Raw genomic sequence first — 57,671 nt, forward strand, 5'->3', positions numbered from 1 at the left:
GTCTGGAAGCCGCTCTGGAAACGGCCGGAAACGACCAGATCTCGGAAACCGGCCTGCCCGCCGAAAAACTCGCCGCCTTTTTCGATCTATGGATCAATACCCCGCGCGTCGTGACGATCTTCAGCCAGGGAGTGAACCAATCTTCCAGCGGGACCGACAAGGTAAACGCCATCCTGAACTGCCATCTGGCCGCCGGTCGGATAGGGCGGCCGGGAAGGGGCCCGTTCTCGGTCACCGGCCAACCCAACGCGATGGGTGGGCGCGAAGTGGGCGGTCTGGCCAACACGCTGGCCTGCCATCTGGACATCGAAAACGCCGATCATCGCGCAGCGGTTCAGGCGTATTGGCAATCCCCTGCAATACCGCAGTCTCCGGGCCTGAAGGCCGTGGACATGTTCCGCGCGGTCGAAGACGGTCGGATCAAGGCCCTTTGGATCATCCACACCAACCCGGCGGCAACCATGCCCGAAGCTGACAGGGTCAGCCGCGCAATCGCCGCCTGCCCGTTCACGGTCGTCAGTGATCTGACGTTGCACTCCGACACGGCGCGTCTGGCCGACGTCGTGCTGCCGGCCGCCGGGTGGGCCGAAAAGAACGGAACAGTCACGAATTCGGACCGAACCATCAGCCGGCAACGCGCCGTTTTGCAGCCACCGGGCCAAGCGCGCCCGGATTGGGACATCTTGGCCGAAGTTGGCCGCCGCATGGGATGGAAAACCGCGTTCGACTACGCTTCACCGGCCGAAATATTCCGGGAATACGCCGCCATGTCCCAAATCGCCGCGCGGTTCGGGAAAGACTTCGACATTTCGGGTTTCTCCGAGATTGACGAGGCGAGCTATGCCAAATTGGAACCCACCCGCTGGCCATTGGGTCGCAAGCGTGCAGGTAGGAGATTTTTCGGTGACGGACACTTCTTTCATTCCGACGGGAAGGCCCGGATCGTTCCCGTTGCCCATCGGCGTCCCGCAGCCCTGCCCGGACAGCAATATCCCTTTGTGATGAACACCGGACGCACACGGGATCAATGGCACACCATGACCCGGACCGGTCTTTCAGCCCGCCTGTCCGCGCATCTGGCCGAGCCGTTTGTGGACATTCATCCCCAGGACGCCGCCCGCGAGGGGATATCCAGCGCAGACCTTGTCGAAGTCACCAGTCCCTCTGGGCGTGGTATTTTTCGCGCGCGCATCACCCAAGATGTTCGCATCGGTCACGTCTTTGCCCCCATCCATTGGACTGCGGAAACGGCCCCTTCGGGCCGGGTGGACATGCTGGTTCCCGGCACCACTGATCCGATTTCCGGACAACCTGAAAGCAAGGCCACACCCGTTTCGATCTGTGTCATGCAGGCGGCGTGGTACGCCTTTGCCGTCTCCAGGAAACCCCTGACCCCCTCGGTCGCCTACCGCGCGACGGTCCGAACGGACAACGGTTACAGGACAGAGCTGGCTGATCATGCCCGGATACAGGATTGGGAACAAACCGCCCGCGAATGGTTTGCGCTGGCCGATGCGGACGCGGTCACGGCAGGTGATCCGGCCCGAGGGTCTTTCCGCATTGCGTTGTCGCAAGACGGATGCCTGCAAGCGGCACTGTTCGTTTCGCCGCGCCCCCTGCCCTTGATGCGGGACTATCTTGCGACGATGCCGGACATACCACCCGCACAGGTTCTGACCGGCCGCGCGCCCGCAGATGCCAAGGACACCGGACCGATTATCTGCGCCTGTTTTGGCGTCGGGTTGAAGACGATCGTCGACGCGATCTCGTGCGGGAAAGCGATCAGTGTCGACGCTATCGGCGCGGCGTTGAACGCCGGAACAAATTGCGGGTCTTGCCGGCCTGAATTGGGTGCCCTGATCGACCGGTATGCCCCGGATGCCGCCGACAACCTAAGCCTACAGTTGCAGGGAGACGTCGCCTAGGCCGGTCGCATTTCTGTTGACAGGTGATCCCGCGATGGGCAGCATTTTTCCATCGGATCGACAATCAGAGTGACCAAGCCGTGATTGACTGCGCCAAAGACACCCAAGGCCGCCGGGCAACCGGTTGTAACCTCGTCGTCTGACGAGGGACGGATCTTTTGCGCAGTCTCCGGATGCTGAACCAGCATCCCGGAATGATCTGAAACTTCTGCCCATGGCTTCATTTTATGCACAATCACGCTGTGCTTCGGCTGGCCGTCGATATTGGCGGCACCTTTACCGATACCGTTCTGATGGACGGGCAATCCAATATCCTCGCAACGACCAAAACTCCGACGACACCGGACAATCCAACCGCCGGCGCCTTGACTGGTGCAACGCGCGTTCTGGATGACGCCAACGCCAGTTTCTCGCAGGTTTCCGGGTTCATTCACGGCACCACTCTGGCCACCAATGCCCTGATCGAGAGGCGCGGTGCCCCGGTTGCGACAATAACCACCGACGGGTTTCGGGACATACTCGAGATTGGGTATGAACGTCGCTACAGCCAGTATGACATCAATCTGGTCAAGCCCGACCTGCTGGTCCCACGCGCCCGTGCCTTCACGATCGGCGGGCGAATGGATGCCCGTGGTGACGAACTGACACCGCTGGATGTCGCCGGAATGGACGATCTGGTGCGCCAGATTGCGGATAGCGACGCCCAGGCCGTAGCGGTATGCCTGATGCATTCCTATGCCAACCCAAAGCACGAGCTGGCTCTGCGGGACCAGTTGCTCAGCGCGCTCCCCGACCTGGCCATCTCGCTCTCGCACGAAGTCAGCCCCGAGGCGCGCGAATTTGACCGCCTGTGCACCACTATCGCCAACGCCTATATCCAGCCCCAGATGGCCGGGTATCTGGCCGAGTTCCAGTTCCGCTTCGCCGCAGAGGGGCTGACCTGTCCCATTCTCATGATGACGGCCGGCGGTGGTATGACAACCCTGGAAACGGCCGCCCGCCTGCCGATCCGATTGGTCGAATCCGGCCCGGCCGGCGGGGCCATCCTTGCCGCACGGATCGCGGCTGAAACCGGTGCGCGCGCCGTAACCAGCTTTGACATGGGCGGGACGACGGCCAAGCTGTGTCTGATTGATGCTTTCCGCCCGCAGACCGCGCGCAGGTTCGAAATCGCAAGGGCCGCGCGATTCATCAAAGGCTCAGGCATGCCGGTGCGCATCCCCGTGATCGAGATGATCGAAATCGGCGCAGGCGGCGGCTCGATTGCCAGAGTCGACCGGCTAGGTCGCCTGCAGGTTGGCCCCGAAAGTGCCGGCGCACAGCCAGGCCCTGCCGCTTTCGGCAATGGCGGTAGGGCGGCGACCGTGACAGACGCCGATGTGGTGCAGGGCCTGATCGAACCCGGCCGGTTTGCCGAAGGCCGACTGACGATTGACACGGCAGCCGCCGAACAGGCCATCACCGTGGAAATCGGGAGCGCACTGGATTTGGCGCCGGACCTGGCCGCACGTGGTCTCAGCGAAATCGTCGACGAAAGCATGGCCGCCGCAGGTCGGATGCACGCGGTCGAGTCCGGAAAAGAGTTGGCAACCCGAGTGATGATCGCCTTTGGCGGCAATGGGCCATTGCACGCAACGCGAGTGGCCCGGCGGTGTCAGGTCGACCAAATCGTGATCCCGAAGGAACCGGGCGTAGGGTCAGCGGTCGGATTTCTTTATGCCCCGGTCGCCTTCGAAATCGTCCGGTCGCGCTATGCCACTCTGGATCAGCCGGATCTCGACGGTCTCAACGCTTTTTTTGACGAAATGACAGCCGAGGCGCTGACCGTGGTCCGTGCCGGTGCACCTGAAGCCGAGTTGTCGATCCGAAAACAGGCTTTCATGCGGTACCACGGCCAGGGTCATGAGATCGAGATCGCACTTCCGGATCGGGCACTTGGGCCTGCAGACATCGAAACCCTGCGCCGGGATTTCGAATCCGAGTACAGCCGGTTGTTCCGCCGCGCGGTACCGGGAATGTCGATCGAGATTCTCAACTGGTCTGTCGAGATCTCGTCGCCCGCTCCTGCCCTCAGCCGGGTTCCCGACGGAGCCCACCAGCGCACGGTGCGCCCGTGCGGCCATCGACGCATTCTGTGTGATGTCAGCGGGCATTGGTGCGACGCCGGTATCTACGATCGATCCGTGCTTGAACCCGACGATAGCTTGCGCGGACCGGCGCTGATTACCGAGCCTCAAACCACCACATTCGTCAGCGCGGATTTTCAGGCCAGCGTCGATGGCGGCGGCAATCTCTGGCTCAACCGGATACAGGAGGACGCCGAATGAACACGACGAATACCCGTCTGCAGGTCATGTGGAACCGGCTGCTAGCGGTGGTCGAAGAACAGGGCCAGGCGCTGATCCGCGCCGCCTTTTCTCCGATCGTTCGTGAATGCGGCGACATATCCGCCGGTATTTTTGATGTACGCGGCCGTATGCTGGCCCAGGCCGTTACCGGAACGCCGGGTCATATCAATACGATGGCCGAAGCGGTGAAGACCCTGTGCGGGCGATACTCCCGCTCCGAAATGAAGCCGGGCGACATCTTTCTGACCAACGATCCTTGGATCGCATCCGGCCATTTGAACGATTTCCTGCTGATGATGCCGGTCTTTCATCGTGGCAATGTGGTTGGGTTTACGGCCTGCACCTCGCATCTGGTCGACCTTGGCGGTTTGGGCATGGGTCCCGAAGGCTCGGATATCTTTGATGAGGGGCTCCGTATCCCGCCGTGCAGACTGGTCGACCAAGGTCAGTTGAACGCGCTGCTGATGGATATCGTCAAAGCCAACTCGCGCGAGCCCATCGCCAATGAGGGCGACATCTACGCATTGATCGCGTGCTGCGAAACAGGCGCAGCGCGTCTGGCCGACATGATGGCCGAGTTTGGCATCGACACTTTGGACAGTCTGGCCGATTACATTATCGAAACCTCGCGCCGTGGCACGATCGAGGCCATCACGGCACTGCCAAAGGGTACTTGGCACAATGTGCTGACCGTCGATGGGTACGAGTGTGAGATCGACTTGCGCGCGGCCCTGACCATTAAGGATGACCGGGTTCTGGTCGACTTTTCGGGCACATCGGGCCTGTCGCGCAAAGGCATCAACGTGCCACTCAACTATGCAACGGCTTACACGGTATTTGCCCTGCGATGCCTCATCGGCCCAGACATCCCCAACAACGCAGGCTCTTTGGCGCCATTCCTCGTGACCGGCCCGCCGGATTGCATTCTGAATGCACAGCCACCCGCTCCGGTGGCCATGCGCCATACGTTGGGACAGATGACCCCGGATCTGGTCTATGGCTGCCTGTCGCAGGCTCTGCCGGACGCCGTGCCGGCCGAAGGCGCCTCGTGCATGTACGACCTGCCTCTGCGCCACGCACCCGAGGCGGTTTCCCGCGGTGGCACGCAGTTTGCACTGGAACTGGTGTTCAGCGGCGGAACCGGCGCCAGGCCAAGCCTGGATGGCCTGTCGGCGACGGCCTTCCCCTCGGGTGTTTGGGGCAGCCAGGTCGAGACAACCGAGGCTGTCGCGCCTGTCCTGATCACACGTCGCGAATTGCGCCAGGACAGCGGTGGCCCCGGTCGCCTCCGCGGCGGATTGGGGCAGGACATCGAAATACGCTCCTCCACCAGCGAGGATTTCATGCTGTTCCTTTCGGTCGAACGCATCGCAAACCCAGCCAAGGGACGGCACGGCGGACTGGCGGGCGCGCCCGGTCGCATCCGTCTCGGCCCCGACGGTGCGGACTTGCCGGGCAAAGGTGAGGTGCGGATTGGCGGCGGCGAAACGCTGATCTTCCAAACTCCGGGCGGCGGCGGATTTGGGCCACCCAATGAAAGGTCACCCGTGGCCGTTCGACAGGATGTGCGGGACGAGCTTGTGAGCGCCCGGGCCGCGCAGCATGTCTATGGGATAAAGCCATGATCCGGCCCGTTTCCCATGTCGCTGCCATGTCGCCCTACGCGTTGGCCCAGCTGGATCCGCCGGCAGGACAGCGCCTTGTTTCGCTATCGCAAAACGAAAGCCTGCGCCCGCCAAGTCCCTTGATCGCACAGGCCGTCGCAGAGGCGGCCGCAAACGGCCACCTCTACCCGGACCCGGACTGGACGGCATTGTGTGCGCGACTGGCCGAGCTTCATGATCTGCCCGAGCAAGGTCTGTTGTGCGGGAACGGGTCGATGGAGTTGATTGCGGGTCTGGCGCAGGCCTTTGCCGGGCCAGACGCCGCCGTTCTTGCTCCTGCGAACGCATACCCGTTTTTTCGTACCGTGGCGCAGTTGGCCCGCGCCCGTTTCGACACCGCCGCCGAGGTGGACGGATGCGTATCCTTCGACGCGCTGCTGGCAGCCGTGCAGCCGGATACTAGGTTGGTATTTGTGGCCAATCCCGGCAACCCGACAGGCACCCGTATCTCCCGCCGCGATCTGCTGCGGCTTCGTGAAGGGTTGCGTGAAAACACCCTGCTTGTGATCGACGAGGCCTATGGCGAGTTCGCCGATGATCTGAACGAGCCGATGTTCGACCTTGTCGCGCGGGGGGACACGGTCGTTCTTCGAACTCTGTCCAAGGCCTACGGGCTGGCCGGATTTCGCGTGGGCTGGGGCCTGTTCCCACCGCAGATCGCGGTCCAGATACGCAAGGTGATGAACCCAAACAATGTGTCGGTGTGCGGACAGGCCGCCGCCTTGGCCGCTCTGAACGATCAGGACTACATGCTCGAGACATGTGCCCTCACTGCCGAGCTGCGCGACCGGTTTGCCAATCGCCTTCGGTCCGCCGGGTACGACGTTCCCAAAAGCCATACCAACTTTCTGCTGATCCGCTTTGCGGACCAATCCACCGCGACCAGAGCCGACAAAGCCCTACGGGAAAAAGGCATATTCCTGAGACCGCAATCCAGCGCGGGACTGGCCAATTGCCTACGTGCCACCATCGGTCAGACTGCAGACCTCGAACTCATGGCCGCAGTTCTGGAACATTGGGCCGAGGAGCTTCAGCCATGACACAGCCAAATTTCCACCCATCCAGAGGCCGGTCCCGTTTCGGCATTCTCGTGCCGTTCACGAACACCAATCTCGAACCCGACATGACGATGCTACGGCCCGAGGGCGTTTCACTGCACTTTGCCCGGATGGGTGGCTATGATCAGGAAGAAATCCCCGATGCTGCCCAAATGCACGGTCTTGGCGCCGCCGATCTGGATGAGCCGCTCAGGCTTTTGCTCGGTGTCCGGCCGGATGTCATTCTTTACGGGTGTACCTCGGCAACGCTGACCCATGGCCCGGCCTTCGATCGCGAACTTGCCGATCGTATCAGGACCAGCAGCGGTGCGCAGACCGTTACGGCCGCGGGCGCCCTGGTGCATGCGCTGCGTACGCTGGGGGCGACACGCATCGGCTTTGCCTCTCCCTATGTCGCAGACATCAATGACTCGGCAATCCGGTTCCTGGCCGAGACTGGCATTTCAACCGTGTCGCGGTCCGAAGTAGCAGGCCAGCTGGACAATTACGGCCAAGGTGCTCTGACCCCACAGGCAGTGTTTGACCTGGGTTTGGCTGCAGACTGCCCCGAGGCCGAGGTGTTGGTTTTGTCCTGTACGGACATGCGCAGCGTGGAAATCATCGACCGGCTTGAAAAAACTGTTGGCAAGCCCGTTGTCACTTCAAATCAGGCGATGGCATTTCAGGCAATGGAAATGGCCGGGATCACCACGCCGCCGGCCGGATTTGGCCGGCTGATGCTGAACCTGCAACGCTGAAGTCGTAGCGCCAGAATGCGCAGTCGTTTCAGCCGAGACTTTTCGGGGTGTTCAAGTCTCAAACGCCCTCAATGCCTTGGATTGCTCGTGCTGGAAATACCCGTTGCGGTCACACAGGTCGTTCAAATCGGATTGCAGTTCCTTGGCCTCCTTCGTTCTGCCTTCCTGCGCCAGAACCTGCACTTCGGCCGACAGCAGCCAGGCGACGAAGGCCTCCATCTCCATGTCCCGCGCCAGTTCGAGACCTCGGTTCAGGACCAGCCGGGCATCCGGAAGTTCACCCAGAACCGACTGCACCCGAGCGAGGGGAGCCGCTGCGAAACAGCACAGAACATCGATTCCAGCATCGTCCGACACGCGCAAGGCGCGACGCAACGCAATGGCGGCGTCAGCCGGTTCGTTTCGCTGCCAGCACCAGATCCCCCGCGCGATCAGCGCAAAACTCAAGTCATAGGCCTTGCCGGTTTCTTCGGCGATCGACAGGACCTCGCGGATACCGGCATCCGCTTCGTCAAACCGATGCATCATGCTGTTGGCGTTGGCACGGGTTGCAAGCCCAAGCACCGAAATCGACCCGGTGGTGCCCGCTTCGGCCACACGGAACACCGTCTGGAACAGGTCCGCATGTTGATCAATCGCCGACCGTGCGGCCGCGAAGTTACCGTGAAACCACGCAGCCTGGGCCAGCGCAAAGGCCGCGTTTGCCTGCAGGCGCGGATCTTCGGCGTCGGTTGCGCTCCGCAGCGCGCGCTCAGACACCTCCATAGCTTGCCGCACATCCGCCAGGATCGTCAGCATGATCGCCTGGTCGACCTGAAACGCAACGCGCGCGGATGTGTCCCCCAACGCATCGGACAAGGCTTCCGCCTCGCGTGAGATGGTCAGGATACGGTTGAAGTTCCCGCTGGCCACCAGCGAAACGCGCAGACCGCGCCGGGCGCGTAGCCCGAGGTCAACAGCCACCTGAGTGCCGGTCCGCTTTTGAACTTGGTCGATGCACCGCAGGGCGTTTTCGAAATATGAGACGGCGGCCTCGAACGAAAACAGCTTGATCGACAGCTCGCCGCACCGCGTATAGGCCTCGGCAGCCTCCAGCCATAACTCGCCCTTGTCCGCGTGACGGGCGATGGACTGTGCCACGTCCAGATCGTCGGATGTGCCGCGGCTCAGCAGAGTTTCATAGATCGCACGGTGCAGCCTTGCGCGGCGCTGGCGGGGAATACTGCGATACCCAACCTTCTGCACCAACGCATGGCTGAACCGCAGCTGCTGACCGTCCTGAGATTCCGGCAGCTCAAGAAAACCGCGTTCTACCAATGTCGAAATCTGGGTTTTGGCGTCGAAGCCCAGCCGTTGAAGCGTGTCGGCCAGAACACCCCACGTCCACTGCAACCCGCCGACGGCAACCAGCTGCAGAGCTTTGCGGTCCTCGCTTTGCAGTGCATCAATCCGGGATGCGATCAACGGTTGAACCCGGGCGGGGATCTCAATATCGCCCAGGCTGTCCATCGCTCCGTCCTTGAACCCGGCTTGCGACATGCGGTCCCGCATGTGGTGGGCAAATTCTTCAACGAAAAGCGGTGTGCGGCCGCTCATGGCTTCGATGTATGAGCCCAGCTGACCATCGATGTCGCTCTGGCCCAGCAAGCGCGTGATCAGGTCCTTGCAGGCCGCCTCGCCCAGCGGGGCGACCGGAACGACCTTGAGCAAACCCATCGGGTCGTTCGTGAACAGGTTCGCGTTGCGCGAGGTCAGAAGGATCAGAACATTCGTTCCCCGCACCTGACCCAGCAGGTTGTCGATGACGTCCAGAGTACCCTGGTCGGCCCAATGCAAATCCTCGAACAACAGAAGCAGGGGCTTGTCCTGCTTCATCGACAGAACCAGCCGCGACAGCATCTGGTTCAATTGCCTCCGTCGGCGAGACGGGTCTACAGCCGACAGTGCCGGTTCCATTTGGAAACGGCTGAACAGCGAATACAGGGCCGATCGGGTATGCGCATCCAGGAACTTGGTCCCGCCCAGAACGTCGGACAGCTTTTGGTCCAGTTCTGCATCGGATTTGGTGTCCGACAGTCCCAAACGGGCATTGATCACGCGGGTGATCGGCAGATACGCAGCTTCCTGATCCAGCGAAAAGCAGTTGAACTCCAGAACCTGGTGCGCGCCCAGAGGCCAGTTCTCGACCAACTCATGCAGCAGCCGAGATTTGCCAACGCCAGCCGCCCCCAACAACAGAACCGAGTTGCCCTTGCCGTCGCGCGCCTGGTTCCACGCCGCAACAAGCTCGGCCAGTTCCCTTTCGCGTCCGACAAATGGCGAACGTTCGCGGCGCGCCCGCGCCATCCAGCGCGACACCTGTTCTTTGCGGCCGGTGATTTCGAACAGTTTGATCGGACCCGCACCCCCGTCCAGCTCGAGATCGCCCACATGGGTATGGTCGAACAGATCGCCGGCATTCTCCAAAACCTGACCGGAAACCGTGACCACGTTCTTTCTGGCTGCGGCCTCGATCTTGCTGGCGATGTTCATGACCGGTCCTAGAAAGGCCTGCTCTTCCCCGAGGGTGTGTTGCAACTGGCCCACCAGCAATTCGCCGGAATGAACGCCAACCCGCACATCCAACTGCCGATCGTCCAGCTTGCCGATGCGTTCGATGATCCGCTGGGCGCTGGCTATTGCCTTGACCGCGTGATCCTCGTCCGCGTTCGGTGATCCAAAAACCGCGAGCGCTCCATCGCCGGTGAACAATGTCGTTGCGCCGAAATTTTCGCAGATCGACATGATCAGTTCGATGGCAGGGCCCAGATGGCTGACGGCGTCTTCGGGATCCAAACTGCCGATCATCATGGTCGAACGAACAATGTCGGCGAACAGAACCGTGCACATTCTGCGCTCGGTCGGTTCGATCTGGACCTGTTTCCTCATGTTCAAGCGCCCCCCGACTGCCCGAGTACAGTATGTCGCTGATCCCGGCCTTTTTCCAGACACCACGCAAGGGTGGCGCGGACCATCCACGGCATTGATATTGAGTAAAAAAACTATTAACAATTGGCCTTGTATTGCGAAAGGAACAATTATGAGTGACCACCATACTCGGGGTTTGACCCTGGAAGATGTTCAGCAGATCATTGGCCGCGGCATCCTTGACGAGGCCTTTCGAAAAGAATTCATCGACAACCCCGAAGGCGTAGTAAACCGCTTGGGAATCTCGCTCGATCAGGATGGCGAGGCGCGCAAGCTGTTGGCCGCGATTGGGAACGTCTTTTCCGGTGAATCCGACCTGAAGTCGGCGATGCAAGACATCAAGAAAGCCTATGAAGATACGTCCGACGGTGTGATCCGGCCCCGCTGCGCGTAACTTCGCATGAGCGAAAGCGCGACCGTCTCCAGTCAGGACCAAGGCGCAGCCCTGCATCAGCTGTGTCTGGTGTCCATGCCGTTTTCTTCCCTGCAACATCCAGGGCTTGGGATGTCTCTTCTTGCGCAGCTGGCACGGGACAACGGCTTTGCGACGACCGAGAAGTACTTCAGCTTCGACTATGCCGAGGCGATCGGCCTCGATGAGTATTTCATGCTGTCTGATGGCCGCTGCTATCAGGCGCTGCTGGGTGAATGGATATTCAGCGATCTGATCTATCCGCGCAGCGATCTGGACGCGATGGACTACCTGACCACGGTTCTTGGTGACTATGTGTCGGGTGTCGAATGGCTGGCGTTCATGCAAAACGCCATTGCCGCCCGAAAGCAAGCCGGAGCATTCGTCCAACGTTGCGCCGATGCGGTGATGGAACAAAACCCGACCGTGATCGGGATTACGTCTTCGTTCCAACAGGTCATGGCCTCGATCGCACTGGCCCGGGCCGTGCGGAGACGGTCAGCCGACGTGATCATCGTCATGGGCGGCGCAAATTGCGAAGGGCCGCTCGGGCGCGCGCTTTTGCAGGCCCATCCTGAACTGGACGCGGTTTGCATTGGCGAGGGCGACCATGCTTTTCCCGAGTTTCTGAAAGCCCTGGGGTCCAGCAGACCCTTGCCCGTGGTCGAGGGGTTTCTGAACCAAAGCCAATTGGATAACCCGCTGGAGGAGTCTCGACCGCGCCTGACCACGGATCTGAATACGCTGCCCATCCCGGATTTCAACGCTTTCTTTGAACAATTTCAAAGCACTCCGGGGCTATCAGAGCGCCTTGTGCCATCTGCGACGATCGAAACATCGCGCGGCTGCTGGTGGGGCGCGAAACACCATTGCACTTTCTGCGGGCTGAACGGCCAATCGATGACCTACCGGAGCAAGTCCGCCGAGCGGGCTTATGTCGAATTCTGCACGCTTGCCGATCTCTATGGCCCGGATCTTGTCGTGGTCGACAACATTCTGGATCACCGCTACCTCAAGACCCTGATCCCGAAGCTTGCGCAGGACACCAGACCATTCCTGATGCATTACGAGGTCAAATCGAACCTTTCGCCGACCGTGATCGCCCGTCTGGCCGACGCCGGCGTTCGAAAGATCCAGCCGGGTATTGAGACCTTCGATACTCCGACCCTTGCGCATATGAGAAAAGGGGTCAGCGGAATTCAGAACATCCAGACGCTGAAGCTGTGTGCCGAGGCCGGGGTTTTTGTCGAATGGTGTTTCCTCTACGGGTTTCCCGGAGAAAGCGCAGCAGCCTTCGAACGGATGGCAAAGCTCATTCCGCTGCTGCATCACCTGCAACCACCCGGCTCGATAGGACCGGTGCGAGCGGACCGGTTCAGCCCTTATTTTGAACACCCCGAAGCATTTGGGGTCGAGGTCGAACCAGCGAAGCCGTATTCATTCATATTCGACCTGCCGCCCGAAGAAGTCTGGAATTTCGCCTACCATTTCGACATCGTCGACAACGGTCCAAGCCCGCCAGCGCAGCGCGCGGCGTCGACGTTGGATGCGCTTGCCGCATGGCAAAACGAGGCCGGTACGTCAGCCCTCTACGTCGAGGGCGACACGGTGATCGACCTGCGGGCGTCAGGACAAAGAGTTGTTCACCAATTGGACGAGACGGCTCGGGCCATCCTTGACCTGAGCCCAGTGATCATAGGCAGGGCGCTTCTTGGCGATCAGGTGTCCGACTTGTACGGGGCGGACGCGTTTGAAGCCGCGATGGACCGCCTTGAGAAGCTTGGGCTGATCTATGTCGAGGACAAATCCGTACTGTCCCTCGCCCTCAGGTCCCCAGGATTCCAGCGGGCGCCGACCTGGTCCGAGATCCGCAATGCGCCTGAACGTGCTTTCGCCGCTCAATTTCCCTCAGAATTCGCAAGTGCACAGGTACCGGGACCGCAACCGGCGGAATGAGATCGGACCCGGAGCTTCTCGATGCCCCGGATCCGACTGACACTCAAAGAGCGGCCCTGAACAATCCGGTCAGGTTTTCCTCGGTCAACTCGATGGGGTTGCCACCGCACGAGGGGTCAATGATCGCACCTTTGACTAACTCCGGGATTGCATCCTCGGTCACGCCCAGATCGGACAGCTTGCGCGGAATGCCCAGCGAGTCGTTGAATTCCTGCACAAAGGCCCGGAACCCGTCGAACCCGCCCGAAATGCCCAGATAGGCTGCGGCCACGTCGAACCGGTCGGCGATCACAGGCGCGTTGAATTCCAGAACCGGTGGCATGCAGACCGCGTTGGTGGTGCCGTGATGGGTGTTGAACACCGCGCCGATCGGGTGGCTCATGGCGTGGATCGCGCCCAGCCCCTTTTGGAACGCCGTCGCACCCATGGCGGCCGCACTCATCATTTGGGCGCGGGCCTCGATGTCGGTGCCGTCCGCATACGCGCGCGGCAGAAAGTCCTTGACCAACCGCATCCCTTCCAGCGCAATGCCCTGGCTCATGGGGTGATAGTGCGGGCTGGAATAGGCCTCGACACAATGCGCAAAGGCATCCAGGCCGGTCCCGGCGGTAATGAATTTCGGCATGCCCACGGTCAGTTCAGGGTCGCAGATCACCACGGCCGGCAGAACCTTGGGGTGGAAGATGATCTTCTTGGCATGGGTTTCCGAATTGGTGATGACGCTGGCGCGGCCCACTTCCGAGCCGGTGCCGGCCGTCGTCGGCACCGCGATGATCGGCGCGATCGCCTCGGCGTCCGCACGGGTCCACCAATCGCCAATGTCCTCGAAATCCCAGACCGGCCGCGTCTGACCGGCCATGAAGGCAACCATCTTACCCAGATCCAGCCCCGAGCCGCCGCCGAATGCGATCACACCGTCATGCCCACCCGCCTTGTAGGCGACGACGCCAGCTTCGAGGTTCTTTTCGTTCGGGTTGGGATCGACCTCGCTGAACAGGCCCCGGCCCAACCCTGCGGCCTCGAGAATGTCCAGCGTCGTCGCGGTGATCGGCAGATCGGCCAGGCCGCGGTCGGTCACCAGCAACGGGCGCTTGATACCGGCTGCCGCGCAGGCCTCGGGCAGTTCCTTGATGCGGCCCGCACCGAATTTGATCGTGGTCGGATAGGACCAGTTTCCAACAAGACTCATGTCAGTTTTCCTTGTGTCAAAGGCCTGCCCCGGCGAGGGGGGTCGGTCCGGGGCAGGCAAATCGTCCTCAGCCCGTCACCTTCTTCAGGTGGTAGGATTTGGGACGTGTCAGGTTGTGATATCCGATGATCGACAGGCCGCCGCCGCGGCCGGTATTCTTGCACCCGGTCCAGCAAAGGCCCGGGTCGAGATAGTCGGCCCGGTTCATGAACACGGTTCCGGTCTCGATCCGGTCGCCGACGCGTTCGGCCCGCGCCACATCGCGCGTCCACAGCGAGGCGGTTAGGCCGAATTCGCTGTCATTCATCAGGGCGATGGCCTCGTCATCCGAGGTCACTTTCATGATCCCCACGACCGGGCCGAAGCTTTCGTCGCGCATCACGCGCATGTCGTGGGTGACGTCGGTCAGGATCTGCGGCGTCAGATAGGCGCCGCCGTCATCCTCGGCAAAGGTCTCGATATGCGCCACGGCACCGGCGGCCACGGCCTCGGCGATCTGGGCGCGCACTTCGTCGGCAAAGCGCACGTTGGCCATTGGCCCCAGCGTGGTTTCCGGATCCAGCGGATTGCCCAGCTTGTAGCCCTTGACAATCTCGACCGCCTTGGCGACGAAATCGTCATACAGGCTTTCATGCACATAGATCCGTTCGATCCCGCAACAGCACTGGCCCGAATTGAACATGGCCCCGTCGATCAATGTTTCGACCGCCGCATCCAGATCGGCGTCGTCCATGACGTAGCCAGGATCCTTGCCGCCCAACTCGGTGCTGACGGGGGTAAAGGTGCCGGCCGCCGCCCGCTCCATCGCCTGCCCCCCAGCGACCGAGCCAGTGAAGTTTACGAAATCGAACGCCTTGCCGGCAATCAGACCGTTGGTCACGTCATGGCTCAGGAACAGGTTCTGGAACACGTCCTGGGGCACGCCAGCCGAGCGGAAGGCCCGGGCCATCCGCTCGCCCACCAACAAGGTCTGCGTAGCATGTTTCAGCACAACCGTGTTGCCCGCGATCAAAGCGGGCGCCACCGTGTTGATCGCCGTCATGTACGGATAGTTCCAGGGCGCCACGACGAAAACGATACCATGCGGCGCGCGCTTGATGTACCTCTTGAACGTCTCATCCTCGCCCACGGAAATGTCGGCAAGCGCATCCCGGGCAATCCCGGCCATATAGGTCGCGCGTTCGTTGAAACCGCCGAACTCGCCGCCATAGCGCACCGGCCGGCCCATCATGTGGGCCAGTTCCGGCACGATCTCGTCATTCATCGCACCCACGGCCGCGACGCCGGCCATCACCAGATCGATCCGCTCCTGCAGGGGCCGCGCCGCCCAATCCGCCTGCGCCGCCCGCGCCCGGCCCGCTGCGGCGAATGCCGCGTCGCGATCCAGCGTGTCCCGCTCGGCTAACACCGATCCGTCGATCGGCGAGATACATTTCAATACCTGACCCATTGGTCACTCCATCCTCAAGCAAAGCAGGCCCACTGCTTCATCTGGCCAAAAATATCCCGGGGAGCGTGAGGGGCTGGCCCCTCACATCTGCCCTCTACGCCCGCTCGAACCCGCGGGCAATCTCCCAATCGGTCACCACGCGCTCGAATTCCTCGATTTCGACCTCGGCGGCGCGGACATAGTGGTCGACCACGTCATCGCCCATGGCCGCCCGCAGCATGGCCGAGCCATGCAGCGCATCCCGCGCCGCGCGCAGGTTGCCCGGAATCATGCCGGTATCCCCCTGATAGACATCGCCCTTGGTCGGCGGCTGCAGCTCCAGCCCTTTCTCGATGCCCGCGATCCCTGCGGCCAGCATGCCCGCGATGGCCAGATAGGGGTTCATGTCCGAACCCGGAATCCGGCACTCCACGCGCACCGCCTTGGTGCCATCCCCACACAGCCGGAACCCCGCGGTGCGGTTGTCCACCGACCAGATGATCCGCGTCGGCGCAAAGGTGCCCTTCATGAACCGCTTGTAGCTGTTGATGTAGGGCGCCATGAAATAGGTATAGTCGGCCGCGTATTTCAGCAGGCCCGCCATGTAGTTTTTCATCAGGTCCGACATGCCCAGCGGATCGGCCTTGTCAAAAAATGCCGGTTGCCCGTCCGTCCACAGCGACTGATGCACATGCGACGAACTCCCGACCCGGTCGTGATGCCATTTCGGCAGGAAGGTCGCCGCATGGCCGTACTGCCATGCGATCTCCTTGACCGCGTTCTTGGCGATCGAATGATACTCGGCCGTCTGCATCGCCGGGGCGTATTTGATGTTCAGCTCTTCCTGCCCGGCCTCGGCCTCGCCCTTGGAGTTTTCGACCGGAATGCCCGCATTCCACAGGTGATTGCGGATCGGCCGCATCACATGCTCTTCTTTGGTGGTCTGCAGGATGTGGTAATCCTCGTTGTAGCCCGAGATCGGTTCCAGATCGCGGAAGCCCTCCTTGCGAATCTGGTCAAAACTTTTCTCGAACAGGAAAAACTCCAGCTCGGTCGCGCACATCGCCTCAAAGCCCATGGCCTTCAGGCGATTGACCTGCTTCTTCAGAATGGCGCGCGGAGAATGCGGCACCTCTTCATGCGTGTGGTGATCCAGCACGTCGCACATCACCATCACCGTGCCCTCCAGCCACGGCACCGGGCGCAGGGTGCTGAGGTCGGGCTTCATGACATAGTCGCCATAGCCGCGCTCCCAGCTGGTCGAGGCATAGCCATCCGGCGTCGCCATCTCGAGATCGGTGGCCAGCAGGTAGTTGCAGCAATGGGTTTCTTCCCAGGCCCCGGCCACGAAATGACCCGCGTGGAATCGTTTGCCCATCAAGCGGCCCTGCATGTCCACCATGCAGACCAGAACCGTATCGACCGAGCCTTCGGCAACTTGGGTCTTGAGCGTGTCGAAGTTGAGCATGAGCCACCTATTTCTGCGCCGGCGCCACCTGCCGGACTGACGTTTTCAACGGCCCGCCCCCGGTATGAGGGCAGGCCGGTTTCACCTTAGCCGTACCGGTAGGGACGGCCAGCCTTTTGCATGTCGGCATTGTACTTCTTGATGATCTCGACAACCTTCGCCTTGGTCTCGGACTCGGCTGCAATCTCATCCCAGAACGCCACTGCGGCGGCTTCGACCTGCGCCCATTCTTCATCCGGGATCGAGGTCAGCTTCATCTTGTCACCATTCACGCGAAGCGATGCCTCGCCGCCCCAATACCACCACTGACGGTAGTAATGCGACTGGTCGGTGCAGACGCGGAACAGGGTCTGCAGGTCTTCGGGCAGTTCGTTCCAGCGGTCCATGTTGGCAAAGAACGACCCGGCCCAGGCGCCCGAGATGTTGTTGGTCAGGAAGTAGTTGGTCACATCCGCCCAGCCGACGGTGTAATCCTCGGTGATGCCCGACCAGGCGATGCCGTCCAGCTCGCCGGTCTGCACGGCGACCTCGATGTCCTCCCACGGCAGGGTCACCGGGACCACGCCGAACTGCGACAGGAACCGGCCCGCCGTCGGGAAGGTGAAGACCCGCTTGCCCTGAAGGTCCGCCAGGCTGTTGATCGGGTCCTTGGTGGCGAAATGGCACGGATCCCAGGCGCCGGCCGAGATGTGCTTGACGCCCACCTTGGAATACTCTTCGTCCCAGATCTCGTTCAGACCGTATTGGTTGAACAGGACCGGCACGTCCAGCGAGTAGCGCGAGGCAAAGGGGAAATAGCCGCCGAACACGGTTACTTCGGTGGGCGAAGCCATCGAGTCGTCATCCGACTGCACCGCGTCGATCGTGCCACGCTGCATGGCGCGGAACAGCTCGCCCGTGGGCACAAGCTGGTCGGCATAGAACAGCTCGATCTGCATCCGGTCGCCGGCGATCTGGTTGAACATCTTGATGGCCGGGTCGATCACATGCTCGGCCAGTGCGGGGCCGGCATAGGTCTGCATGCGCCAGCGGATTGTGGATTGCGCCAGCGCCGGGGTGGCCAGCGCGGCTGCCGGGGCCGCGGCGGCCCCTTTCAGGAATGTGCGTCTGTTCGTCATCTTCTCTCTCCGTTGTCGGTTTCGATGGGCGAGAGACCATCCTCTCGCATGTGCCCCGGTATGTCCGGGGTCATTTGTTGTAGATGTAGTCGGGCAGCCACAGCGCGATCTGCGGGAAGGTCATGATGATGGCCAGCGCCAGCGTCATCACCATCACGAAGGGCAGGATCGAGCCGTAGATGTCGCGCAGCGAAATCTCGGGCGGGGCCATCGCCCGCATCAGGAACAGGTTATAGCCGAAGGGCGGCGTCATATAAGCGATCTGCGTGGTGATCGTGTACAGCACCCCGTACCAGATCAGGTCAAAGCCCAGTTCCCCCACCAGCGGCACATAGAGCGGCGCCACGATCACCAGCATCGCGGTGTCGTCCAGGAAGGTGCCCATCAGGATGAAGCTCAACTGCATCAGGATCAGGATCACCCAGGGGTTCAGACCCAGCCGTTCGGTGAACAGGGTCTCGATCGCGCGCACGGCGCCCAGCCCATCGAACACCGCACCAAAGGCCAGCGCGGCCAGGATGATCCACATGAACATGCAGGTGATGCCCAGGGTCGAGCGCACCGAGACCTCGAACACCTTGCGCGTCATCCGCCCTTTCAGCACGGCGGCGGCAAAAGCCGTCAGCGCGCCGATGGCAGAGCTTTCGACCAGCGAGGTCCAGCCATTGACGAAGGGCACCATCATCGCCGCGAAAATCGCCAACGGCAGCAGTCCCGCGCGCAGCAGCCGCAACTTTTCCGCCATCGGCACGTCGCGCTCTTCCTTCGACAGGGCCGGGCCGAGTTCCGGGTTTATCCGGCAGCGGATCACGATGTACAGGATGAACATCCCCGCCATCATCAGGCCCGGCAGGATGCCCGCCAACCACAGCTGCCCCACCGGCTGACGCGCGATCATCGCATAGAGAACCAGCACCACCGACGGCGGTACCAGGATGCCCAGCGATGACCCGGCCTGGATCACTCCGGTCACCATTTTCTTATCATAGCCGCGTTTGAGCAGCTCGGGCAGCGCGATGGTGGCCCCGATGGCCATCCCCGCGACGCTGAGCCCGTTCATCGCCGAGATCAGCACCATCAACCCGATCGTGCCGATGGCCAGCCCGCCATTCAGCCCGCCCATCCAGACATGGAACATCTTGTACAGGTCGTCGGCGATCTTGGACTCGGCCAAAACGTAACCCATGAAGATGAACATCGGCAGCGTCAGCAGCGGGTACCATTTCATCAGCTTCATCGCGGCCGAAAACCCGATGTCATAGCCGCCGCGGTCGCCCCACAGCAGCAGCGCTGCCACCACGGCCACGAAACCGATGGCACCGAACACGCGCTGACCGGTCAGCAGCATCAGCATCATGGTCGAGAACATCAGGATGGCGATCAACTCATACGACATCAGATCACCTCGCGCGGGATGTCATCGCCCTTGAGGCGTAGAAAATCTTTGAACAGTTCGGAAATGGCCTGCAGCAGCATCAGGATCAGCCCCACGACCATGATCACTTTGATCGGCCACAGATAAGGGCGCCACGCGGTCGGGCTGCGCTCGCCATATTGCAGGGAATAGCTGAGCGAGTCGAAACCGCCATAGATCATCACGCCGAGGTAGAAGATCAGAAACAGAACGGTGATCGCATCGGTCCAGGCCCGGCGCCGGTGCGACCATTCGCTGTAGAGAAGGTCCATCCGCACGTTCGAACCCATCTGGATCGAATACGGTCCGCCCAGGATGTAATAGGCGACCATCGCAAACTGCGCGACTTCGAGCGTCCAGAGCGACGGAAGGAAAAAGGTCTTCGAGATCGACGACCACAGCAGGATGCCCATCATCACGAAGATGCCGTACATGACGACCCGCCCGATCCAGCGGTTCATGCGGTCAATGACCGCAATATATCCCCGCATGAAGCTCATACCTGCACCCCTGTCCTCATGTGTTCTGCCCTGCGTCGGAAAAGGTTTCGACCGTGGCGGCCAGTATTGGCGTCAATAGCCCCACGATCCGATTGACCCCGGTCGGCGTGTCGATCAGATCATTGCGGATCTCGATCATCACGTTGGGCAAGCCCCGCGCGATACCGTGCTCGCGCAGGGTGTGCGTGACACCATCCTCTGGCGAATAGGGTTCGTTCAACGCCACTCTCAGCCCGCAATGCGCTGCATGGTTCAGCATGACCTGAGCCGCACGGTCATCAGAGTCATGCAATATCCCCAGTTCGACCGCCCGGGTCTTGCCGTTGTAGATTGGTGTGAAACTGTGGATCGTAATCAGGACAGGCGGTTCTGGGCGGCGGTCCAGCGTTTGCGACAAGATACACCGGAACGGTTCATAAATGTCGCGAACTCGCTGGGCACGCTGTTCCGCCGTCAGACCCTGATTGCCGGGCACAGCAAACACCTCGCTACGCGGCGGCATCGAGTCTTCCCGTTCGGGCGGACGATTGCAGTCATAGACCAGCCGACTGACCCGCGAGTGTACGAGAGGCGCATCCAGGGCGCCGGCCAGTTCAACCGCAACCTCCAGAGCCCCGATATCCCAGGCGGCGTGTGAACGGGCCGCCACGTCGTCCAACCCCAGCCCATCCAATGCCGCAGGTATGAACCGGCTTGCGTGTTCGCACACCAGAACCGCGCGTGCCACGCCACGCGCGTTCAACACACGTGCGGCGGGCGCTTCCAGCGGGGATAACAGGGATGACTCGGTCTTGGACTGCATGCGTAGCATTTGTTACAGCGGCCTTGGGCCTGTCAAGAAAATTTCTGTAGACAAAATTACAATCACTCATATCCTGTAGCAAATTGAATAATACGAGGGCGCCGATGGCCTCTGTCGCCAAAACGGTCAAACAACGCATTCAGGACGAACTTGAAGGCCTGACCCGCTCGGAACGGCAGCTGGGATCGGTCCTGTTGCAGGATTATCCGATGGGTGGGCTGCAATCGATCACCAAGCTGGCCGCGGCGGCCCAAGTGTCCACCCCGACGGTCATTCGCATGGCGAGAAAACTGGGTTTCGATGGGTTCCCGGCGCTGCAGGAGGCGCTGCGTGAAGAAGTTGCGGCACAGATCCAAAAGCCGATCTCGAAGCGCGACGCCTGGATCGTGGATGATGAAACCGAGCATCCGATCACGCGTTTTGCCCAAGCCGTCTGGACCAACATGCGACACACACTGGAGCGGTTGGACAAGTCGATGTTCGACGCGGTGGCCCAGTTGCTGGCCAATACCGAGCGCCATTTGTATGTCGTCGGCGGTCGGATCACCCGATCGAACGCCGACTATCTGTTCAACCACATGCAGATCATCCGGCCCAACGTGACGATGTTGGGCAACTCGGCCAACGTATGGCCGCAATACCTGCTGGACATGGACGAAAGCTCGGTTCTGGTCATCTTCGACATCCGCCGCTACGAGGCGCATCTGGAAAAGCTGGCGCAAGTTGCGTCCGATCGCGGGGTGACCGTCGTGCTGTTCACCGACCAATGGGGATCGCCCATCGGCAAATCGGCCAACTATACCTTTCACGCTCTGGTCGAAGCTCCATCAAGCTGGGATTCGACGATCGCCCTTCAACTCATTTCGGAAACCTTGATTGCGGAGGTTCAGGAGGCGCGCTGGGAAGAAAGCAAGGAGCGTATCGAGGAGTTGGAGCGCTATTTCTCGACCACACGGATCTTCCGCAGCCACGAGGCGTGACGAACGAACCATCGCCTGTGCGCCGGATTTTGGTTGGAAATGCCGCATCTGCTTGGTAGCCATTGGGCAATCTCTAAAAAACCGGGCTAGGCTGTTCTGCTAAGATTAGCCTACGTCTGCGCGGAAGCACGATACCTTTTGCGTTCCGCGAATAGCCAGTTCACACCGCCTCGAGATTCCCAAGCAGGATCGACGTCATGTCCACACTGAACATCCCATCCAGGGCGGTAACCGCAGCGCCGGTTTGATAGTCGACATTCGTGGGCGTGATTGAGGAAAGATCGGCGTTCTGATCCAGATAAACCCATTCCGGCTCGTGTGCGGTGGGCAACCCAACGGCAACCTGCAGGATCGCCAGGGCATCCAGTGCATTGACGGTGCCATCCCGGGTGATATCGGCCGCGATCAGGTTTTCGGGGGCTGCGGGTCCCCAGGTTGGTCCCAAACCGACCGCTATCCGCAAAACCTGTAGCGCATCCAGGGCCGTGATCTCTCCGCTGGCATGGGAATACGATTTGATGATGTCCACGTGACCCGACAACGAACCTGATGGCAAATCAAGATCGAATTGGCCCTGATCGTCGGCCTGTACCGATATCGGGCTGTTTCCAACTGGCGTGAAGACGATCTCAGCATCGCTCAGCGCGGGGTTCGAACCGGAAGACTCTACCGTGATTGGACCCGTCACACCGGCCGAGGCCTCGGGCCCCGCAAGCACGCCAAAGTCAACAGGGATATGATCCGGCCCCTCGAAACCGGACCCGAAAATTTCGGCGCTGGTGAGTGTGCCGCCGTCGGTCGAAAATAACTCGACGGTTTCATCCATGAACTCAATCCGAGCCCCTTGTGCCGTTGACGTCACGGTCAGCTGCCCGGGGTTGCGCAACATCGGGTAGTCAAACAGATCCAACCGATCGGTTCCGGCCTCGAAATCCGTGATCGTCGTCAATCCACTGCCGAACCGCATAACGAAGATGTCCGCGCCGGAACCGCCCTGCATGGTGGTTTCACTGCGACCGGCAATCAGAATGTCGTCACCGGCACCGCCCTGCAAATCAGTGTCTAAAACGCCGGCGCTCAGCATGTCGTCCTGAGCGGTTCCGGTTACGAATCCATTCCCCTCGATGACATTGCCCAAGGAGTCCAAAGACACTGTCAGCTGGGTTAGCCCTGCATCCTGCTGCGATGCCACAAAGATCTGAAGGTCGTCCCCAACATGAGCCACCTCGATGGTCTCAACATTCTGAAGACCGCTATCCAGCGTATCCGCAAAGCTGTCCAGGTAGATCAGCTTGCCATCAGGGGTCATCGTCAGCAGGGTCACCCCGTCATCTCCGCCGCCGGCGATGGCAAAGACGCGTCCATCCACCTCGACGACCTTCATGTCCTGAACTGCGCCAAAACGGGTACCCAACGTGTCCAACGCATGATCCTTTGGAACCAGTGTTCCGTCTGCGCGCAGCTCCATCACACTGATGGAGTTGCTGCTGGACCCGGCTACTAGAACCCACGTGTGTCCATACGCATCAACGGTTTCCAACGCTGTCGGAGAACTGATCCCAAGCGTTTGGGTTGTCGTGTTGTCAACTTCGATCAGCGTCCCGCTTCCCTGATCGGCGTTGAACACCCGGATCGCATTGTCGGTGGCATTGGCAGTGACGACATACTGGTTGCTGCTCACCGCCGCAGTCTGCATCGTCCCGGCATTGCCCGCGACCGAGCCGACATGACTGAGTGCACCATTCGAGTTCACCACGTAGGTGCCGATGAGCCCGCTGTCCTGATGGGCCACCGTCAGGTAGTCGACCGCACCCACCGAGTATTGGACCAATGCTGTGACATCACCGCCTCCGGGAATCGCCGCCGTTTCTTGCAGCGCCCCGATCGTGCCATCCGTATTCAACACGTATCCGACAAGGCCTGTTGCGTTATCGACGTCCAGTGCCAACAGATCGCTTGCGCCCAATGCGACCAGAGCACCAAGGCTGCCGACCTGCAACGATATGGTGCCGCTGAAATATTGATCGTCGTGGAATTGCAGAGCCCCACCATCCACAAGCTGCCAGACCACGATGCCGCCGCCAGCCCGGGTCGTGCTGTACAGATACGTAACACCGTTAAACGTTTTTAAAGCCGTATCGCCGATACCTGAATCGAGCGCCGGACTCCCCGTTGCAACCACTCTTTCGAACTGAAGCATCAACTCAGATCACCCCCAATGCCATCGCTGGCAGTCCTTTCGAGGGTGACGCGGTGCCAAGGCAAAGACGAGAACGAAATTGTGGTGAAAACGAGGAATTCGGCTCCAGATTAACTCAATTTTTCAAGGTCCGACCGCATGAATAACTCGGCAGCAGGAAAGAAGAACAGAACTTGGCTTCTTCGGTCTTGTCGCGCGGGTATCCGCGGCCACCGATTGTGAGGACATGATGACGATGAAACCTGTTTCGCACGAAGTCTCCATCCAGAAGGACTCACCAGATGCAGGGCATGAGAAGCATGTCCGCAAATGGGTCAAAGCGCGTCTGCGCCGATGGGCCGGATCGGGAGTCGGCGGTGGTTTGGCCTCTGCCCTTCTGGCCTTGCCCGCGCTGGCCCAAGCCACTGAGGAGGAGTTGAGCACATTTCAGTTTGCCGATGTCCTGCCCGGTGTCCAGTCGGTCAAACTGCTGCTCAACGGCGACGTTCAACTGAAGCTATTGGACGGTCGCACAGTCCTGGTTTCCGCGGAAAACGTGCACGTTCTGGAAAACGGGTCAATCATGATTGCCGAAGACGTGGCCGTTGAAGTCGCGCAGCTTGCAGTGGCCGCTGAAGCCGCCGGAGCAGCGGCAGCTGGTGGTGGCGGTATGGGAGCCGCAGGCGCGGTGCTGGGTGGTTTGGGTCTGGCCGGCGCGGCCGCCGCTGGCGGCGGTGGCGGCGAAGATGCCGCGACACCCGCGGAGTCGCCGAGCCCGTCCAGCCTGAACCTATCCCAGTTGCAGGGAAATTCGCTGAACAGCACCACCGCCAAGGCGTCAGCACCTGATGGCACCGTTTCGGTCGAAGTAACCATCGGGTCGGTCACCAAAACCGTATCAGCGGGGCCGGACGGCAGTTGGAGCGTTTCGCTGAGCCAAATCGAGGCGGCAGGGTTGCCTCAGGGGGTCGCATCCGTGACGATCCGGCACCTGGATGGAGCCGGAGGTGAGATCGCTGTCGAAACAGCCACGTTCAACATCGACACCATCGCTCCGGCCATCGCGATAACAGGATTTTCCCACGGGGCGGTCATGAATGCGGCCGAGCGCGGGTCCGATCTGGAAATCCGTGGTACGACCGATGCGGAAAATGGTCAGATGGTGACTGTGGGGTTGAACGGTCAGATCTATACCGCAACGGTGTCCGGCGGCACTTGGAGCGTCACGGTTCCGGCCGCCGATCTGGCGTCTCTGCCCGATGGTGCGACCGTCAATGTGACCGCTGATGTGGTGGATCGCGCAGGCAATCCCGCGGCTCAAGCCACCAACAGCTTTGATACTGACTTTTTCGCCCCAGCCATAACAATAGACCCTGTCGCAGGCGGCCAGATCGACCTTGTGGACGTCGGATCGGACCTGACGATTACCGGCACGACGACCGGCGAAGATGGCCAACCGGTTGTGCTGACTTTCAATGGCCAGACCTACAGCGGAACCGCTTCAGGCGGTGTTTGGAGTGTGACAGTTCCCACAGCCGACCTCGGCGTTCTGGTCACCGGTAGCCCCATCAACATCAGTGCCACGATCAGCGATGCCGCCGGAAACCCGGCCACGCCTGCTGCGGTTTCGGTGCCCGTGGACCTGAGCGGACCGTCTATCTCTATTTCGCCTCTGCCCGTCGGTGCGGTCTTGAACGCGGCCGAAGCCGGAGCAGATCTGACGATCAGCGGCACAACCGGGAATGTAACCGATGGCCAGACAGTCACGGTAACTTTGGACGGTCAGACCTACACGGGCCCTGTGTCCGGAGGGACGTGGAGCGTGACCGTGCCGAACGCGGATTTGATTGCCCTGGCCGACGGCGCAACTTTCACCATCACCGCCGACGTGACGGATGCCGATGGCCTCGTGGCCCCACAGGCGAGTGCAGGAGTTTCCAAAGACGCGACCGCCCCAACGATAAGCATCGACACGTTTTCGGACGGCGCGGTCATGAACGCGGTCGAACAGGGAACCGACCTCAGCATATCCGGAACGACGACCGCCGAAGACGGCCAGGTCGTGACCATTGGAATGAACGGTCAAACCTACGGCGCCACCGTTTCAGGTGGCAACTGGAGTGTCAGCATTCCCACAGCCGATCTGGTCGGCCTCTCCGACGGTGCCACCGTCACCGTGACCGCCGATGTTTCGGACCTTGCTGGGAACCCGGCCGCACAGGCCACTGGCAGCTTCGACACGGACTTTACGGCCCCCGCCCTGTCAATCTCGACGGTATCGGCCGGGGGCACCATGAACCTGGCAGAGCAATCCGGCGGAATGACGGTCTCCGGCATTTCCGACGCGCCTGATGGAACGGTCGTCTCGATCCAAGTTCAACGAGCGGATGGGACTGTGGATGTCTCAGGCACCGCTACAGTAACGAGTGGCGCGTGGACCTACACCGCTTCACCCCTCGACCTGAGCGGCCTGCAAGATGCCGAATCCTACACGGTTTCCGCGTCAGTCAGCGACGCGGCCGGAAATACACGGACGACTTCGACTGGGTTCAATACCGATTTCAGCGCGCCTACCATCTCAATGAACCCGCTGGAAACCGGATCCGTGCTGGACGTCACCGAAAAGGACAGCAACCTGACAGTATCGGGGACAACGACAGCCGAAGATGGGCAAAGCATTACTGTCGGGCTGAACGGGCAGACCTATACTGCCACCGCTTCGGGTGGGGTCTGGTCGACCACCATTCCTAAAGCTGATCTGAACGCGCTTTCTGACGGAACAACCTATTCTATCACCGCATCGGTTTCGGACATGGCTGGCAACCCCGCTTCTCAAGCAACGAACTCGGTGACCACGGACTTCCGACCCATCCTGACCTTGAATGAGGTCGGAACCAACGACGCGGTTTCGCTGAGTGACGCCCAATCCAGCGGCCTGACCGTCAGTGGTTCATCCATAGGCCTCACCGCGGGACAAACCGTTGAGGTGATGCAGAACTCGGTCTCTGTTGGAACAGCCACGGTTGCGGCCAACGGCACGTGGAGCCTGAACGTACCTGCGACATCATTTGCAGGTACGACGGCGGGCGACCTTTTGGATTTTTCGGTTTCAGCGACGGTTGCCGTAGGACCGAACCCCCTACCTGCGACAGACCAAGCGACAGCTCACGTTCCAGCGGCCTATTTCATCTCAGAGGCAGGTCGCAGTGGGTCGACGATAACCTTCGAAATTCATGCCGAGGCGGACCGGGACATATCCAGTGGGTTGGCTTTCACGGCCAACTTGGGTTTTGACCCTGCGGTCGTGACCTATGACACGGGATCCGAGGTCGAAAGCACCGATTTTGATCTGTTTCTGGCAAACCCGAACGGGGCGGCGGAACTCGGTTTTGCCGGCGCCGCGACAAGCGTCAGCGACCTGACCCAGCCTATCGTTACGTTCACGATGACGGTGCTGGACCCGACGAAGCCGATCGAGTTGACGATCAACACGCCCGACGGCGGCGCCACCCATTGGGTATTGGGAACAGACGGCGCGGACACATTGGCGGCCACTGGTATCGACGATGTCATCCGCGGTGGCGACGGTGACGATGTGATCGATCTGTCCGGCGCTGGCCGAGATCTCATCGTTTTCGAAGCGGACCCGACGGCGAACGGCACCGACATCGTAACGGGTTTCACCCTGGGGCCCAAAGCCGACATGGCCGACGCCATTATGTTCAGCGGGTTGGATGTCTCATCGCTTCGCGGTGATGGAACAGGTGTCGAAACACTGGCGATTGGCGACATGATCGCGACCAACACAGGGTTTGTAGGGCTGACAACCACACTCACCGATCTGACAACCGGTACTCTGGAAGCCGCCGCCGAAACGCTTACCGGGGCTCACGCCGGAGATGAGATCTATCTACTGGCCTGCGATGGAACTGACAGTGTGCTGGTCAAGGTGGACTATTCCGCCCCAACCTCCGCCACGGTCAGCGCGGTCGCGCAGTTTGACGGCCTAGGTGATCTGAGTGGTCTGAGCAGCGACAACATTCTGCATACCGATCCGACCGGCGCGTCAAGTTGATCCTGACAAACATGAAAAGGTGGGGTCGCCCCGGCCCTTCCTAACGGACCAGCGGAGACATCAATGGCACAGAACGGCCCAGTACCCGTCACTTTCGACAGGCATTCCGATCGCTCGTGGCACAGATTTACATCCTACGATTTCGCGGGCTGCAGATTGGAGTGCGAGATCGTAAGTGCGGAAGTCTCAGAAGCCGCCGCCTCTTTTCCAATTGCTTTTCGATCCTCGGGGGGCGGAGTATCACCTCATGCTATTCTGGCGACCGCAGCTTCTTCGGAAACACCATTCGTTTCGGACCAAGGACGCTGGCGGGCCACCTATGTTCCCTCCTTGCTGAGATGCCATCCGTTTTCAATCGAACTGGTCGGTGGTGAAGCGGAACCGTGTGCCGCTTCAGGCAAGCTAGTCGTAGACGAATCCACCGGACTCGTGTCCTGTGACCAATCCGGCAGCCCGTTCTTCGCAAAGGACGGCTCGATCTCCTCTGAACTGGAAACCCTGAAGGCCTTCTTCAAGAGCTTTCTGGCTGATCGCAACGTAACCCGACGTGCCTGCGCGCTAATGAGGGAATTGGGCCTATTCGTCGAATTGACCCGTTTTCAGGATGCGGAGTTGCCCGACGGTTGGATGAGCGTGGACTTTCGACGCTTCAACCAGCTTGGGCCGGCGCAGATAGCAGTTCTGCAATCAAGCGGTGCGATGCAGTTGATTTTCGCTCATCAAGTCTCGCTCAACCATCTTCGTTGGATGCACCATTGCCAGAGGCGTTCTCCCAACGTGGTCAGCAGTCCCTCCAACAGCAGGGAATCCGACCTTGTGGGGTTCTTGGATGCCATTGCCAGGGAACGAGACTTGTCGGACGTGGAGGCCAAATATGCCTACCTCTGATCGACTCGTCTTGCCTCTGCTGGTCGGTTTGGTGGCTCTGCTCACTGCGGCTTGTGAGCCGGTCCCGGATCTTGCTCCGGTTGAGATGGCTTTTTCAGAAGGATCAACGGGCGCCGGAGCGACTAAGCCGTCGGGCCATCTGACTCGCAGTTCATTTGGCCAGAGAATACGGCGCGCGGTGGAAACCAGCCCGAACCTCGCGCAAAGCGGGACCGGCGTTGACGCCGCCTTTGCCGATATGGACGCGGCAGAAGGAGCCTTTCTTCCGCAGGTATCACTTGGTGTGAATGCCCGATCGGAACGGGTGGACTCGGATATTGCGAATGTATCGCCATATCTGCGGGTTTCTCAGCTTGTATACGACGGGGGAGCTGCCGCCGGCGACTTGGCAGCGGCGCGGGCCCGTGTGCTCGTAAGCCGTGGCGATCAGCTTCAAACCGCAGCCGCGACGGCCCTTGCCGCAATTGAATCCTATGTGTTGGTCATCGACCGTCGGAAAATCGTTGAAATCGCGTGGGAAAACGTCCGCCGCCATGAGGAGATCGAGAAACAGATCTCCGACCGCGCCGCGCAAGGGGCCGGCTCCGCTGCCGATGTCCTGACGGCGCGTTCTCGGGTCGCGGATGCCAGGACCAAGTTGGCGGATTCCCGGGCTCAGGCTGATCGCGCCAATGCGCGATTCCAGGAAATTTTTGGGGCCCCGCCGGGCAAACTGGATCCCCCTGTCCCAGCGCCCAACCTGTCGAGAAGCGACGCCGTCATCGTGATGGACAGCCCGCAGGTTCGACGCGCAGACGCGGCGGTTCTGGCGGCAAAGGCAGACCGCTCTGCCGCAATCGCGCGGCGTCAGCCGGACGTGAGGGTTTCGGCCTTTGCCAACCAGGACGACAGCAGCGACGCGAATTTCGGCGTAGACCTGTCGGTCAACTACGAGCTGGACAGCACCGGTCAACGGCGGGCGGCAATTGCCGCCGCCGAAGCGCACGTCAAACAAGCAGAATTTGCCCGCGAGGTTCTTGTTCGGGAAATCCAGCGCGAGCTAGGTTTCATTCGATCCGACCAAAAGGCCGGCGCCCAGCGTCTGCGCGAGGCCCGCATCGCAGTTGCCGCAAATGCCGACAGCGTTGCCGCCACTCAAGAGCAATTCCACATCGGGCGCAGCAGCTTAGTCGAAATCCTGGACGCGCAGCGCGATTATGTGAACGCACAGGAGCGCCTGATCCTGGCGGAGCAGAATTTCTTCCTAACGAACTACGCCGCGCTCAGCCTTACGGGCGACATCATTGATCTGCTGGGCATCCAGTTCAGAACATGGGGCAACAGACCATGACCCAACGCAGCCAGCCTCCTACATCCCTGCCCCTCACCAACTTTGAGGCATGTCTGCTGCATGTGGCGGCAGAGCTTGACCGGCCATTGACCAAAGCCAGCCTTTTGGCAGCCCAATCCTCGGTCTCTGGTGGGTTGAAGGTGCAGGACGCGATCGCACTGGCCCATGACCATGGATTGCAGGCGGGCTTCGGGCCGCGCCGGCTGTCGGAGTTTGATCCCAGCCTCGCACCGGCGATACTGTTGCTCGAGGACCATCGGGCCGTGGTTTACCATGGCCGTTCGAAGTCTGGCCGTCTGTTGATCCACGACCCAGAGCTTGGAGACAGCATTGGTGAGATGGATGAATGCCAGCTCGACGCCGTCTATTCCGGCTATGCGATGTTGTTTCGTCGAGCATACTCCGAGGAAATCAAAAACAACCCAAGCCAGCCGAGCCGTCACTGGTTCCGATCAGCGCTTGTGGCCAATCGTTGGTCGTACTTGCAGGTTGCTCTGGCCGCGGCTTTGACGAATATCCTGGGGCTTTCAACCTCGGTTTTCATCATGACCGTCTATGACCGGGTTCTGCCAAATGAAGCCGTCGAGTCCCTGGTCGCCCTGACCATCGGTGTCGGCATCGCACTGTTTTTTGATTTTGTGCTGAAGATCCTGCGCGCCAGTTTCATCGACAGGGCAGGTCGGAATGCCGACATGTTGATGGGCCGGCGTGTTTTCGATCAACTTCTGAATATCCAGATGAAGTCCCGAACCGGATCAACCGGCGCCATGGCGAACACGGTGCGTGAGTTCGAAACGCTCCGCGAGTTCTTCACATCGGCTACGTTGGTCATGGTGGTTGATTTGCCTTTCATCGGTTTGTTTTTGCTTACGATCTACATGGTCGGCGGGCCGCTGGTTCTGATCCCAGCTCTCGCCGTACCAATCGTGCTGATCGCCGGGCTCGCCATTCAGCCGCTTTTGTCCCGCTTGGCGGAACGCAGTTTTTTTGATGGCCAGTCAAAGCAATCCGTGCTGATCGAAACTCTGGCCGGTCTGGAAACGATCAAGACGACAACTGCGGACGGTACGATGCGGCGACGCTGGGAAGAGGCGATCGAACGACAATCCGGCAACAGTGTTCGGTCGCGTGCCATCACTCAATTCGCATTGAATCTGACCGGTTTCACGCAACAGGCGGCCCAGGTTCTGATCGTGTTTTATGGTGTTTTTCTGATAGCGGACGGCCTAACCAGCATGGGCGCTTTGGTCGCCTCAGTGATGCTGACTGGACGGGCTTTGGCACCCCTTGGTCAGCTGTCACAAACCCTGACCCGGTTCAACCAGGCGCGCAGTGCTTACCGGAACCTTGACGCAATGATGCAAGCCGACAGCGAGCGGCCATCGGGTCGCACCTGGATCAGCCGCTCCAACTTCAAAGGGCGTATCACGTTCAACAACGTGTATTTCGCCTACCCAGACCAGGATGAGGACACACTGAAAGGCGTGTCCTTCGACATCAAACCGGGGGAGAAAGTTGCGATTCTCGGGCGGATCGGATCAGGAAAAAGCACCATCGCAAGACTGCTTCTGGGATTGTATCAACCCCGTGTCGGTTCGGTTCTTTTGGATGGGATTGACATCCGCCAGATTGATCCGGGGGACCTTCGGCGCAACATTGGGTCGGTCCTACAGGATGTTTGGCTGTTTTCGGGCTCGGTCCGCGAAAACATCGCGGCCGGCGCCGTCCGCCCGCGCGACGAAGATCTGATCCGGGCCGGACGTATTTCGGGCGTTGAAGACTTTGTATCGCGGCATCCCAGCGGGTACGATTTGATGCTGGCCGAACGTGGTGAGGGGCTCTCGGGCGGGCAACGTCAGACGATCGCCCTAGCCCGGGCATTGATCGGGCAGCCGCCCGTCCTGTTGCTGGACGAACCCACCAGCGCGATGGATCTCGCGAACGAGGCGAACATCATTCAGCGGCTGAAAGCAGCGGCTGCGGATACGACTATGGTCATCGTTACCCATCGGGCAAGTCTGCTGGAACTGGTCGACCGGGTCATCGTGATCGAAAACGGCAAAGTGGGCGTTGACGCCGTCAAGTCAGTTCTCACCAACCGAGCCAAAGACGCGCGGAGGCACATGAATGTCGCGGCATCCTGACCTTGCAAGATTGGCCCGCGAGATGAACGGCGGCTCGGGGTTTCGCGGCTCGGTATTGCTGCTGGCCATAATGGGCTGCATGTTGACCGCCGGCGCATGGGCTTTCGTCACCGAACTGGACGACGTGGTCCGCGCGGACGGTCGCGTCGTACCGTCAGGCGACGTTCAGGTGATCGAAGCAACCGAACCTGGGGTTCTTCAGGCTGTTCATGTTCAAGAGGGTCAGATCGTCGACAAGAACGCTTTGCTGCTGGAATTGGACGCAACGCAAATCGGCAGCGAGCTGGACACCGAGCGGCAACGGGCATTGGGACTACGGGCGCGTATTAAGCGGTTGCAGGCCGAAATTGACGGATCCGATTTGCGGTTCGAGCCCGAGCTTGTTCAACAAGCACCGGACGTCGTTCGCTCGGAAACGGCTCTGTATCTCGGCCGAAAATCGGAATTGGCCGACGAGATCGCCATTCTGGAACGCCAACGTGAGCAGAAGCAGCGCGAATTGGAAGAGGGGTTGGTGGACCGGGTCACTGCGGAAGAAACACTCAAGGTCCTGTCCGAAGAGCGCGCTTTGATGGAGCCGCTGGTCCGCCGCAAGATGGAGCCTGCGACAACTCTGCTAGCCCTGCGACGCAGCGAGGCGGAATGGAAGGGCCGCAAGGTAAGGGCCGAGGCCGCTGCAAGCCGTCTGGAAACCGGGCTGAGTGAAATCGATGACCGCATCACGGCCACCAAAAGCCGGTTTCGCAGCGCGGCACTGACCGATCTTGCCATTGCCACTGCGCAGCTTGCGGCGCTTGAGCCCACCCTGCCCGCGTTGGAGAACCGCGCGGCGCGCGCGCAGGTTCGTGCGCCAGTCAGGGGCATCGTCAACCGAATCCACCGCACGACCTTGGGCGGCTTGGCCCGCAGCGGCGAGGATCTGGTCGAAATCGTTCCGTTGGACGACAACCTTCTGGTCGAAGCCTATGTCCGTCCTGACGACATCGCGTTCCTGCGTGCGGGTCAGCAGGTGAAGGTCAAGATCACCGCTTACGATTTTGCCAGATACGGCGCGCTGGACGGCGAAATTGTTCGCATCGGCGCGGATACGATTACACGGTCAGAGCGGCAGCACGAGGAAGTCTTCGTGGTCGAGATCCGAACCAGCGGCACCTTGTTGGACGCCGATGGACTGGCGGTAGAGATCATTCCGGGAATGATCGCACAAGTTGACATTCTGGCCGGCAGGAAGACCGTTCTCGACTATCTCATCCAGCCTGTTCTCAAGGTAAAAAACCAGGCTTTACGGGATTGATCACGCAGCCGGTGTCTTGAATTGCTGATCGAACAGGCGGCGGAAGCTACCATTCTGTTCCATCAACTCATCCAACTTGCCCTGTTCGATCACCTGACCATCCTGGACAACCATGATCTTGTCTGCCTCAAGCACGGTCGACAGCCGGTGAGCAATGACGATCGTGGTCACGTTCTCCGTCAGCTTATCCAAAGCCTGCTTCACCAGTGCCTCGGACTCAGCATCCAACGCGCTGGTGGCTTCGTCGAGCAGCAGAATTTCAGCCTTCCGAAGAATGGCGCGGGCAATTGCCAGACGCTGTTTCTGTCCTCCAGACAGAAACGCACCGTTCTCACCGACTTCGGTGTCGTATCCCTTGGGCAGCGACATGATAAAATCATGCGCATGCGCGGCTTTGGCCGCATCGCGAATCTCGTCCTCGGTCGCATCGGGACGGGCATATCGCAGGTTTTCCATGACCGTCGCGGAGAACAAAAACGTATCCTGGCCAACATAAGAAATCTTGCGCCGCAATGAGGCAAAGCTGACATCCTGCAAATTCTGTCCGTCGATCTCGACGTAGCCTTGGTCAGGATCGTAGAACCGCATGATGAGCCCGAAGATGGTCGACTTGCCTCCACCCGACTGCCCCACCAAAGCGGTTGTCTTTCCGGCCTCGAAGGTCAGGTTCATTCCATTGATCACAGGCATGCCGCCGCTGTAGCCAAAGGTGACGTTCCGCAGGCGTACCTCGCCCGGACCGGACCGCAGCTCTTGCGGTTGCGGACTTTCGCGCATTGGGTCTTCCTGATCCAGCAGTTCGAACATCATCTCGATCGGAACCAACGTGGACTCAATGGTCACCCGCATCCGGGACAGCCGCTTGGCCGGTTCATAGGCCATCAGAAGCGCCGTGATAAAGGACATCAGCTGACCCGCGGTCGGCGGTTCAGTCCCGGCAATTCCCATGGTGCTGACGACCAACACGCCGGCAACGGCAACTCCGGCAAGGAATTCCATCATCGGGCTGGCAATGGACTGCAGCTTGGCAATTTCGTTCGATCGCTTTTCGACGCTGCGCACGGCTGCGGTCATCCGCTCGGTCATTCGGTCTTCCAGTGCGAAAACCTTGATGATTTTAATCCCTGAGGATGTTTCTTGCAGAACGCGGATGATCTCGGAAACAGACCTCAACTCGGATTGCATGATCGCGCGGACGCTTTTCAAAAGATAGCGCACACTCAGCAGCGCAACCGGCCCAACGATGAAAAACAACGCCGAAAGCACAGGCTGCTGATAGACCATCACAAAGATGAGGCCCACGAGTGTCAGCGCATCCCGAACGAACGTGGTCACGATCACGTCGACCAGCGTTCGCGCTGCACCCGCGCCCCGGGTCACACGCATCAGAAGGTCCGAAGACTCGCTTTTGGAAAAGAAATCCACTCCACGCCGAAGCAGTTTTTTGTACAACTTCTCCTGTTGCTCGGCGATGATGCGGTTGCCGGCGCGAGCCAGAAACACGGACTGGACGTAAGAAGCCAGCGCCTTGACCAAGAACAGCACGATTACGGCTGACGCGATGATATGAACCTGAGACCGCATGTCAGGCGAAGTCATGGCATCGACGATGTTTTCCATCATCCAAGCCGTCCCTGCGGTGGTCGCGGCAACGATCATCATGGCAAACATGGCAACCGCATATTTCTTGCCTTGCGCCCGCAAGCTGTCGCCCACCAGCCGACCGATATGGCCGGATCGCCACTTGGCCCAGGTTTTCCTGATCATAAGGGTCTCCAAATCAAGCTGACGCTTTCTTGCGCGTCAGCGCAGAGTTTGCAAGCTGCCATAACTACGCGCTTCAACACTGCACCGAAAAAGTGCAGCCGGCAGAAGTTAAGGTCACTTCAGCTGGATTTCCAGAGGCAGCCTAAGAAACAGGAGCGCTTCACCAGTAGTTTGGTTCGGCGTCGCGTAGGTCAATTCCAGCCCGCGGAATTGGTCAATCCCATGCGACATCCCCCAGAAAGATATACCCCGCGCCGTATATCGTCTTGATAAGGCGCGGGTTTTTTGGGTCTTCGCCGAGCTTCGTGCGCAGGCGGGAAATACGCACGTCCATCGCCCTGTCAAAGCTTTCACCGGCCGCGCCACCCAATGTTTCCTGCATCTGCGCACGGCTGATCAGGCGTTTGGGACTTTCCAGGAACAACCGCAACACTTCGCCTTCGGCATGGCTGAACGGCGTTTCAGTGCCGGTATCGGACTCCAGCACATAGCGATCAAAATAGGCAGTCCAGCCGTTGAACCGGGCCACGTCCGAGTGGTGTTGCTGCGCCTTGGGCGCGCGCAGACGGGCCCGGATGCGGGCCACCACCTCAGCCGGGTCAAAGGGTTTGGTGATGTAGTCATCAGCCCCCAATTCCAGCCCCGTCACCCGGTCCTGCACCTGTGCCCGCCCCGAGATGATGATGACCGCCGCCCCCTGTTCGAGCGCCAGCCGATGCACCAGCGCCAGCCCGTCGGTGTCGGGCAGCGACAGGTCCACAAGGCAGACATCCGGCGTGACCCGTTTGAGAGACGCTTCGAATTCACGGGCGCGGGCAAAGCTCTGCGTTCTAAACCCGGCATCTTCCAGCGCCTCAGTCAGAATCCGGCGGATTTCGGGTTCGTCGTCCAGAATGGTCACCAGGGGTTGCGTCATGTAGCGGCCTCGGTTCGGATCAGCGCGGACAATTGCGCGCGGGTGAAGGGTTTGCGCAGGACCGGCGCCTTGGCAAGAGCCTGACGGTGCAGCGGATCATCATAGGGCAACGAGGTCATCAGGATCACCGGAAGTGGTAGAGCAAGTCGTTCGATCAGATCAATGCCGGTGGCAGCGCCCTCCAGCCGGATGTCCGACAGGATCACCGATATGTCGTCCAAGCTGTTGGCCAGAACCAGGGCCTCATCCGCCGAGGTCGCCTCGATTACCGACAGCCCCAGATCGACCAGCATGTCGCGGAACTGGTGGCGCAGATCGTCGCTGTCCTCGACTAGCAGCGCCAAGCCCGACTGAACGGGCGGCGCGGGCCGGTAGGGCAGCCGCAGCATTACGGATGCGCCCGAGGGCGTGTTGCGCAGTTGCAGGTCTCCGCCTGCAAGCTTCACCGTGTCATAAACCATCGGCAGGCCCAGCCCCGACCCCTTGCTGCCCTTGGTGGTGAAAAACGGGTTCAGCGCCTTGTCCAGCGCATCCGGCGAAAACCCCGGACCGGTATCGGATACGGTGATTTCCACCCAGATCCGGCCGATCGCGTGGGCACTGATGGTGATCTGACCGCTGCTGCCGCAGGCGTCGCGGGCGTTCAGCACCAGATTCAGCAACGCGTCCTGAACCATGCCCGGGTCCAGCATCAGCGCCTCGTCGGGCAGGGTGTTGACCACCGACAGCCCCACCCCACGCGGGAGCGAAGGCGAAGCCAGCACCCGCAGATCCTCGAGCAGGCCGCGCATGTCGGTGGCCTGCGGCTGCGGGGTGCGGTTACCGGTCATGTCGGCGATGCGGTTCAGCAGCTGCCCGCCGCGCCGCGCGGTCTGCTGGGTTGCCGCGACAAGCTCGGCGGCGTCTTCGGGCAGGTCCATCTTTTCCAGCTTGGCCTGCATCCCCAGGATGATGGTCAGCAGGTTCGAGAAATCATGCGCCAGCCCACTGGTCATCTGCGCGGCCATCGCCCGGCGTCGGGTCTGCTGCAGGGCCACGCGGGCCTGCGTTTCCTCGGTGATGTCCACCGACATGATATAGACGCCGCCCGTGCCATCGGGCGTGAACGAGACACGGATACGGCGCGAATCCTGATCCTCGGTGAATTCGAACACCGAGGCCTGCCCGTCATAGGCCTGTTTCAGATGCGGCCGGACCCGCTCGTAAGCATGCGCGCCGAGGGCCTGCGAGATGTGCAGACCCAGGATGTCCGACGGCCGCCCCGGCAGGACCGAACTGAGCCGCCGGTTGGAATAATCATACCGCCCCTCGGCATCCAGATGGGCGATGTGTGCGGGCATCATCTCGGTGGTCATGCGGGTGCGCGCTTCGATCTCGGTCAGCTGGCGCTTGGCCTCTTCCAGCGCGCTGATCGTGGCGGCCAGTTGCCGGTTGGTGGCCGAAAGCTCTTCGGCATGGCTCAGCAACTGGTCCGACAGCTCCTCGGACCGGCTGCGCAGCAGTTCTTCGACCCGTTTGGTGCTGGTGATGTCGGTATAGACGGCGACCCAGCCACCGGTGGGCAGCGGCGCGCCCTCGATCGAGATCACCTGCCCGTTGGGGCGCACGCGTTCCATGTAGTGCGGCTCGAACGCCAAGGCCTGTTCGACCCGGACACTGACCAGATCCTCGACCGATTGGTCGTGACCGTATTCGCCCCGGCTGGCCAGAAAATGGATCGTGTCGCTGAACAGCGCGCCCGGCTGCACCAGGCGTTCGGGCAGGTCGAACATTTCCTGAAAACGCTTGTTGCTGACCACAAGGCGCAACTGGTCGTCATAGATCGACAGGGCCTGACCAATCAGGTTCAGCCCTGCGGTGGTCATCTCTTTGATGCGCTGTTCGGATATGTCCACGCCGATCCTCCCCTGGGCACAGGCCTATCACCAGTTTTCGGGCAGGTGTAGAGGGGCCGGATGCGACCGGTTGGCCCCTAGGCGGGTTTGCGGGCAATGATCCAGACGGGGTGATAGGTCAGGCGCACGCCTTCGGGGCCGGAAAACGCGGCGCGATAGCGCGTGCTGAAGTCGGTCAGATCGGCGCGGGTCCAGACCTGCGCCGCGCGGCCGTTCACCCCGGTCTGACGCAGGTGGCGCAGCACGTCCAAAGGCGTGTCGAACCACAGCGGTTGCCGGTCCTGCCACAGGTCAAGGATTTCAACATCGGGGCCGATGCCTGCGGCCAGATCATCGGGGGCGCGCAAGCCGGGCGCGCGGGCCGCCGACCCCAGCGCGGAAAGCTCGGCGTACTGGTCGGGGCCGAATCCCGAAATGGCCACCCAGCCACCGGGTGCGACCTGATGCATGGCGCGGCGGACCACGGCCGCCGGATCATCCAGCCATTGGACCGTCGAGGCCGAGGCGATCAGGTCGGGCCGCGCGGGCCATGTCACATTTCGGATATCGCCTTGCAGGAAATCCGCGCCCCATCGCCGCGCAGTTTCCTGGGCCTCGGCCATCAGGTCGTTGAGCGTGGACCGGGTGAACGAAAACTGCTGGTGCAGCGCCTCGGTCAGATGGCCGGTGCCGCAGCCGATTTCGAACAGGGTGCCAAAATGGCTGGGCGCCCCGAGATCGACCAGCCGCTGCGCCAATGCGCGGGCGATCCGGGCCTGCGGGCCAGCGGCGCAGTGATAGCTGCCGAAGCTGCGGCTGAAACTGCGCCGGATGCGGTCGGTGGGCATGGCGTTCATGCGAACCACTCCGCCCAGGTCTGCCCCGCCGCGAAAGGCTGGTGCGGGCCAGGGATGCGGCGCACGGTGTCCGATTGGCCCCAGGCCATTTCCTGCGCAGCCGTCGGAACGATGCGGTCCGAAGCGGAGATCCAGACCCGGTCGAACCCGGGATCGGGCGCAGGTCCGCGCGCCGCGATGGCCCGCAGTTCCTCGGCCGCGGCGGCAAAATCGATCCCGGGCGCGGGGCCTTCCAGCCCGGCGCGGCGGCAGAACCGGGCAAAGCTAGCCGCGCTCAGGCCATCGGCCGTGGCCGCCACCGTCTCGGGCGCGATGCCCCGGTCTGCATCTGCAGGAAACAGCGTGCCGTTGACCGCAACCTTGCGGATGCACATCAGCCCGTGACCCGCCAGCCAATGCGCGGCCGACGCGACCCCGAAGGAATAGGCCAGCAAGCGGACCGTGTCATAGTCGCCGGTTTCGGGCAACGCGTCATCGAGGTTGCGATAGTCGTCCACCACCAGAACATCCGCCGCCCCGGTCAGGCGCGCAAACGGCGCAGGCCCCAGCGCCCAACCGCCGAACACCAGCGTCAACTGCGCTCCGCCGTCACGGGTCAGCCAGTGCCGCCTCATGCGTCGCCTCGCGCCAGTTCGACCATGGCCGCCGTCACCCGGCTCAGCTCGTCACCCGAGATCACATAGGGCGGCATGCAGTAGATGTTGCGCGCGAAGGGACGCAGCCAGACACCGGTTTCCGGCGCCCGCCGATGGGCGATGCGCGGATCGACGGTGTCCTTCATCTCGATCACGCCTATGGCGCCCAGCACCCGCACATCGGCGACGCCGGGCAGGCTGCGCGCCGGTTCCAGTTCGGCCTTCATCTGCGTCTCGATGGCCCGTACACGGGACTGCCAGTCGCTGTCTTCAAGCAGCCCCAGGCTGGCGATGCCAGCCGCACAGGCCAGTGGATTGGCCATGTAGGTTGGGCCGTGCATGAACACGCCGGCCTCGCTGTTGCCGATGCCATGGGCCACCTGTTCGGTGGTCACGGTCGCGGCGAACGAGATATGCCCCCCCGTCAGCGCCTTGCCCAGGCAGATGATGTCCGGCGTCACCCCCGCATGGGTGGTGGCAAACAGCTCTCCGGTGCGGCCGAATCCGGTAGCGATTTCATCGAAGATCACCAGAACGTCGTGGGCCTGACACAGTGCCTTGGCCTGGCGCAACCATTCGGGGTGATAGAAATACATGCCCCCCGCGCCCTGCACGACCGGTTCAAGCACCAGCGCAGCCAGCCTGTGCGCCTTGTCCCGCAGCAACTGTTCCAAGGCGTCGAGCCCGTTCTGCGCCGGGTCCTCTGGCCAGTCATCGCCCAGGCGGACGGACGGGCGCGGCAGGAAGTGCTGGATCGACAGCGCGCCGCGGAACAGCCCGTGCATGCCGTTGACGGGGTCGCAGACGCTCATCGCCTTCCAGGTGTCGCCGTGATAGCCACCGCGGATCGTGGCGAACTCGACCTTGTCGGTGCGGCCATGGGCCATCTGGAACTGCACCGCCATCTTCATCGCCACCTCGATCGAGACCGAGCCGCTGTCGCAATAGAAAATCCGGTCCAGCCCCTCGGGCAGCAAGGCCACCATCTTGCGGCCAAGATCAATGGCGGGCCGGTGGGTCAGACCGCCGAACATGACATGGGGCATCTGGTCCAGCTGCTGCTGCATGGCGGCAGTGATCGCCGGGTGACGGTGCCCATGGATGGCGCACCACCACGAGGACATGGCGTCGATCATCTTCACCCCATCCTCGCGGTACAGATACACGCCTTCGGCCCGGTCGATCAGATGCATCGGACCCGGATCGGCCACGTTCGTGTAGGGGTGCCACAGGTGGCGGGCGTCAAATTCCAGCGGGGTCACAGGGCACCTCGGATCGTGTCCATGTCGATCGCCTCGAAGGCATGGCGCAGGGTGTCGGGTGTCAGACTCTCGATCTGGCCGAGGCGTCCCAGGTGGGGCACCTTCGACATCTGGATGATGGTCTGTTCGACCTCGGGTTCGGGGTCGCCGATGAAGGCAACGCCAACCACCGGGCAACCGACCCCGCGCAGCGCCATCAGCGACAGGGTCGTGTGGTTGATCGTGCCCAGGGCCGTTCGGGCCACCAGAATCACGGGTGCCTGCCAGCGGGCGAACAGGTCAAGGTAATAGGCCTGCCGGGTCAGCGGCACCATGACGCCCCCTGCCCCTTCGATCACCAGCGGGCCATCGGTCTGCGGCAGGGTCAGCCGGTCAAGGTCGATCTCGACGCCCTCGGCCTCGGCCGACAGGTGCGGCGAGGCGGGAAGGTTCAGCAGATAGGTCTCGGGCAGGACTGGTTGGCCGGACAAGCGCGCCACGATCTGGCTGTCGGTTTCCTCCTCAAGCCCCGACTGCACCGGCTTCCAGTACTGCGCGCCGAGGGCGGCGGTCAGCCCGGCGGAAAACACGGTCTTGCCGACACCGGTGTCGGTTCCGGTCACGATCACTGTGGTCATGCGGTTCCTGCCTGTTGTTCGGCGATGGCCTGAAACACCGCCGTGATGTCCTGCGCGCCCACGTTGCCGGTGATGGACACCCGCAGCCGCGAACTGCCGCGCGGCACCGTGGGTGGGCGGATGCCGCGCACGTCAAAGCCCCTCTGTTGCAGTCGCACGGCGCGATCCATCGTGGCCGCGTCCTCGCTCACAATGACGGGCATGATCTGGCTGTGAAATCCGGTCAACCCGCACAGGCGCGCGGCCTCGGCATGGGCATGGGCCATCCGGTCGCGCGCGGCCAAAGTCAGGCCCGGGTCCTGTCCGACGGCCCGCAGCGCGCCCCGCACGATTGCGGCGTCCAACGGCGATGGGGCCGTTGCAAAGATGAACGGCCGTGCCCGGTTGATCAGTGTGTCGATCATTTCACGCGGTCCGCAGATCAGCCCGCCACTGGCGCCCAGCCCCTTGCCGCAGGTGTGCAGGGTAAGCACCTCGGCGTCCAACCCATGGGCCAGCCCCTGCCCGTTCGAGCCGAAGACGCCCGTGGCGTGGGCCTCGTCCACCACCAGCACCGCCTGCTCGGCTCGGGCCAGTTCGGCCAGGGCGGTCAACGGGGCCAGATCGCCCTCCATCGAATAGACGCTTTCGACCGCGATCCAGACCTGGCCCGTACCGCCTTGCGCGCGCCAGTCGGCCAGCACGGCGCGGGCCGCCGAAATGTCGTTATGCGCAAAGCCACGGGTCTCGGCCCGACCCAGCCGCATGCCTTCATGCGCGCTGGCATGGACCAACTCGTCATGCAGGATCAGATCCCCGGCTGCGGGCAGGGTCGAAAAAATGGCTTGATTGGCCTGAAACCCGCCGCCCATGTACAACGCCGCCTCGGCGCCGAAAAAGGCGGCGGCCTCGGCTTCCAGCGCCTCGTGCTCGGGGTGGTTGCCGCGCAGCAGGCGCGACCCGCCCGAGCCCAGCGGAACGCCGCGGTCCAGCGCGTCCTGCGCCGCGCGTTTCAGAACGTCGGACCCGGCCAGGCCCAGATAGTCGTTGGACGCGAAATCAAGCCCCGTGCGGGGCGCAAGCCTGCGCAGCCGATGGCGCGATTCCAGCACCTTCAGCGCATTGCCCAGCCTTGCGGTCGCTGTCATTCGGCCGCGTCCACGCGGGCCTCGGACTCCGCCTCCATCGGCTGGATGCCCAGCTTGGCGAACAGGATCGCGTCCTTGCTTTCCTCGGGGTTTTCGGCGGTCAGCAGCGTGTCGCCGGCAAAGATCGAGTTGGCACCGGCAAAGAAACACATGGCCTGCATCTCGTCGCTCATGTCGCTGCGGCCAGCGGACAGACGAACGTGGGACTTCGGCATCATGATCCGCGCCAGCGCGATGATGCGCACGAAATCGATCGGGTCGACCGGCTTGGCGTCAGCCAACGGGGTATCAGCCTGCGGCATCAGCATGTTGATCGGAACCGAGTCCGGCGCCTCGGGCAGGTTGGCCAGCGTCACCAGCATGTCGATCCGGTCCTCGCCGTTTTCGCCCATGCCCAGAATGCCGCCCGAGCAGACCTTCATACCCGCCTCGCGCACGCGGTTCAGCGTGTCGATCCGGTCGGCGAAGGTGCGGGTGGTGATGACCTCGGGGTAGTAACGCTCGGACGTGTCGATGTTGTGGTTGTAATAATCCAGCCCGGCATCGCGCAGCTGCACCACCTGGGTGTCGTCCAGCATGCCCAGCGTCATGCAGGTCTCCATGCCCATCGCCTTGACGCCCTGAATCATCGCCACCAGCGCATCCATGTCACGCGCCTTGGGCTCACGCCAGGCGGCGCCCATGCAAAACCGGGTCGAGCCGGACTCGCGCGCCTTGCGGGCCTCGGCCAGAACACGTTCGACCTCGATCAGTTTCGAGGCGCTCAGCTTGGAGCCGTTGCGCGCGGATTGCGAGCAATAGGCGCAATCCTCGGCGCAGCCGCCGGTCTTGATCGACAGAAGCCGCGACATCTGCACCTTGTTGGGGTCAAAATTCTCGCGATGTACGGTCTGCGCCCGATACAGAAGATCCATCAGCGGCAGGTCATAGATGGCCTGAGCGGTTTCGCGGGTCCAAGTGTTCGATGTAGCCGACATTTTATAGATAATTTTTCCCGATGATTCAGATTTACTCGGGTTTATCAATAAAGCCGGAAAACGCAACATCCGCGATGTCACATGCGCAGAAAATGACCGTGACCGCTAACGGCGATTCAACCGTGAAGTGGCTTGTTGTTCGCCGCCCGATAGGCCTGCACATAACCGCGCGCGACCGAACGGACAGCGCGACCGATCTGGGTGTATGCCTCATCCGGCAAATTGGCGAAAGATACTCGCGCGGACCAGTTCGGCGCATCGAAACCGCTGCCGTTCAGCAGCACGATCCCATAGTCCTCGGCCAGTTTGAACGCGATGTCCAACGGGTGGACGTTCTTCTTGATCCAGTCCACGACCTCTTCGCCGACGTATTTTCGTAGCCAGAATTCGAAGTCGATGATGCCGTAGTAGGCATCATAGTGATCACCCGGCTGGACCTCGATCCCCAAGGCTTCGGTCAGCAGGTGGAACCGTCTATGCACCAGTTCGATACAGGCGGCCTGATAGGCTTTCTTTGTGTCGACCAACTCGCAGAGCGAGAACAACGTCATCATGACTTGCTGCGGCAGGGATAATCCGGCGGTGTGGTTCAGGGCCACATCCCGGCTGTCGGCCACCAGCCGGTCGACGAATTTGATCTCGCTGGGGTGCAGGCTGAGCGTGCCGTAACGCTTGTCGAGCTTCTGCTTGATCTCGGCCCGGTGCGCGGCGAGCTTTTCGTCGAAGATATTATCCTGGGCGACGGCGATCACGCCGAGCCGCCAACCGGTGCAGCCGAAATATTTTGAATAGGAATAAACGCCGATAGTGTTGCGGGGCATGTAGCCCATGACCGAGGTGAAATCATGTACGAAAGTGCCGTACACATCATCGGTCAGGACAATCAGGTCCGGCCTGTGGTTCTCGACCAGATCCGCGAGTTTGCGCAGAGAAGCATCGCTGAGGGCCACCGACGACGGGTTGCCCGGATTGACCAGAAAGAAGGCCTTGACCTTGGGGTCCTTCAGCTTTTCGACTGCAGCATCGGTCAGTTGGAACCCATCTTCCTCGTCCGTTTCAACGTGAACGGACGCGAGGCTGTAATCCTCAAGTTCGGGCATCTCGAGATAGGGCGTGAAGATCGGCGTGCACAGGGCAATCGTGTCGCCCGGGTTCAGTAGCCGGTTGGCCTTGAGCGATTTGAAGATATAGCACATGGCCGCTGTGCCGCCTTCCACCGCAAACAGGTCGAACTGCGCATCGGGACGGTGCCCGGCACACATGGCCCACATCAGGTATTCGTGGGCGATGGCGGCGTTGTGTTTCAGAATACGGTCGGGAACAGGGTAGTTGTCGCCGATGATCGAGTCCGTCAGCTCGTGCACGAATTCGTCGGCGTCGAAACCAAAGGCCCGGATGGCGTGGTCGACTACATCCAAAAGCGTGTCGGCGCCCGGCATCTCGGAATTGGCCTTGCCCCACTCCAACAGACGGTCATGGCAACCTGCCATTGCCGGCATCCCCCCCAGACCCGCCGGATGATTCATGACGCGGCGCGACTCGGTCACGGCAAACTGGCCAAGCGCAAAGAACGCTTCACGCGGGCGGGTGGCGACCCAATTGGGATTGCCCCGGCCGGCATTCAAAAAGGCGCTGTTGGATTTACGCGCCTCGACCGAGGCCAGCTTGATCAGCTCGTCCTTGATCTGAAAGGGGCTGAGGGCTTCGTAATCGTGCAGCTTCAATCTGTCCATGACTCAAGACCTTTTCAAATCAACTGAGGATCAAAACGACGACCATCCCGAATATCGTCAGCAGGGTGTTTCCGATCGCGTAGGGCATGCCGTAGCCCAGGGCCGGAATCCGGCTTTGCGCGGCCTCCTGGATCATGCCGAGCGCAGCCGTCGTTGTGCGGGCGCCCGCGCAGGCGCCAAACAGGATGGCAGGGTGGAATTTGAATACGTAATGCCCGACATAAACCGAGAAAATCATCGGCAAAGACGTGGCCACAATGCCCCATAATAACAGCGCGACACCCGCCTGCTGCAAACCGGCCACGAAACCGGGCCCGGCCGATATCCCGATGACCGCGATGAAGACATTCAGGCCCAGCGTATTCATCAACCACAGCGACGGTGCGGGAATGCGACCGAAGGTCGGGTGAACGGTGCGCAACCACCCCAGCAGCAGCCCGGCCAGCAACGCGCCACCAGTGGTCGACAGGCTGATCGGAAACCCGCCCATAGTAATTGCAAGCGTGCCGATGACACCCCCGATGAAAATGCCCCAGCCCACAAAGGCCAGATCGGTCGTGTCGACGGGCCGGTCGGCGTACCCGATTTCGGCAATGGCCGCCTCGACATGGCGCTTGCTGCCCAGAATGGTCAGAATGTCACCGCGATGCAGAACCGTGCCCGGCAGCAGCGGCAGATCAATCATGTTGCGCGTCAGCTTCGACACATACACGCCACGTGCCTGAGGCATCTTGCTGAGCTCATCCAATGTCTTGCCATGCACGTCCTTGCTTGTGATCAAAACGTCCAGTTTTTCCGATGGGATGCTCAGCAGTTCGGGCGCATCGGCTTCCTTGAGGCTGGGCTCGAGCGCTCCGACAAGATCACCGCGCCGGCCTGAGAACATCACGACATCACCCGCTTGCAGCACCGTGTCCGCGTCAACCTCGACGATCTTGCTACCTCGGCTGAGGCGTTCGGCATAGACGCGGACGCCCGGCAACAGATCCTTGACCGGCTGGCCGAGCAATTCGCTGCTTTCGGGGATCTCAAAGGCGCGCGCCTCGATCGCGCGATAGGCTGAAACGATGCCGCCACCGGTCTCGACATCCTCGCCGCCACTCAGTTTGGCCTCGTATTCCTTGCAGGCGGCCACCAGGTCAACACCGATCAGGCGCGGGCCGATCTTGGCCAGAATGATCGCCGACCCGATCGTGCCGTAGATATATGTCACCGCATAGGCGACCGGGATCTGGTTGGAATAGGTTTTGGCCTGCTCGGCCGACAAACCCAACTGGTTGATCTGGTCGGTCGCCACTCCGATCGCCGCAGAAATCGTTTGCGAGCCGGCATACAGGCCCGCGGCGTAGCCAAGCTCGAGCCCGGCGATCTTGGCCGACACGACCGGCACGACCAGACACAGGGCGAGAACGCTCAGCGCAAAAAGCACCTCGCGCGCGCCGTCAACCTTGAGGCCGCGAATGAACTGTGGCCCAACGCCGTAGCCAACTGCGAAGATGAACAGGATGAAGAAGGTGGACTTCACCGCTGAATCGATACTGATCTGTGCCTGCCCGATCACGACGGCCGCCAACAGGGTGCCCGTGACCGAACCCAGACTGAACCCCATGACCTTGATTGGTCCGACCAAAAACCCGATGCCGATGGCGAGAAAGACAGCCAGTTCCGGATAGGTTTGCAGGATATTCACCAGCCAATCGACCATACTGCGCCTTTCGGGTTTGTTACGTCGCTCAGTCCACCCTGAACGTCAGCTGTCCGGAGGCTCGGACGATTGCGATCAGCGCAGGAATTTCCAAGGTCACGATACCCCACGGGGACCGTTTGTCCATTGAATTATCTGAATTTGTTTGGCGTCCGAGCCGCGCAGAACTGTGTCCGCCAGCGGCGGCACAGGTTTGGAAAATCGTCGGCAACCGCCTGGATCAATCGAACCTGCGCACTGATTCCGGCCCCTGCGATGTCACGGAATGCAGGGACAGGGAATGATCCATGTTTCGCATACGGTGGCGCAGCATTTCACGACCAAGCCGCGCCAAATCAGCTGCGTAATCAGGGTTTGCGGCGACATTCTCTGCCTCGCCCCGACCGTGGTGGTCGAACAACAACGGCGGCAGGTCAGCTGCGAACTCGACCAAGGTAAAGCGCTCGTTGCGCAGGATGCCCAGACACGAGTTGCTGTGACCCGTTCCAAGATCACGCTGAAACTGAGTGGGCGTCAGCGGATCGGCAAAGTCCAGCTCACTGAAGGAATACCGGCGCCAGTCCTGTGGCACGGCACCACGCAGCAGCGGCAGCAAGGATCGACCATCCATCGAGTTCGGGAGCTCTTGCCCAACCCAGTCCAAGATCGTGGGTGCGACATCAATTGACTCGGTCGGCACCTCGACGCGTTGGCCGGCCATCCGAGCGTTGCCAGGCATGCGAATGATCAGCGGCGTGTGGTAAGCCGCGTCATACACCGACATTTTGCCCCACGAATAATGATCGCCCAGCATCTCGCCATGATCCGCAGTGATCACCACCAGCGTGTCATCGTACTGGCCGCTGTCCTTGAGAAAGCGGATGACCCGGCCGATATGATGGTCAACCTCGGTTGCCAATCCAAGATAGACGGCCCGCAAGGTCTGCGTGTTCTCATCCGTCGGCCCAACTTCGGAAAAACCTTGCACGCAGTCTTTTGGTGTATTCGAGTCCAGAGCGGGTCCAAAGAACGGGTGCACGGCCTTTTCGTCCTCGGGGCTGGGTAGACGGTTTGGCAAAGGCAACGCGTCGGGATCGTACATCCGGTTGTAGGGCGCGGGGGCCACCAGTGGCGGATGCGGACGGATATACGTCAAATGCGCGAACCATCCCGAGTTCCGATAGGCGGCAATTCCGTCCAGAAACCTGTTGGTCAGAAATGCGGTGTCGCTGTCCTCGGCCTTGTAGAGGGCCGGGTCGTTCAGTTTTGGGGCCGACCCATCCGGCGAAACCGGCTTGTAGAGATCCCAGTAGTCTTCGAACTCGTATCCCCGGCGCATCAAGTAGGAACGCCAAAGAAAGGACTCCTCAAGTCGCATTTCGAGCACTTCGTGAAACCCGTGCATCGGGTTTTCGTAAGTCTTCACCGCGGGATCATTCGGATGATGAACCCGTGGATCGGCCGAGGTGTCCGTATAGCCGAACAGCATCGGCAGATAGCCGGCTTTTCGCATCTCGGTGGCGATGTTTGGCGTGTCATGGCGCAGCGGCGTTCCATTGCGGACCGAACGATGGTTCATCGCATATTGCCCGGTCAGGATCGAGGCGCGGGACGGCCCGCAGGGATTGGTAACGGAAAAATGCCGGTCGAACGAAACGGCCTCGTCCATGAAGGCGCGCAGATTGGGCAGGTTGACATGATCAGCCAGAGCACCGCGCAGACAATCGGCCCGCAATTGGTCGATGATGATGAAAAGAACGTTTCCTGCTTGGCTCATGCCGTGATTCCCATTGGAAAACTGGTGTTCGACGGTGCGGACTGTGTCGGGGTTCCCTCAGGCAAGCAACCGGTTTTGCGCCAATTCTCGCCTCTTGGGCGACCCGGGCCGTGCAAACCGGTAACCCCCGCACCCAAATCGCCGCCCGGTTGAACAAAGCCATTGCGGGTCGGAACAGTTTCCCGTCTGATACCGGCATGACGAAGCCCTCGATCGCAGTCGAACAGGAAGGCGGCAAAGCCCGCGTGATTGTGTCTGGCGAAATGCTGACACAGTCGTTGAGTGGCGTGGAAGACGCCTTTCGCGCCACCCGCCCGGATGCGGCGCATGTGACGGTCGACATGTCCGAAATCGATGCGCTGGACACCGGCGGCGCGTGGCTGATCGCGGACCTGAAGAACCGGTGCTCGGCCATGGGAGCGACCGTGGCTTTCGACGGGTTGAAACCGGCACATTCCGCGCTGCTGGAAACCGTCTCGGAGAACATTCCCAAGGACATTCCCGCCGAGGCCCCGCCAAAAGGTTTCATGCCATGGCTTGAGAGCCTGGGCCAATCAACAGTGGGCGCCGGGCGCGACACCATGTCGATCCTCGGCTTTCTGGGCCTGACCCTGCACCGGCTGGGCCGCACGATGATCATGCCGTGGCGCCTGCGCCGCGCCGCGGTCGTGTCGCAGATGGAGGAAACCGGGTTCAAGGCCCTGCCCATCGTGGCGCTGATGGGGTTTCTGATCGGCGTGGTTCTGGCTTTTCAAGGGGCCACCCAGTTGAAACAATTCGGCGCGGAAATTTTCGTGGTTGAGCTGATCTCGATCTCGGTATTGCGCGAGTTGGGCATCCTGCTGACCGCGATCATCGTGGCTGGTCGGTCCGGTTCGGCCTTCACGGCCTCGATCGGTTCTATGAAAGTGCAGGAAGAAATCGACGCCATGCGCACGCTGGGCCTAGACCCGATCGAGGTGCTCGTCATTCCACGGGTTCTTGCACTGCTGATCATGCTGCCGATCCTGGGCTTCGTGGCCGATATCGCCGGCCTTTTTGGCGGTGCCCTGATGAGCTGGATCGACCTGGGCGTAAGCCCCGGAATGTTCATTACGCGCCTGAAGGAAAACACCAGCGTCTGGCATCTGGCGGTTGGGCTGATCAAGGCGCCGTTCTTTGCCATGGTCATCGGGGTAATCGCCTGTTGGCAGGCAATGCAGGTCAAGGGCTCCGCCCAAAGCGTCGGCCAGCGCACCACAGCGTCAGTTGTTCAGTCGATCTTCATGGTCATTGCCATTGACGCGCTGTTCTCCATTTTCTTCTCCGAGATCGGTGTCTGACATGGATGGATCCGCTCAGACATCGACCGCCAAGCTGGACGCGCAGCGCGAAGCGGTGATCCGTGTGCGCAATCTGCGCAACCAGTTCGGTCCACAGGTGGTGCATGACGACCTGAACCTGGATGTCTGGCGCGGCGAAGTGCTGGGCATTGTCGGCGGGTCCGGAACCGGCAAGTCCGTCCTTCTGCGCACCATTGTCGGGCTGAACAAACCCGCTGCGGGTAGTATCGAAGTTTTGGGCGTCGACGTGCTGAACGGCCCAGAGGCCGACCGACGCCGCATCGAGAAACGCTGGGGCGTGGCCTTTCAGGACGGGGCACTGTTTTCCTCGCTGACTGTGCTTCAGAACGTCATGGCCCCGTTGCGCGAACACACCGGCCTGAGCGAGAGCTTGATGCGGGCGCTCGGCAGCCTGAAAATCGGTCTGGTCGGCTTGCCGCAGCTGAGTTGTGGCAAGTTCCCGTCAGAGCTGTCAGGCGGGATGCGCAAGCGGGCCGCGCTGGCCCGAGCGTTGGCATTGGACCCCGAGATCGTGTTTCTGGACGAGCCCACCGCCGGACTGGATCCCATCGGTGCCGCGGCCTACGACGAATTGATCGGAGAATTGCAACAGGCCTTGGGATTGACCGTTTTCATGGTAACACATGACCTGGACAGCCTGTACGCCATCTGCGACCGCGTTGCGGTTCTTGCAGAAAAGCGCGTGCTGGTGGAAGGTCCGATTGAAGACATGACCAAGGTCGACCACCCTTGGGTGCAGGAGTACTTCACAGGCCCCCGGGCCCGCGCGGCGCAACAGAAGGGGCAGGACAGGTAAAGGCGATGGAAACCCGGGCGAACTATATCCTGATCGGCGCGTTTACACTGGCGGGCATCCTGAGCGCGTTCGGCTTCTTCCTGTGGCTGGCCAAGTTCGAAGTCACGCGCCAATACGCGTACTATGACGTGCTGTTCGACAACGTGTCGGGCCTGTCAGCCGCCGGTGGCGTCAGCTATAACGGCCTGCCCGTGGGACAGGTCATTTCGCTGGACCTGGATGACGATGACCCATCCAAAGTAAGGGTCCGGCTTGAGGTTGATGCAGACATTCCGGTGACCACGGACACGATCGCGCAGTTGCAGTCGCTGGGGGTGACCGGCGTCAGCTATGTCGAGCTGTCGGGCGGGTCGCCCGATGCCGAACGGCTGCCGCAGAACAGTGTCATCAAAAGCAAGCGCAGCGCCATCCAATCCCTGTTCGAAGGCGCACCCAAGGTCCTGGACGAGGCGGTGACCTTGCTGGAAAACCTGAACGCGGTGGTGGATGACAACAATCGCAAGGCCGTGTCGGACATCCTCGACAACCTGGCTTCGGCCTCGGGCCGGCTGGACAAGACCCTGAACGATTTTGAATCCCTGTCCAGCGATCTGGGCGGCGCGGCAAAGGACATCGGGGCCTTCACCAAACGCCTGGATCAGTTGGCCGATACTGCAGAAACCACGCTGACCACCGGAACTGATACGCTGAACAGCATCAAAACGGCCTCGGAATCGGCCAAAACCGCACTGGACAGCGCGAACCAGACGCTGGCCACGGCCAACAAGGTCATCGAAGACGACGTTCGCCCCTTCATCGAGCGCGGGTCGCAACTCGCGGACCGCCTGATCGGGTTGTCGGATGAAGCCGCGGTCACCATGGCAACCGTAAACAACACGTTTGCCAACGCCAACCAAACGCTCGACTCGGTGACCTCGGCCATGGATACGGCGAAAGGAACTCTGGCATCCGCAGAACGCGCGTTCGACTCGGCCAATCGCGTGATGGACGAAGACGTTGCACAGGTTGTTGCCGACATCCGAAACGCCGCCACCAAAGTGGCCGAAACGGTAACGAACGTGACCGACAAGATCGACCAGATTTCAGCGGACGTTCTGAGCGCGTCGCAATCGGCATCGGACCTGTTGGGAACCATCGACGGCATCGTTCAACAAAACCGCCGGCAGGTTTCGGACTTCCTGCGGGTCGGACTGCCACAATTCGTTCGTTTCGTGGAAGAATCCCAACGCCTTGTCATCAGTCTGGACCGTCTTGTCGACAAGGTCGAGCGCGACCCCGCGCGTTTCCTTCTGGGCACCCAAGCATCGGAGTTCCGTCAATGATCAGGTCCCTTCTTCTGACCCTTGCTATCACGACGCTGGGCGGATGTGCCGGTCTGGGCACGTTGAAACAGGCCTCGAAACCGAACGACCTGTATCTGCTGACCCCCAAGAGTACGTTCTCGCAGTCTTTGCCCCGGGTGCAGAAACAGATCGTCATCCAGGAACCCACTGCAACCGCTGCGGTCAATACCGACCAGATTGCCGTGCAGCCAACGCCCCTGCAGGTCCAGTATCTGCCGCGCGCGCGTTGGGTGGACCGAGCACCTTTGATCGTTCAGGCGTTGATGGTCGAAAGCTTTGAAAACAGCGGTCGCGTCGCCGCCGTGGGCCGTTCGACGGTCGGCCTGCGCGCCGACTACGTCATCGTTCCGGACCTGCGCGAGTTCCAGGGGATTGTCGTCGGAGAAACCGAAAACTCGAAAACCGTAAAGATCGAAGTGCGAATGAACATCAAGATCATCGACGAGTTCGAAGACAAGATCATCGCTTCAAGCTCGTTTCAGGAAGCCGTTGTCTCGACCAGCGACGAAACGCCGGATCTTGTTGCCGCTTTTGACACCGCCTTGGGCAAAACCATGCGCGACGCGGTTGAGTGGAGCGTGCGGAAGATCCATTCGCACGCCGCCAACAATCCGCGCCCGTCGTTGAACTGACGCGGATTGCCCGCCCTTTATTTTGACAGGGATTGCGCCAAACGCATCAGGGCCACGGCTTCGGCCCGGTACCCGAAAGGATCGGTCCCACGGGCCGTGTTGCCCATCGCAATTGCATCATCATAGCTCCAGTCGGACAGGTAAGTGCCGCCGCGCAACAGCTGGCCGAAACCTGCAATCGCGACCGAAAACCTCACGTCATCCGTCTGGCGGCCCTGCCCGTCCAAGATCGGTTGCTCGATCAACTGGCTGCGCGTGTCGCCGGGTGTTTTGTACCGCAGCTTAAAATAGCCGATTTCATTACTGCCCGAAGCAGGGGCGGTGTTTCCATACCGTAGCGGTGCATTGCGAATTGCGTTGGAGCCGACCGGCGTGACTTCGTAGATCGCGGTCACGCTGTGGCCTGCACCTATGTCGCCCGCATCAACAGTGTCATTCGAAAAGTCCTCGCGGCGCAAAGCGCGAGTTTCGTACCCGATCAGGCGGTACTCGGCGATTTGGGCAGGGTTGAATTCGACCTGAATCTTGACGTCGTTGGCAATCGGAAACAGCGCACCGGTCAGTTGGTCAACCAGCACTTTTCGGGCCTCGCTCAGCGTGTCGATGTAAGCCGCCTGTCCGTTTCCGTTCTGGGCCAGGGCCTGCATCGTAGCGTCATCAAGGTTACCGCGCCCGAAACCCAAAACGCTCAGATATGTTCCGCTGTCGCGCTTGTCAGAGATAAACTCCTTCAGAGCTTCAGGATCGGACAGACCGACGTTGAAATCCCCGTCCGTGGCCAGAATGACCCGCGTCACCTCGCCCTCGGCGGCCATGTTTTCAGCCACCTGATAGGCTTGCTGAAGCCCGGCTTGTCCCGCTGTGGATCCGCCCGCGTCCAATTGTTCGAGCGCCCGTAGGATCTTGGCCTGGTCGGCTGCGGATGTCGGCTCCAGAACCTGGCCCGCACTGCCTGCATAGGTCACGATCGATACCTGATCCTCGGGTCGCAACTCGGGCAACATCAGGCGCAGGGACTGTTTCAACAAGGGCAACTTGTTGGCGTCCTGCATCGAACCTGAGGTGTCGATGAGAAAGACAAGATTGAGCGCCGGGCGCTCTTCGATCACCGGAAGCGTTCCCTGAATGCCGATATGGACCAGCCGAGTACCGGGATTCCATGGGCTGGGCATGACCGTGATGCTTGGCTGAAACGGCACCGCGCCGTCCGGCGCCGGATAGGTGTAGGGAAAGTAGTTTACCATTTCTTCAATCCGCACCGCGTCACGCGGGGGCAAGTGACCAGCCAGAAGCGAGGACCTGACGATGGCGTAAGATGCGGTGTCGACATCAATCGAAAACGTCGAAACCGGTTCTTCCGCAGTGACCTTGAGTGAGTTGGTTTCGGCGTTTGCAAATTCTTCGGACGACTGCTCGGGTCGCGCTGGCGGACGAAAAGCGTCACTCGAAACCGAAGGGGCCACTGTGCTGTCAGCGAGGTGGCCTTGCGAGAGAAGGCTGCGTTTTGCTAGAGGTTCCCGCGCTTCTTCCACAACTATCGGCGCTTCGACAACGGGTTCCTCAAGAACCATCTCAGCCGTTTCAGCGTCTGATTGTCCGGATGGCCGAACCGCCTGCGGCTGGCCGATTACCCGGGTCTCGGTATCGAAACTCGGGGACAGCACACCGTCCCGTGTCTGCGGCACGATCATGATCAGCGTCACGGCAGCGATGGCTGTTGTGGCGGCCAGCGCGCCGCGGGTCGAAATTGCATTCAACATGGCTTTGGTTCCTTCTGTCACGCGGGCCAACGGGCCTCGCTTGACATTGGGACGCGTACCGGGTCGGGATCCTTGGAGATCAGCAAAGTTTTTTCTGGCCAGTTCCAGATTGACGGCCCGCCGCTTTTCATCCGCTGCAGGCGTTGCGGCATCCATCAGTGTTTTCAGATCATCGAGCTCATCACTCATTGGGCAAGCTCCTCTTGTTTGATCGCGCGCAGGCGCTTTCGGGCTTCGGACAGGCGCCATGAGACCGTGCCCTCGGACACGCCCAGCACGTCGGCGGCCTGTGCATGGGTCATTTCTTCATCCAGCGTCAGCGCCAGTGTCTGACGCAGATCTTCGGGCAAGCTCTGCATGGCCCTTTGCAGCCATGACAGGGCCTCGGCCGCCTCGACGGCTTCAGCGCGCCGCATCTTTTCCACATCGCCCCAGCCGATTGCTGCCCGGTTTCGGCTGGCCGTTCGACGCCGCGCATCGTGTGCCGCGTTGCAGACGACCCGATACAGCCAGGTCGTGAACTTTGCATTCGCTCGAAACCCGACAATTTTTGCGGGCAAGGCTGCACATATGTCCTGCGTCAGATCTTCGGCGACCTCGGCGCTGCCGGTCAGCCGAAAGGCCAGCCGGAACACGCGGTCATAATGCCGTCCAAGCAGCGTCGCGAACGCTTCCGCGTCCCCGTTGGCGGCCCCATGGGCTAATTCTTCATCCGAGGTCAGTTTGCTCATTCTGACTATTCAGACGCAGGACAGGAGCGGATCCTTGGACCATTCGAGAAAAAACTAGAAATGGCTGGCCGACGCCTTCTGCCAATCCGCCGCAAATTCCTGCGGCACTGTATCTTTCAACAAGGCACCTGGCTCGATTAAGGTGTAAAGTTCCGCATATGAGCACTCGCGCTCGTTGGCAATTCGGCGGTAGATATCGGATGGGCCAAGGTCAGATACGCGCTCTTTCCCCATGGCACCCAGTATTTCGCGAAAGCTTTCCAGGGTGGCGTCATGAAAGCGGTGAACCCGTTTGCGTTTCTGCGGCACGTTGACCGCGCGGCCACGAATGGGATCCTGTGTTGCCACGCCCGACGGGCAGCGGTTCGTATTGCATTGCAGGGCCTGAATACAGCCCACGGCGAACATCATCGCCCGCGCCGCATTGCACATGTCGGCCCCAAGCGCGAATTTCTCGATCATGTCATAGCCGGTTGCCACTTTGCCTGAACAGATCACCCGGATCTTGTCCCGCAAGCCTACTCCGCGCAGGCAGTTGTTCACGAAGATCAGCCCTTCGTTCAACGGTACGCCCAAACGGTTGGTAAATTCCACAGGCGCAGCGCCGGTCCCTCCCTCGGCCCCGTCAACGGTGATGAAATCGGGCAGAATGCCCGTTTCCAGCATGGCCTTGCAGATCCCCATGAACTCGGACCGGTTGCCGATGCACAGCTTGAAACCGACGGGTTTGCCCCCGGACATTTCGCGCAGGTGCTGCACGAAATGCATCAATCCCGTTGGCCCGTCAAAGGCCGAGTGAATTGGCGGCGAAATCACATCTTGATGCACCGGTACGCCGCGAATAAGCGCGATTTCTTCGTCGACCTTGGCCGCTGGCAGAACACCTCCATGGGACGGTTTCGCGCCTTGGGACAGCTTGATCTCAATCGCCTTCACGACATCCTTCTGGGCATTCTGGGCGAACTTGTCCTTGTCAAAGCCGCCCTCCGCCGTTCGACAACCGAAGTATCCGGTGCCAATCTGCCAGATGATATCGCCGCCTTCGGCAAGATGGTGCGGCGACAGCCCGCCCTCGCCCGTGTTGTGTGCAAAACCACCATCCTTGGCCCCACCGTTCAGGGCTCGGATTGCGTTGGCGCTGAGTGCTCCGAAGCTCATCGCTGAGACGTTCAGCCGCGATGCGAGATAGGGCTTTTCACACTGAGGACCGCCAAGCATCACACGCTCTTCGCTTTCCGGAACATCCTTGGGCGCAAGCGAGTGGTTGGCCCGGTGATACCCGACTTCGGTGATATCGTACTGGGTGCCGAAGGCCTGAGTGTCGACCTGTCCCTTTGCTCGTGAATACACCAGCGCGCGAATGATCCTGTTGAAGGGCCGCCCGCTTTCGTTGGTTTCCACGAAATACTGGCGGATTTCCGGGCTGACGAACTCCAGCATATACCGGAAATGGCCCAGAACCGGATAGTTGTTCAGCACGTTGTGTTTGGTGGTCAGCATGTCGTACAGCCCGACCAACGCGTAAGGGACCAGCAAAATCAGCAGCCAGAATGCCGGCGGCCAGTACAAACCCCAGACCACGGTCAAAGGCAGAACCACATAGGTCACGACATAATAGATTCGACGTACGATCATCTTGCTCTCCCTTGGGCCAATCGGTCAGAGGTCGGCCTTGAGTTCCTTGACCCAGTTGTCCCACTGCGCGTGTTCACCCTTGGCCAGCAGGATGCCTTCTTTCAGTTTCGACATGCCGAAGCCCCAGGCCATCTTGGTATCGATATGCGGAGGCATGACCAACTCGCCGGGCGTGACCATGGCTTCGATGATGAATGGCTTTCGGCTGGCTTTGGCCCGCGCGACGGCCTCGGGGATGTCAGCCGCATGTTCCACACGGACACCATCCCCACCGCACACCCTCGCGTATTCCGCAAAGTCCGGGTTCACCAGGTCAGTAGCAGCGGGA

The 57,671-nt window shown here is 61.0% G+C and carries 42 protein-coding genes (1 of these 42 running past the window's edge); 17 read left to right on the forward strand and 25 right to left on the reverse strand.

Features of this window, described 5'->3' with window-relative positions:
- The 5 genes from ACR0NY_RS13750 to ACR0NY_RS13770 all read left to right on the forward strand — a co-directional run.
- The coding region (locus tag ACR0NY_RS13750; protein ID WP_480771287.1) for a molybdopterin-dependent oxidoreductase at positions 1–1,925 on the forward strand (1,925 nt) is incomplete at its 5' end.
- 227 nt (positions 1,926–2,152) lie between these two features.
- Positions 2,153–4,252, forward strand: coding sequence for a hydantoinase/oxoprolinase family protein (locus ACR0NY_RS13755; RefSeq protein WP_170369353.1), 2,100 nt, complete (start codon positions 2,153–2,155; stop codon positions 4,250–4,252).
- Positions 4,249–5,898, forward strand: coding sequence for a hydantoinase B/oxoprolinase family protein (locus ACR0NY_RS13760; RefSeq protein WP_170369355.1), 1,650 nt, complete (start codon positions 4,249–4,251; stop codon positions 5,896–5,898). The genes ACR0NY_RS13755 and ACR0NY_RS13760 overlap by 4 nt, the downstream gene beginning before the upstream one ends.
- Positions 5,895–6,977 (forward strand): pyridoxal phosphate-dependent aminotransferase, encoded by a 1,083-nt coding sequence (locus ACR0NY_RS13765; RefSeq protein WP_170341965.1) that lies wholly within the window; start codon positions 5,895–5,897, stop codon positions 6,975–6,977. The genes ACR0NY_RS13760 and ACR0NY_RS13765 overlap by 4 nt, the downstream gene beginning before the upstream one ends.
- Positions 6,974–7,732: a maleate cis-trans isomerase family protein gene (locus tag ACR0NY_RS13770; RefSeq protein ID WP_170341963.1), complete on the forward strand. Its 759-nt coding sequence runs from the start codon at positions 6,974–6,976 to the stop codon at positions 7,730–7,732. Before ACR0NY_RS13765 ends, ACR0NY_RS13770 begins: the two co-directional genes overlap by 4 nt.
- A 51-nt stretch (positions 7,733–7,783) precedes the next feature.
- On the opposite strand, the gene ACR0NY_RS13775 is transcribed toward ACR0NY_RS13770, so the two are convergent.
- Positions 7,784–10,660: an ATP-binding protein gene (locus ACR0NY_RS13775; RefSeq protein WP_170341961.1), complete on the reverse strand. Its 2,877-nt coding sequence runs from the start codon at positions 10,658–10,660 to the stop codon at positions 7,784–7,786.
- Positions 10,661–10,811: 151 nt separating this feature from the next.
- Here ACR0NY_RS13775 and ACR0NY_RS13780 point away from each other — a divergent pair, with 151 nt between their 5' ends.
- On the forward strand, positions 10,812–11,093 hold the full coding sequence (locus ACR0NY_RS13780) for an Os1348 family NHLP clan protein (protein ID WP_170341959.1): 282 nt from the start codon (positions 10,812–10,814) through the stop codon (positions 11,091–11,093).
- 6 nt (positions 11,094–11,099) lie between these two features.
- Positions 11,100–13,067 (forward strand): RiPP maturation radical SAM C-methyltransferase, encoded by a 1,968-nt coding sequence (locus tag ACR0NY_RS13785; protein ID WP_170369357.1) that lies wholly within the window; start codon positions 11,100–11,102, stop codon positions 13,065–13,067.
- Between the two features lie 43 nt (positions 13,068–13,110).
- Here ACR0NY_RS13785 and ACR0NY_RS13790 read toward each other — a convergent pair whose 3' ends face one another.
- The 7 genes from ACR0NY_RS13790 to ACR0NY_RS13820 all read right to left on the reverse strand — a co-directional run bounded on the left by ACR0NY_RS13790 (position 13,111) and on the right by ACR0NY_RS13820 (position 20,987).
- Positions 13,111–14,256, reverse strand: coding sequence for an iron-containing alcohol dehydrogenase (locus ACR0NY_RS13790; protein WP_170369358.1), 1,146 nt, complete (start codon positions 14,254–14,256; stop codon positions 13,111–13,113).
- Positions 14,257–14,323: 67 nt separating this feature from the next.
- Positions 14,324–15,706: an aldehyde dehydrogenase family protein gene (locus tag ACR0NY_RS13795; protein ID WP_170369360.1), complete on the reverse strand. Its 1,383-nt coding sequence runs from the start codon at positions 15,704–15,706 to the stop codon at positions 14,324–14,326.
- Between the two features lie 94 nt (positions 15,707–15,800).
- Positions 15,801–17,153 (reverse strand): glutamine synthetase family protein, encoded by a 1,353-nt coding sequence (locus ACR0NY_RS13800; protein ID WP_170369362.1) that lies wholly within the window; start codon positions 17,151–17,153, stop codon positions 15,801–15,803.
- An 86-nt stretch (positions 17,154–17,239) separates the two neighbouring features.
- Positions 17,240–18,271, reverse strand: a complete 1,032-nt coding sequence (locus ACR0NY_RS13805) for a TRAP transporter substrate-binding protein (RefSeq protein WP_093963096.1) — start codon at positions 18,269–18,271, stop codon at positions 17,240–17,242.
- Positions 18,272–18,341: 70 nt separating this feature from the next.
- Positions 18,342–19,667 carry a TRAP transporter large permease gene (locus tag ACR0NY_RS13810; protein ID WP_170369364.1) on the reverse strand — a complete coding sequence of 442 codons (1,326 nt, stop codon included), beginning with the start codon at positions 19,665–19,667 and terminating at the stop codon, positions 18,342–18,344.
- Positions 19,667–20,185, reverse strand: a complete 519-nt coding sequence (locus tag ACR0NY_RS13815; protein ID WP_170359381.1) for a TRAP transporter small permease subunit — start codon at positions 20,183–20,185, stop codon at positions 19,667–19,669. The genes ACR0NY_RS13810 and ACR0NY_RS13815 overlap by 1 nt, the downstream gene beginning before the upstream one ends.
- Before the next feature lie 16 nt (positions 20,186–20,201).
- Positions 20,202–20,987 (reverse strand): N-formylglutamate amidohydrolase, encoded by a 786-nt coding sequence (locus ACR0NY_RS13820; protein WP_170369602.1) that lies wholly within the window; start codon positions 20,985–20,987, stop codon positions 20,202–20,204.
- A gap of 104 nt (positions 20,988–21,091) precedes the next feature.
- Here ACR0NY_RS13820 and ACR0NY_RS13825 point away from each other — a divergent pair, with 104 nt between their 5' ends.
- Positions 21,092–21,967: a MurR/RpiR family transcriptional regulator gene (locus tag ACR0NY_RS13825; RefSeq protein WP_170341384.1), complete on the forward strand. Its 876-nt coding sequence runs from the start codon at positions 21,092–21,094 to the stop codon at positions 21,965–21,967.
- 160 nt (positions 21,968–22,127) lie between these two features.
- Here the strand turns inward: ACR0NY_RS13825 and ACR0NY_RS13830 are convergent, their stop codons facing one another.
- Positions 22,128–24,167 (reverse strand): dockerin type I domain-containing protein, encoded by a 2,040-nt coding sequence (locus tag ACR0NY_RS13830; protein WP_254432957.1) that lies wholly within the window; start codon positions 24,165–24,167, stop codon positions 22,128–22,130.
- Positions 24,168–24,396: 229 nt separating this feature from the next.
- Between ACR0NY_RS13830 and ACR0NY_RS13835 the strand changes: the two genes are divergently transcribed.
- The 5 genes from ACR0NY_RS13835 (at position 24,397) to ACR0NY_RS13855 (ending at position 33,877) form a co-directional block, all read left to right on the forward strand.
- Positions 24,397–28,221, forward strand: a complete 3,825-nt coding sequence (locus ACR0NY_RS13835; protein ID WP_480771288.1) for an Ig-like domain-containing protein — start codon at positions 24,397–24,399, stop codon at positions 28,219–28,221.
- Positions 28,222–28,284: 63 nt separating this feature from the next.
- Positions 28,285–29,109, forward strand: coding sequence for a SapC family protein (locus ACR0NY_RS13840; RefSeq protein WP_170369370.1), 825 nt, complete (start codon positions 28,285–28,287; stop codon positions 29,107–29,109).
- A gap of 178 nt (positions 29,110–29,287) precedes the next feature.
- On the forward strand, positions 29,288–30,439 hold the full coding sequence (locus tag ACR0NY_RS13845) for a TolC family protein (protein WP_170369372.1): 1,152 nt from the start codon (positions 29,288–29,290) through the stop codon (positions 30,437–30,439).
- Positions 30,436–32,583 carry a type I secretion system permease/ATPase gene (locus ACR0NY_RS13850; RefSeq protein WP_170369374.1) on the forward strand — a complete coding sequence of 716 codons (2,148 nt, stop codon included), beginning with the start codon at positions 30,436–30,438 and terminating at the stop codon, positions 32,581–32,583. The genes ACR0NY_RS13845 and ACR0NY_RS13850 overlap by 4 nt, the downstream gene beginning before the upstream one ends.
- Positions 32,567–33,877 (forward strand): HlyD family type I secretion periplasmic adaptor subunit, encoded by a 1,311-nt coding sequence (locus ACR0NY_RS13855; RefSeq protein ID WP_170369376.1) that lies wholly within the window; start codon positions 32,567–32,569, stop codon positions 33,875–33,877. The genes ACR0NY_RS13850 and ACR0NY_RS13855 overlap by 17 nt, the downstream gene beginning before the upstream one ends.
- On the opposite strand, the gene ACR0NY_RS13860 is transcribed toward ACR0NY_RS13855, so the two are convergent.
- From ACR0NY_RS13860 to ACR0NY_RS13915, 12 genes are all read right to left on the reverse strand, one after another.
- Positions 33,878–35,644, reverse strand: coding sequence for an ABC transporter ATP-binding protein (locus ACR0NY_RS13860; protein ID WP_170341933.1), 1,767 nt, complete (start codon positions 35,642–35,644; stop codon positions 33,878–33,880). It lies immediately after the preceding gene.
- 214 nt (positions 35,645–35,858) lie between these two features.
- The gene (locus ACR0NY_RS13865; RefSeq protein WP_170341931.1) at positions 35,859–36,560 is read right to left on the reverse strand and encodes a response regulator transcription factor; all 702 of its coding nucleotides are present in this window, start codon (positions 36,558–36,560) and stop codon (positions 35,859–35,861) included.
- A complete protein-coding gene (locus ACR0NY_RS13870) occupies positions 36,557–38,455 on the reverse strand; it encodes a PAS-domain containing protein (protein ID WP_170341929.1) in 1,899 nt (632 codons plus the stop codon). The genes ACR0NY_RS13865 and ACR0NY_RS13870 overlap by 4 nt, the downstream gene beginning before the upstream one ends.
- Before the next feature lie 77 nt (positions 38,456–38,532).
- Complete coding sequence (locus ACR0NY_RS13875) at positions 38,533–39,291, reverse strand: methyltransferase domain-containing protein (RefSeq protein ID WP_170341927.1); 759 nt, start codon at positions 39,289–39,291, stop codon at positions 38,533–38,535.
- Positions 39,288–39,905 (reverse strand): pimeloyl-ACP methyl esterase BioG family protein, encoded by a 618-nt coding sequence (locus ACR0NY_RS13880; protein ID WP_170341925.1) that lies wholly within the window; start codon positions 39,903–39,905, stop codon positions 39,288–39,290. Before ACR0NY_RS13880 ends, ACR0NY_RS13875 begins: the two co-directional genes overlap by 4 nt.
- A complete protein-coding gene (gene bioA / locus ACR0NY_RS13885; RefSeq protein ID WP_170341922.1) occupies positions 39,902–41,188 on the reverse strand; it encodes an adenosylmethionine--8-amino-7-oxononanoate transaminase in 1,287 nt (428 codons plus the stop codon). Before bioA ends, ACR0NY_RS13880 begins: the two co-directional genes overlap by 4 nt.
- Positions 41,185–41,805, reverse strand: a complete 621-nt coding sequence (bioD, locus tag ACR0NY_RS13890) for a dethiobiotin synthase (RefSeq protein WP_170341920.1) — start codon at positions 41,803–41,805, stop codon at positions 41,185–41,187. Before bioD ends, bioA begins: the two co-directional genes overlap by 4 nt.
- Complete coding sequence (locus ACR0NY_RS13895) at positions 41,802–42,932, reverse strand: 8-amino-7-oxononanoate synthase (protein ID WP_170369377.1); 1,131 nt, start codon at positions 42,930–42,932, stop codon at positions 41,802–41,804. The genes bioD and ACR0NY_RS13895 overlap by 4 nt, the downstream gene beginning before the upstream one ends.
- Positions 42,929–43,909: a biotin synthase BioB gene (gene bioB / locus ACR0NY_RS13900; RefSeq protein WP_170341916.1), complete on the reverse strand. Its 981-nt coding sequence runs from the start codon at positions 43,907–43,909 to the stop codon at positions 42,929–42,931. The genes ACR0NY_RS13895 and bioB overlap by 4 nt, the downstream gene beginning before the upstream one ends.
- Positions 43,910–44,025: 116 nt before the next feature.
- Positions 44,026–45,642 carry a bifunctional aspartate transaminase/aspartate 4-decarboxylase gene (locus tag ACR0NY_RS13905; RefSeq protein ID WP_170341914.1) on the reverse strand — a complete coding sequence of 539 codons (1,617 nt, stop codon included), beginning with the start codon at positions 45,640–45,642 and terminating at the stop codon, positions 44,026–44,028.
- A gap of 19 nt (positions 45,643–45,661) precedes the next feature.
- Positions 45,662–47,347 carry an aspartate-alanine antiporter gene (gene aspT, locus ACR0NY_RS13910; RefSeq protein ID WP_170369379.1) on the reverse strand — a complete coding sequence of 562 codons (1,686 nt, stop codon included), beginning with the start codon at positions 47,345–47,347 and terminating at the stop codon, positions 45,662–45,664.
- A 220-nt stretch (positions 47,348–47,567) separates the two neighbouring features.
- Positions 47,568–49,103: a sulfatase-like hydrolase/transferase gene (locus tag ACR0NY_RS13915; RefSeq protein WP_170369381.1), complete on the reverse strand. Its 1,536-nt coding sequence runs from the start codon at positions 49,101–49,103 to the stop codon at positions 47,568–47,570.
- Positions 49,104–49,300: 197 nt separating this feature from the next.
- On the opposite strand from ACR0NY_RS13915, the gene ACR0NY_RS13920 reads away from it, so the two are divergent.
- From ACR0NY_RS13920 to ACR0NY_RS13935, 4 genes are read left to right on the forward strand one after another with little or no spacing between them, the layout of a single operon-like run.
- Positions 49,301–50,425, forward strand: a complete 1,125-nt coding sequence (locus ACR0NY_RS13920; protein WP_170369382.1) for an ABC transporter permease — start codon at positions 49,301–49,303, stop codon at positions 50,423–50,425.
- 1 nt (position 50,426) lies between these two features.
- Positions 50,427–51,242 (forward strand): ABC transporter ATP-binding protein, encoded by an 816-nt coding sequence (locus ACR0NY_RS13925; RefSeq protein WP_170341907.1) that lies wholly within the window; start codon positions 50,427–50,429, stop codon positions 51,240–51,242.
- A 5-nt stretch (positions 51,243–51,247) separates the two neighbouring features.
- On the forward strand, positions 51,248–52,564 hold the full coding sequence (locus ACR0NY_RS13930) for an MlaD family protein (protein ID WP_170369383.1): 1,317 nt from the start codon (positions 51,248–51,250) through the stop codon (positions 52,562–52,564).
- Entirely contained in the window at positions 52,561–53,217 is a 657-nt protein-coding gene (locus tag ACR0NY_RS13935) for an ABC-type transport auxiliary lipoprotein family protein (protein WP_170341903.1), read from the forward strand. Before ACR0NY_RS13930 ends, ACR0NY_RS13935 begins: the two co-directional genes overlap by 4 nt.
- Positions 53,218–53,234: 17 nt before the next feature.
- Here ACR0NY_RS13935 and ACR0NY_RS13940 read toward each other — a convergent pair whose 3' ends face one another.
- The 4 genes in view from ACR0NY_RS13940 to ACR0NY_RS13955 are tightly spaced (at most 54 nt apart) and all read right to left on the reverse strand, a layout consistent with a single transcriptional unit that may run on beyond the window.
- Positions 53,235–55,166 carry a vWA domain-containing protein gene (locus ACR0NY_RS13940; RefSeq protein WP_170341901.1) on the reverse strand — a complete coding sequence of 644 codons (1,932 nt, stop codon included), beginning with the start codon at positions 55,164–55,166 and terminating at the stop codon, positions 53,235–53,237.
- Positions 55,163–55,708 carry an RNA polymerase sigma factor gene (locus tag ACR0NY_RS13945; protein ID WP_170341899.1) on the reverse strand — a complete coding sequence of 182 codons (546 nt, stop codon included), beginning with the start codon at positions 55,706–55,708 and terminating at the stop codon, positions 55,163–55,165. The genes ACR0NY_RS13940 and ACR0NY_RS13945 overlap by 4 nt, the downstream gene beginning before the upstream one ends.
- A gap of 54 nt (positions 55,709–55,762) precedes the next feature.
- Complete coding sequence (locus ACR0NY_RS13950) at positions 55,763–57,343, reverse strand: FMN-binding glutamate synthase family protein (protein ID WP_170341897.1); 1,581 nt, start codon at positions 57,341–57,343, stop codon at positions 55,763–55,765.
- A gap of 24 nt (positions 57,344–57,367) precedes the next feature.
- Positions 57,368–57,671, reverse strand: the final stretch of a protein-coding gene (locus ACR0NY_RS13955) for a thiamine pyrophosphate-dependent enzyme (protein ID WP_170341895.1). 1,442 nt of this gene lie beyond the right edge of the window; 304 of the gene's 1,746 nt are visible here — the last part of the coding sequence; its start codon lies off the right edge, out of view — the gene reads right to left on this strand; its stop codon occupies positions 57,368–57,370.

Source organism: Ruegeria sp. BJ5, from assembly GCF_056537865.1.

Excerpts from the sequence above, each read along its gene's own strand:
- ACR0NY_RS13755 (WP_170369353.1), top strand. The coding sequence starts at position 2,153 with ATGCACAATCACGCTGTGCTTCGGCTGGCCGTCGATATTGGCGGCACC.
- ACR0NY_RS13760 (WP_170369355.1), top strand. The coding sequence starts at position 4,249 with ATGAACACGACGAATACCCGTCTGCAGGTCATGTGGAACCGGCTGCTA.
- ACR0NY_RS13765 (WP_170341965.1), top strand. The coding sequence starts at position 5,895 with ATGATCCGGCCCGTTTCCCATGTCGCTGCCATGTCGCCCTACGCGTTG.
- ACR0NY_RS13770 (WP_170341963.1), top strand. The coding sequence starts at position 6,974 with ATGACACAGCCAAATTTCCACCCATCCAGAGGCCGGTCCCGTTTCGGC.
- ACR0NY_RS13775 (WP_170341961.1), bottom strand. The coding sequence starts at position 10,660 with ATGAGGAAACAGGTCCAGATCGAACCGACCGAGCGCAGAATGTGCACG.
- ACR0NY_RS13780 (WP_170341959.1), top strand. The coding sequence starts at position 10,812 with ATGAGTGACCACCATACTCGGGGTTTGACCCTGGAAGATGTTCAGCAG.
- ACR0NY_RS13785 (WP_170369357.1), top strand. The coding sequence starts at position 11,100 with ATGAGCGAAAGCGCGACCGTCTCCAGTCAGGACCAAGGCGCAGCCCTG.
- ACR0NY_RS13790 (WP_170369358.1), bottom strand. The coding sequence starts at position 14,256 with ATGAGTCTTGTTGGAAACTGGTCCTATCCGACCACGATCAAATTCGGT.
- ACR0NY_RS13795 (WP_170369360.1), bottom strand. The coding sequence starts at position 15,706 with ATGGGTCAGGTATTGAAATGTATCTCGCCGATCGACGGATCGGTGTTA.
- ACR0NY_RS13800 (WP_170369362.1), bottom strand. The coding sequence starts at position 17,153 with ATGCTCAACTTCGACACGCTCAAGACCCAAGTTGCCGAAGGCTCGGTC.
- ACR0NY_RS13805 (WP_093963096.1), bottom strand. The coding sequence starts at position 18,271 with ATGACGAACAGACGCACATTCCTGAAAGGGGCCGCCGCGGCCCCGGCA.
- ACR0NY_RS13810 (WP_170369364.1), bottom strand. The coding sequence starts at position 19,667 with ATGTCGTATGAGTTGATCGCCATCCTGATGTTCTCGACCATGATGCTG.
- ACR0NY_RS13815 (WP_170359381.1), bottom strand. The coding sequence starts at position 20,185 with ATGAGCTTCATGCGGGGATATATTGCGGTCATTGACCGCATGAACCGC.
- ACR0NY_RS13820 (WP_170369602.1), bottom strand. The coding sequence starts at position 20,987 with ATGCAGTCCAAGACCGAGTCATCCCTGTTATCCCCGCTGGAAGCGCCC.
- ACR0NY_RS13825 (WP_170341384.1), top strand. The coding sequence starts at position 21,092 with ATGGCCTCTGTCGCCAAAACGGTCAAACAACGCATTCAGGACGAACTT.
- ACR0NY_RS13830 (WP_254432957.1), bottom strand. The coding sequence starts at position 24,167 with ATGCTTCAGTTCGAAAGAGTGGTTGCAACGGGGAGTCCGGCGCTCGAT.
- ACR0NY_RS13835 (WP_480771288.1), top strand. The coding sequence starts at position 24,397 with ATGACGATGAAACCTGTTTCGCACGAAGTCTCCATCCAGAAGGACTCA.
- ACR0NY_RS13840 (WP_170369370.1), top strand. The coding sequence starts at position 28,285 with ATGGCACAGAACGGCCCAGTACCCGTCACTTTCGACAGGCATTCCGAT.
- ACR0NY_RS13850 (WP_170369374.1), top strand. The coding sequence starts at position 30,436 with ATGACCCAACGCAGCCAGCCTCCTACATCCCTGCCCCTCACCAACTTT.
- ACR0NY_RS13855 (WP_170369376.1), top strand. The coding sequence starts at position 32,567 with ATGTCGCGGCATCCTGACCTTGCAAGATTGGCCCGCGAGATGAACGGC.
- ACR0NY_RS13860 (WP_170341933.1), bottom strand. The coding sequence starts at position 35,644 with ATGATCAGGAAAACCTGGGCCAAGTGGCGATCCGGCCATATCGGTCGG.
- ACR0NY_RS13865 (WP_170341931.1), bottom strand. The coding sequence starts at position 36,560 with ATGACGCAACCCCTGGTGACCATTCTGGACGACGAACCCGAAATCCGC.
- ACR0NY_RS13875 (WP_170341927.1), bottom strand. The coding sequence starts at position 39,291 with ATGAACGCCATGCCCACCGACCGCATCCGGCGCAGTTTCAGCCGCAGC.
- ACR0NY_RS13880 (WP_170341925.1), bottom strand. The coding sequence starts at position 39,905 with ATGAGGCGGCACTGGCTGACCCGTGACGGCGGAGCGCAGTTGACGCTG.
- bioD (WP_170341920.1), bottom strand. The coding sequence starts at position 41,805 with ATGACCACAGTGATCGTGACCGGAACCGACACCGGTGTCGGCAAGACC.
- ACR0NY_RS13895 (WP_170369377.1), bottom strand. The coding sequence starts at position 42,932 with ATGACAGCGACCGCAAGGCTGGGCAATGCGCTGAAGGTGCTGGAATCG.
- bioB (WP_170341916.1), bottom strand. The coding sequence starts at position 43,909 with ATGTCGGCTACATCGAACACTTGGACCCGCGAAACCGCTCAGGCCATC.
- ACR0NY_RS13905 (WP_170341914.1), bottom strand. The coding sequence starts at position 45,642 with ATGGACAGATTGAAGCTGCACGATTACGAAGCCCTCAGCCCCTTTCAG.
- aspT (WP_170369379.1), bottom strand. The coding sequence starts at position 47,347 with ATGGTCGATTGGCTGGTGAATATCCTGCAAACCTATCCGGAACTGGCT.
- ACR0NY_RS13915 (WP_170369381.1), bottom strand. The coding sequence starts at position 49,103 with ATGAGCCAAGCAGGAAACGTTCTTTTCATCATCATCGACCAATTGCGG.
- ACR0NY_RS13920 (WP_170369382.1), top strand. The coding sequence starts at position 49,301 with ATGACGAAGCCCTCGATCGCAGTCGAACAGGAAGGCGGCAAAGCCCGC.
- ACR0NY_RS13925 (WP_170341907.1), top strand. The coding sequence starts at position 50,427 with ATGGATGGATCCGCTCAGACATCGACCGCCAAGCTGGACGCGCAGCGC.
- ACR0NY_RS13930 (WP_170369383.1), top strand. The coding sequence starts at position 51,248 with ATGGAAACCCGGGCGAACTATATCCTGATCGGCGCGTTTACACTGGCG.
- ACR0NY_RS13935 (WP_170341903.1), top strand. The coding sequence starts at position 52,561 with ATGATCAGGTCCCTTCTTCTGACCCTTGCTATCACGACGCTGGGCGGA.
- ACR0NY_RS13940 (WP_170341901.1), bottom strand. The coding sequence starts at position 55,166 with ATGAGTGATGAGCTCGATGATCTGAAAACACTGATGGATGCCGCAACG.
- ACR0NY_RS13945 (WP_170341899.1), bottom strand. The coding sequence starts at position 55,708 with ATGAGCAAACTGACCTCGGATGAAGAATTAGCCCATGGGGCCGCCAAC.
- ACR0NY_RS13950 (WP_170341897.1), bottom strand. The coding sequence starts at position 57,343 with ATGATCGTACGTCGAATCTATTATGTCGTGACCTATGTGGTTCTGCCT.